Annotated in this window: 54 protein-coding genes (1 of these 54 cut by a window edge); 36 read left to right on the forward strand and 18 right to left on the reverse strand. The window is 68.1% G+C overall.

Annotation, left to right across the window (positions count from 1 at the left end):
* A partial coding sequence (locus tag C0481_RS15925; protein WP_293405566.1) for a sigma-70 family RNA polymerase sigma factor occupies positions 1-547 on the forward strand: 547 nt, incomplete at its 5' end.
* An 89-nt stretch (positions 548-636) separates the two neighbouring features.
* Here C0481_RS15925 and C0481_RS15930 read toward each other — a convergent pair.
* Positions 637-1,737 carry an acyltransferase family protein gene (locus tag C0481_RS15930; RefSeq protein ID WP_293405568.1) on the reverse strand — a complete coding sequence of 367 codons (1,101 nt, stop codon included), beginning with the start codon at positions 1,735-1,737 and terminating at the stop codon, positions 637-639.
* A 79-nt stretch (positions 1,738-1,816) separates the two neighbouring features.
* Between C0481_RS15930 and C0481_RS15935 the strand changes: the two genes are divergently transcribed.
* The 3 genes from C0481_RS15935 to C0481_RS15945 all read left to right on the forward strand — a co-directional run bounded on the left by C0481_RS15935 (position 1,817) and on the right by C0481_RS15945 (position 5,884).
* Positions 1,817-2,524: a Crp/Fnr family transcriptional regulator gene (locus C0481_RS15935; protein ID WP_293405571.1), complete on the forward strand. Its 708-nt coding sequence runs from the start codon at positions 1,817-1,819 to the stop codon at positions 2,522-2,524.
* A 314-nt stretch (positions 2,525-2,838) separates the two neighbouring features.
* On the forward strand, positions 2,839-5,064 hold the full coding sequence (locus C0481_RS15940; RefSeq protein WP_293405573.1) for a TonB-dependent receptor: 2,226 nt from the start codon (positions 2,839-2,841) through the stop codon (positions 5,062-5,064).
* Between the two features lie 79 nt (positions 5,065-5,143).
* Positions 5,144-5,884 carry a hypothetical protein gene (locus tag C0481_RS15945; protein ID WP_293405575.1) on the forward strand — a complete coding sequence of 247 codons (741 nt, stop codon included), beginning with the start codon at positions 5,144-5,146 and terminating at the stop codon, positions 5,882-5,884.
* On the opposite strand, the gene C0481_RS15950 is transcribed toward C0481_RS15945, so the two are convergent.
* From C0481_RS15950 to C0481_RS15960, 3 genes are all read right to left on the reverse strand, one after another.
* Positions 5,881-7,191, reverse strand: coding sequence for a prolipoprotein diacylglyceryl transferase family protein (locus C0481_RS15950; protein ID WP_293405577.1), 1,311 nt, complete (start codon positions 7,189-7,191; stop codon positions 5,881-5,883). The two genes, C0481_RS15945 and C0481_RS15950, sit on opposite strands and share 4 nt — an antisense overlap.
* Positions 7,192-7,332: 141 nt before the next feature.
* Positions 7,333-8,148, reverse strand: coding sequence for a response regulator (locus C0481_RS15955; RefSeq protein WP_293405579.1), 816 nt, complete (start codon positions 8,146-8,148; stop codon positions 7,333-7,335).
* Between the two features lie 94 nt (positions 8,149-8,242).
* Positions 8,243-9,529: an adenylosuccinate synthase gene (locus tag C0481_RS15960; protein WP_293405581.1), complete on the reverse strand. Its 1,287-nt coding sequence runs from the start codon at positions 9,527-9,529 to the stop codon at positions 8,243-8,245.
* A gap of 225 nt (positions 9,530-9,754) precedes the next feature.
* Here C0481_RS15960 and C0481_RS15965 point away from each other — a divergent pair, with 225 nt between their 5' ends.
* From C0481_RS15965 to C0481_RS15975, 3 genes are read left to right on the forward strand one after another with little or no spacing between them, the layout of a single operon-like run.
* Positions 9,755-10,174, forward strand: coding sequence for a VOC family protein (locus C0481_RS15965; protein ID WP_293405583.1), 420 nt, complete (start codon positions 9,755-9,757; stop codon positions 10,172-10,174).
* Positions 10,171-11,151 carry a threonine/serine dehydratase gene (locus C0481_RS15970; protein WP_293405585.1) on the forward strand — a complete coding sequence of 327 codons (981 nt, stop codon included), beginning with the start codon at positions 10,171-10,173 and terminating at the stop codon, positions 11,149-11,151. The genes C0481_RS15965 and C0481_RS15970 overlap by 4 nt, the downstream gene beginning before the upstream one ends.
* Positions 11,152-11,155: 4 nt before the next feature.
* On the forward strand, positions 11,156-11,518 hold the full coding sequence (locus C0481_RS15975) for a GFA family protein (RefSeq protein ID WP_293405587.1): 363 nt from the start codon (positions 11,156-11,158) through the stop codon (positions 11,516-11,518).
* An 18-nt stretch (positions 11,519-11,536) separates the two neighbouring features.
* Here C0481_RS15975 and C0481_RS15980 read toward each other — a convergent pair whose 3' ends face one another.
* The 4 genes from C0481_RS15980 to C0481_RS15995 form a co-directional block, all read right to left on the reverse strand.
* A complete protein-coding gene (locus C0481_RS15980; protein WP_293405589.1) occupies positions 11,537-12,466 on the reverse strand; it encodes a hypothetical protein in 930 nt (309 codons plus the stop codon).
* 66 nt (positions 12,467-12,532) lie between these two features.
* Positions 12,533-15,664 carry an efflux RND transporter permease subunit gene (locus C0481_RS15985; protein WP_293405591.1) on the reverse strand — a complete coding sequence of 1,044 codons (3,132 nt, stop codon included), beginning with the start codon at positions 15,662-15,664 and terminating at the stop codon, positions 12,533-12,535.
* Positions 15,661-16,755, reverse strand: coding sequence for an efflux RND transporter periplasmic adaptor subunit (locus C0481_RS15990; protein ID WP_293405593.1), 1,095 nt, complete (start codon positions 16,753-16,755; stop codon positions 15,661-15,663). The genes C0481_RS15985 and C0481_RS15990 overlap by 4 nt, the downstream gene beginning before the upstream one ends.
* A 1-nt stretch (position 16,756) precedes the next feature.
* Entirely contained in the window at positions 16,757-18,193 is a 1,437-nt protein-coding gene (locus C0481_RS15995; RefSeq protein WP_293405595.1) for a TolC family protein, read from the reverse strand.
* Positions 18,194-18,435: 242 nt separating this feature from the next.
* Here C0481_RS15995 and C0481_RS16000 point away from each other — a divergent pair, with 242 nt between their 5' ends.
* Complete coding sequence (locus C0481_RS16000) at positions 18,436-20,085, forward strand: M28 family metallopeptidase (RefSeq protein WP_293405597.1); 1,650 nt, start codon at positions 18,436-18,438, stop codon at positions 20,083-20,085.
* A 17-nt stretch (positions 20,086-20,102) separates the two neighbouring features.
* The gene (locus C0481_RS16005; RefSeq protein WP_293405599.1) at positions 20,103-20,900 is read left to right on the forward strand and encodes a DUF72 domain-containing protein; all 798 of its coding nucleotides are present in this window, start codon (positions 20,103-20,105) and stop codon (positions 20,898-20,900) included.
* A 74-nt stretch (positions 20,901-20,974) separates the two neighbouring features.
* On the opposite strand, the gene C0481_RS16010 is transcribed toward C0481_RS16005, so the two are convergent.
* Positions 20,975-21,283, reverse strand: a complete 309-nt coding sequence (locus C0481_RS16010) for a hypothetical protein (protein WP_183771584.1) — start codon at positions 21,281-21,283, stop codon at positions 20,975-20,977.
* 238 nt (positions 21,284-21,521) lie between these two features.
* Here C0481_RS16010 and C0481_RS16015 point away from each other — a divergent pair, with 238 nt between their 5' ends.
* The 16 genes from C0481_RS16015 to C0481_RS16090 all read left to right on the forward strand — a co-directional run bounded on the left by C0481_RS16015 (position 21,522) and on the right by C0481_RS16090 (position 36,176).
* On the forward strand, positions 21,522-23,456 hold the full coding sequence (locus C0481_RS16015; protein WP_293405602.1) for a methyl-accepting chemotaxis protein: 1,935 nt from the start codon (positions 21,522-21,524) through the stop codon (positions 23,454-23,456).
* A 143-nt stretch (positions 23,457-23,599) separates the two neighbouring features.
* Positions 23,600-23,923: a DUF1330 domain-containing protein gene (locus C0481_RS16020; RefSeq protein WP_293405604.1), complete on the forward strand. Its 324-nt coding sequence runs from the start codon at positions 23,600-23,602 to the stop codon at positions 23,921-23,923.
* Between the two features lie 75 nt (positions 23,924-23,998).
* Positions 23,999-24,916, forward strand: coding sequence for an SDR family oxidoreductase (locus tag C0481_RS16025; protein ID WP_293405606.1), 918 nt, complete (start codon positions 23,999-24,001; stop codon positions 24,914-24,916).
* A gap of 118 nt (positions 24,917-25,034) precedes the next feature.
* Entirely contained in the window at positions 25,035-25,658 is a 624-nt protein-coding gene (locus tag C0481_RS16030) for a TetR/AcrR family transcriptional regulator (protein WP_293405608.1), read from the forward strand.
* Between the two features lie 5 nt (positions 25,659-25,663).
* Positions 25,664-26,716, forward strand: coding sequence for an alpha/beta hydrolase (locus C0481_RS16035; RefSeq protein WP_293405610.1), 1,053 nt, complete (start codon positions 25,664-25,666; stop codon positions 26,714-26,716).
* On the forward strand, positions 26,697-27,674 hold the full coding sequence (locus C0481_RS16040; RefSeq protein ID WP_293405612.1) for an NADPH:quinone oxidoreductase family protein: 978 nt from the start codon (positions 26,697-26,699) through the stop codon (positions 27,672-27,674). The genes C0481_RS16035 and C0481_RS16040 overlap by 20 nt, the downstream gene beginning before the upstream one ends.
* A gap of 16 nt (positions 27,675-27,690) precedes the next feature.
* Positions 27,691-28,440, forward strand: a complete 750-nt coding sequence (gene map / locus C0481_RS16045) for a type I methionyl aminopeptidase (protein WP_293405615.1) — start codon at positions 27,691-27,693, stop codon at positions 28,438-28,440.
* A 76-nt stretch (positions 28,441-28,516) separates the two neighbouring features.
* Entirely contained in the window at positions 28,517-28,651 is a 135-nt protein-coding gene (gene rpmH / locus C0481_RS16050; RefSeq protein ID WP_056017364.1) for a 50S ribosomal protein L34, read from the forward strand.
* A gap of 34 nt (positions 28,652-28,685) precedes the next feature.
* Positions 28,686-29,084, forward strand: coding sequence for a ribonuclease P protein component (rnpA, locus tag C0481_RS16055; RefSeq protein WP_293405620.1), 399 nt, complete (start codon positions 28,686-28,688; stop codon positions 29,082-29,084).
* A 12-nt stretch (positions 29,085-29,096) separates the two neighbouring features.
* Positions 29,097-30,905, forward strand: a complete 1,809-nt coding sequence (gene yidC / locus C0481_RS16060) for a membrane protein insertase YidC (protein ID WP_293405622.1) — start codon at positions 29,097-29,099, stop codon at positions 30,903-30,905.
* Positions 30,902-31,552 (forward strand): ribosome biogenesis GTP-binding protein YihA/YsxC, encoded by a 651-nt coding sequence (yihA, locus tag C0481_RS16065; protein ID WP_293405624.1) that lies wholly within the window; start codon positions 30,902-30,904, stop codon positions 31,550-31,552. Before yidC ends, yihA begins: the two co-directional genes overlap by 4 nt.
* Positions 31,553-31,650: 98 nt before the next feature.
* The gene (locus C0481_RS16070; protein ID WP_293405626.1) at positions 31,651-32,793 is read left to right on the forward strand and encodes an acyl-CoA dehydrogenase family protein; all 1,143 of its coding nucleotides are present in this window, start codon (positions 31,651-31,653) and stop codon (positions 32,791-32,793) included.
* A gap of 137 nt (positions 32,794-32,930) precedes the next feature.
* Positions 32,931-33,845 carry an acetylglutamate kinase gene (gene argB, locus C0481_RS16075; RefSeq protein WP_293405628.1) on the forward strand — a complete coding sequence of 305 codons (915 nt, stop codon included), beginning with the start codon at positions 32,931-32,933 and terminating at the stop codon, positions 33,843-33,845.
* Positions 33,842-34,504: a pyrimidine 5'-nucleotidase gene (locus tag C0481_RS16080; RefSeq protein WP_293405629.1), complete on the forward strand. Its 663-nt coding sequence runs from the start codon at positions 33,842-33,844 to the stop codon at positions 34,502-34,504. Before argB ends, C0481_RS16080 begins: the two co-directional genes overlap by 4 nt.
* On the forward strand, positions 34,504-35,334 hold the full coding sequence (gene dapD, locus C0481_RS16085; protein WP_293405630.1) for a 2,3,4,5-tetrahydropyridine-2,6-dicarboxylate N-succinyltransferase: 831 nt from the start codon (positions 34,504-34,506) through the stop codon (positions 35,332-35,334). The genes C0481_RS16080 and dapD overlap by 1 nt, the downstream gene beginning before the upstream one ends.
* A gap of 344 nt (positions 35,335-35,678) precedes the next feature.
* Positions 35,679-36,176 (forward strand): hypothetical protein, encoded by a 498-nt coding sequence (locus C0481_RS16090; protein ID WP_293405631.1) that lies wholly within the window; start codon positions 35,679-35,681, stop codon positions 36,174-36,176.
* 10 nt (positions 36,177-36,186) lie between these two features.
* Here C0481_RS16090 and C0481_RS16095 read toward each other — a convergent pair whose 3' ends face one another.
* A complete protein-coding gene (locus tag C0481_RS16095) occupies positions 36,187-36,618 on the reverse strand; it encodes a hypothetical protein (RefSeq protein WP_293405632.1) in 432 nt (143 codons plus the stop codon).
* 386 nt (positions 36,619-37,004) lie between these two features.
* Between C0481_RS16095 and dapE the strand changes: the two genes are divergently transcribed.
* Positions 37,005-38,156 (forward strand): succinyl-diaminopimelate desuccinylase, encoded by a 1,152-nt coding sequence (gene dapE / locus C0481_RS16100; RefSeq protein WP_293405780.1) that lies wholly within the window; start codon positions 37,005-37,007, stop codon positions 38,154-38,156.
* A 130-nt stretch (positions 38,157-38,286) separates the two neighbouring features.
* On the opposite strand, the gene truA is transcribed toward dapE, so the two are convergent.
* Positions 38,287-39,024, reverse strand: coding sequence for a tRNA pseudouridine(38-40) synthase TruA (truA, locus tag C0481_RS16105; protein ID WP_293405633.1), 738 nt, complete (start codon positions 39,022-39,024; stop codon positions 38,287-38,289).
* Complete coding sequence (gene fmt, locus C0481_RS16110) at positions 39,024-39,950, reverse strand: methionyl-tRNA formyltransferase (protein WP_293405634.1); 927 nt, start codon at positions 39,948-39,950, stop codon at positions 39,024-39,026. Before fmt ends, truA begins: the two co-directional genes overlap by 1 nt.
* A gap of 88 nt (positions 39,951-40,038) precedes the next feature.
* Between fmt and C0481_RS16115 the strand changes: the two genes are divergently transcribed.
* Positions 40,039-40,380, forward strand: a complete 342-nt coding sequence (locus tag C0481_RS16115) for a hypothetical protein (RefSeq protein ID WP_293405635.1) — start codon at positions 40,039-40,041, stop codon at positions 40,378-40,380.
* A gap of 57 nt (positions 40,381-40,437) precedes the next feature.
* A complete protein-coding gene (locus C0481_RS16120) occupies positions 40,438-40,836 on the forward strand; it encodes a DUF1801 domain-containing protein (protein ID WP_293405636.1) in 399 nt (132 codons plus the stop codon).
* Here the strand turns inward: C0481_RS16120 and C0481_RS16125 are convergent.
* Genes C0481_RS16125 through C0481_RS16135 form a run of 3 tightly spaced genes read right to left on the reverse strand, consistent with a single transcriptional unit; the run spans position 40,833 to position 43,408 of the window.
* Positions 40,833-41,588, reverse strand: a complete 756-nt coding sequence (locus tag C0481_RS16125) for a GNAT family N-acetyltransferase (RefSeq protein WP_293405638.1) — start codon at positions 41,586-41,588, stop codon at positions 40,833-40,835. The genes C0481_RS16120 and C0481_RS16125 overlap by 4 nt on opposite strands.
* 23 nt (positions 41,589-41,611) lie before the next feature.
* Complete coding sequence (gene def / locus C0481_RS16130) at positions 41,612-42,121, reverse strand: peptide deformylase (protein ID WP_293405639.1); 510 nt, start codon at positions 42,119-42,121, stop codon at positions 41,612-41,614.
* Between the two features lie 15 nt (positions 42,122-42,136).
* Positions 42,137-43,408 (reverse strand): DNA recombination protein RmuC, encoded by a 1,272-nt coding sequence (locus C0481_RS16135; RefSeq protein ID WP_293405640.1) that lies wholly within the window; start codon positions 43,406-43,408, stop codon positions 42,137-42,139.
* A 397-nt stretch (positions 43,409-43,805) separates the two neighbouring features.
* On the opposite strand from C0481_RS16135, the gene typA reads away from it, so the two are divergent.
* Genes typA through C0481_RS16150 form a run of 3 tightly spaced genes read left to right on the forward strand, consistent with a single transcriptional unit; the run spans position 43,806 to position 47,298 of the window.
* Positions 43,806-45,638 carry a translational GTPase TypA gene (typA, locus tag C0481_RS16140; RefSeq protein WP_293405641.1) on the forward strand — a complete coding sequence of 611 codons (1,833 nt, stop codon included), beginning with the start codon at positions 43,806-43,808 and terminating at the stop codon, positions 45,636-45,638.
* Complete coding sequence (locus C0481_RS16145) at positions 45,638-46,939, forward strand: CHASE3 domain-containing protein (protein ID WP_293405642.1); 1,302 nt, start codon at positions 45,638-45,640, stop codon at positions 46,937-46,939. The genes typA and C0481_RS16145 overlap by 1 nt, the downstream gene beginning before the upstream one ends.
* A gap of 17 nt (positions 46,940-46,956) precedes the next feature.
* Positions 46,957-47,298: a response regulator gene (locus C0481_RS16150; RefSeq protein WP_293405782.1), complete on the forward strand. Its 342-nt coding sequence runs from the start codon at positions 46,957-46,959 to the stop codon at positions 47,296-47,298.
* A gap of 6 nt (positions 47,299-47,304) precedes the next feature.
* On the opposite strand, the gene C0481_RS16155 is transcribed toward C0481_RS16150, so the two are convergent.
* Together C0481_RS16155 and C0481_RS16160 are read right to left on the reverse strand one after the other, a co-directional pair.
* Positions 47,305-48,372, reverse strand: coding sequence for an HlyD family secretion protein (locus tag C0481_RS16155; protein ID WP_293405643.1), 1,068 nt, complete (start codon positions 48,370-48,372; stop codon positions 47,305-47,307).
* Position 48,373: 1 nt separating this feature from the next.
* A complete protein-coding gene (locus tag C0481_RS16160; RefSeq protein ID WP_293405644.1) occupies positions 48,374-49,963 on the reverse strand; it encodes an MFS transporter in 1,590 nt (529 codons plus the stop codon).
* Positions 49,964-50,117: 154 nt separating this feature from the next.
* Between C0481_RS16160 and C0481_RS16165 the strand changes: the two genes are divergently transcribed.
* On the forward strand, positions 50,118-51,284 hold the full coding sequence (locus tag C0481_RS16165; protein WP_293405645.1) for an aminotransferase: 1,167 nt from the start codon (positions 50,118-50,120) through the stop codon (positions 51,282-51,284).
* 59 nt (positions 51,285-51,343) lie between these two features.
* Here the strand turns inward: C0481_RS16165 and C0481_RS16170 are convergent, their stop codons facing one another.
* Positions 51,344-52,108, reverse strand: coding sequence for an SDR family oxidoreductase (locus tag C0481_RS16170; RefSeq protein WP_293405646.1), 765 nt, complete (start codon positions 52,106-52,108; stop codon positions 51,344-51,346).
* An 89-nt stretch (positions 52,109-52,197) separates the two neighbouring features.
* Here C0481_RS16170 and C0481_RS16175 point away from each other — a divergent pair, with 89 nt between their 5' ends.
* From C0481_RS16175 to C0481_RS16190, 4 genes are all read left to right on the forward strand, one after another.
* Complete coding sequence (locus C0481_RS16175; protein ID WP_293405647.1) at positions 52,198-53,163, forward strand: alpha/beta hydrolase; 966 nt, start codon at positions 52,198-52,200, stop codon at positions 53,161-53,163.
* A gap of 74 nt (positions 53,164-53,237) precedes the next feature.
* Positions 53,238-53,990 (forward strand): sulfite exporter TauE/SafE family protein, encoded by a 753-nt coding sequence (locus tag C0481_RS16180; protein WP_293405648.1) that lies wholly within the window; start codon positions 53,238-53,240, stop codon positions 53,988-53,990.
* Between the two features lie 62 nt (positions 53,991-54,052).
* The gene (locus C0481_RS16185) at positions 54,053-55,531 is read left to right on the forward strand and encodes a M20 family peptidase (RefSeq protein WP_293405649.1); all 1,479 of its coding nucleotides are present in this window, start codon (positions 54,053-54,055) and stop codon (positions 55,529-55,531) included.
* A gap of 83 nt (positions 55,532-55,614) precedes the next feature.
* Positions 55,615-56,173, forward strand: partial view of a hypothetical protein gene (locus C0481_RS16190; protein WP_293405651.1) — the 5' portion only. The gene runs 488 nt beyond the window's last position; the window shows 559 of its 1,047 coding nt (coding positions 1-559); its start codon is at positions 55,615-55,617; its stop codon lies off the right edge, out of view.

Here is a 56,173-nt window from a genome sequence, read left to right on the forward strand (position 1 = left end):
GTACATCCTGCGGTCCTGGAGCCTGGTGAAGATGGGCACCACCGCCGCGCAGAAGAAGCTGTTCTTCAACCTGCGCAAGGCCAAGAGCCAGATCAGCGCCTTCCAGGACGGGGATCTTCATCCCGACCAGGTCAGCCAGATCGCCACCAAGCTGGGCGTTCTGAACGAGGAAGTGATCTCGATGAACCGCCGGCTGTCCGGTCCGGACGCCTCGCTGAACGCGCCGCTGCGCGCCGACGGCGAGAGCGAATGGCAGGACTGGCTGGAGGACGAGACCTCGGTCAGCCAGGAAACCTATGTCGCCGAAAATCAGGAGCGCACGCAGCGCATGACCCTGATGGAAGCGGCGATGACCGAACTGTCGGACCGCGAACGTCACATCCTGACCGAGCGGCGGCTGAAGGATAACCCGACCACGCTCGAAGAGCTGGCCGCGGAGTACGGCGTCAGCCGTGAACGCGTCCGCCAGATCGAGGTCCGGGCCTTCGAGAAGCTGCAGAAGTCGGTGACCGCCGCAGCCCGCGACAAGAACCTGATCGAAGCCTAAGGGCGAAGATCTTCGACTGAACGAGAAGCGTCGCAATCCCCAGGGTTGCGGCGCTTTTTGCTTTTCGCCTCCCGCGACTGAGCCGCCGCTCAGAGAAATTCGCTCACGAGGGGCACGCGCCGCAGCCCGCGCACGATCGCAAAGCTGAGCACGAGACCAAGGACGCTGACAGCGCCGAACCTGGCCCAGCCGCCGACGGATGTCGCCTCGAGCGCGAACTGCAGTCCGACGACCAGGAAGACGTGGATCAGATAGACGCCGAAGGCGTCGCGAGCCAATTCCGAGAGCATCGTCGAAGGCTGGTCCAGGAGCGCCCTGGACAGAACCAGCAAGCCAACGCTGAGGCCGATCCCGATGACCGCCTCCTCCGCCAGCCAGGCCCAGGAGGGCATCGGCACAAGCCAAGGCTGGACGAGGCGCAGACAGGCGGCGGCGAGCCCCAGGACCAGCCAGACCAGGCCGCGCCCGGTCGGGAAGGTCTGCAGCCAGCCGGACCGGCCAGCGGCCAGCCCTCCCGCGAACAGCAGAAGGTACTGCGGCAGCCGGCCGGCCTCCACCCGGACCAGCGGCGCCAGATCCGCCCAAAGCCCGACCGGATACCAGATGCGGACGATGGCGCTGGTTGCAGCCAGCGCCGCCGCCGCGGCCAGCAGCGCCAGGTGGCCGGGAGGCTTTGGAGTCGCCGCAGCGGGACGGCGCCAGACCATGCGGCAGGCTCCGTAGGCCGCGACCATCACGAGCAGCCAGGAGAGGAACCAGAGATGTCCGACTTGGAAGGCGCCGGCCCCGACATAGTCCCGCAGCATGTAGGTGACGAAGGCGTCGCGCCGCGGCCCCGTGGCGTAGCTGATGGGTCCGAAGACCAGCACAGACAGGAACACCAGCGGCGTCCCTAGCCGGAAGACCCGCGCGCAGACCGCCTTGAACGCCCCGAGGCGATCGACCGCGAGGGGCAGGAAGAGACCCGAAATCAGGAAGAACAGCCCCATGAAGAAGGCGCCGTTGATCTCGAAGAACGCGCCGAGCGGTAGGCCTGCGGCGGCGCTCCGCAACGGCCAGTCCTCAGGCGGGCCATAGGGCTGCCCGGCATGGTGCACGACGACGAGCGCGACCAGCAGCAGCTTCAGCTGGTCCAGATAGGCCAGCCGTGAGGCGGCGCCGGTGGGGAGGTCTTGCGGGGAGCGGGACATCAGCTGACGATACCCGCCGGCGGCGGCCGCCAACTGTCAGGCCCTTGACAGTTGGTCCTGGCAATCCGCACCACGGAGCATGCCCCCCGTTCTGGCGCCCCGCGAAGTTCTGCAGCTGAACCCCTGGTTTCGCAGCTTGCCGCCCGCGCTCGCCGACGGACTGATCGCGGAAGGCGCCGTCCTGCGGCTGCGGGACAAGCTGATCTTCGCCCAGGGCGACCCGCCGAACGGCCTGTTCGCGCTGCTGGCCGGCGAGGTCCACGTCAGACACGCCAGCGAGGACGGCGGCGCCTCGGTTCTCGAGATCGTGCGCCCGGGCGGCTGGTTCGGCGACACCGGGATGCTGGACCATGAGCCGCGCTCGTCCGACGCCCTGGCGGTGGGCCGAGCGATGCTGCTGCAGGTCTCGCGCCCGGGGTTCGACAAGCTGACGGCCGACAGGGAGCACTTTGCCTGCTTCACCCGCCGGATCTGCTCGCAGTATCGGCAGGCCCTGACCTACATCGTCAGCACCTCGCGCCTGCCGCTCAAGGTCCGGCTCGCCAAGCGCCTGGCGAACCTTGCCGAGGGGCATGGGGTGAAGACCAGCGCCGGCGTGCGCATCGATCTGCGGCTCTCCCAGGAGGCGCTGGCCGAAATGCTCGGCGTGTCCCGACAGAGCCTGAATCCGGTTCTCCGCCAGCTGCAGGCGGAGGGTTTCATCTCCCTCGGCTACGCGACCATCGTCGTCTGCGACGTCGCCAAGGTCGCGGCCCTGGCGGAGTCCGCCGTCCTGGAACTCAAGTAGCCGCGGCGCCCAACCTCCGCTGCAACCGGGATCGGCAGGCGTGCAGAAAATCTGCCGCCAGAAGCGGCAGCCCCCAAATATGCTGAAAGCGTCAAAAAGTGGGGGTGAATAATTGCGCGACATGGATTGAGCAATTCTGGCGCATTTCCAAGAGATACTGACTAACCCCCAACAATCTTGACCGTGACTATCCCCGCAGCGCCGCAGCATTCCGCGTCGCTTCTATGGGGATAGGAATGAACACCGTAAAACTTGGTACAACTCTGCGCGGCCTTTTGCTGGCTAGCGCCCTTGCAGCGCCCGCGTCGGGCGCGATGGCTCAGCAGATCGACGAGGTCGTGGTCACCGGCCGGCGGGTCTCGGAAGCCGCCGTGGCGATCGGCACCGACGAGCCGACGGCCACCGTCTCGATCACCCGCGACGCTTTGCTGTCGGCGCCGGCCGGGATCACCGGGCTGAAGATGCTGGAGAGCCTGCCCGGCTTCAACGTCCAGTCCAACGACCCGCTGGGCATGTACGAGTTCGGCAACTCGGTCAGCGTGCGGGCCTTCTCGTTCACCCAGATCGGCTTCCTGCTGGACGACGTCCCGATGGGCCGCTCCGACCAGTTCGGCGGCTCGCCGATCTATCGCTATGTCGACAACGAGAACCTGGCGCGGGTGCAGGCCTCGTCCGGGGCCGGCGACGTCAGCCTACCGAGCTACGCCTCGCTGGGCACCATCGTCAGCTACTACACCACAGCGCCGGCCGAGACGTTCGGCGGCTCGGCCAGCCTGACTTTCGGTTCAGACTCGCTGTTCCGCAACTTCCTGCGCGTCGACACCGGAGAACATGACGGTTGGTCGGCCTACATCGCCCGCTCGGACATCCAGTCGAACCTGTGGCGCGGCGAAGGCGACATCAACCGCGAGCACATCGAGGGCAAGATCCGCTACCAGTTCGACGGCGGGGCGGAGATCACTTTCCAGGGCGTCTACAACGACTATTTCGACTACGACTCCCCGGCCATCACCAAGGCGCAGTACGAAGGGCCGCCGGACCAGTTCGGACGGCGCGGGCGCTTCTTCCCTTACCTGCATTACGTGCCGGTGCTGCCGGTCACCTCGCCCGGGATCACCTACTCGAACACCGCCTACAACCAGTACTACAAGCAGGCGATCAACTCGCGGACCGACTACCTCTGGGCGCTGACCGCCAAGACGCCGCTGGGCGAGAACGTCAACCTGTCGGCCACCGCCTACTACGAGGACAAGCAGGGTTACGGCGTTTCGCCCGAGGCCTATGCGACCTCGTTGACCAGCTACAACGCCCAGCGGCTGATCCTGAGCGGGCTGACCGCGCCGCGTGGCCTGCAGTACGGGCTCTCGACCATCAACGGCGAGCGCAAGGGCGTCAGCGTCAATGGCGAGTGGCGTGTGGCCAACCACAGCCTGCAGACCGGCCTGTGGTACGAGGACGACGACTATCACCGCACCCAGGCCCGCTATAACCACGAGGGCGGCAATCCCGACGGCGCGCCGCTACTGAACGAGCCGGTGCACCTGCAGCGCAACTACGTCTCCACGCGGCAGAGCACGCAGTTCTTCCTGAAGGACGTCATCAGCCTGCTGGACGACCGGCTGAAGCTGGACGTCGGCTTCAAGGGGCTGTGGGTCGACTACGAGATCACCGGCTACCGTAACCCCGGCGACTACATCGCCCGGCGCCAACCGACGCTGACCGCCAAGTGGGAGGACAGTTTCCTGCCGCAGGTGGGGGCGGTCTACAACCTGACCGACCGCGAGCAGGTCTTCGCGTCCTACTCCGAGAACATGGCCCTGCCGCGCGGGGCCGACGACGTGTTCTCGGCCGCCAGCCCGACCGTGCCGGCGCCCGATCCGGAGACCGCCAAGAACTGGGAGCTGGGGATCCGGACCAACCGGCCGACCTTCAACGCCTCGCTGGTCGCCTATCAGACCAGCTTCGCCAACCGACTGCAGTCGTTCGCCTCGGTGGTGCCCGGCTCGACGACGACCGAGACCTTCTTCCAGAACGTCGGCGAGGTGGACGCCTACGGGGCTGAGTTCTCCGGCCAGTGGAAGCCGGAACTGCTGGGCGGGCGGATCTACTTCAACACTAACCTGTCCTATAACCACGCGGAATTTCAGGACAATTACACGACGGTCGTGAGCGGGGCCCCGACCACCGTGGCGATCGCCGGCAAGATCGTCCCCGACTTCCCCGAGTGGGTGTTCCAGGGCGGGGTGACCTTCGAGCCGACAGACTGGGCGCTGTTCAATCTCTCGGCCCGGCACATCTCGTCGCGCTACACCAACTTCATCAACACCGAGTCGGTCGACGGCTACACGGTGTGGAACGCCTATCTGGACATCGGCGAACTGGGCACGGGGCCGCTGAGCCACCTGAAGTTCCGGCTCAATGTCGATAACATCTTCGACGAGGACTATCTGGGCACGATCACGCCCACGACGACCGGGCTGGCCACCTTCCGCCCCGGCCCGCCGCGCTCGGTGCAACTGACCCTGACGGCCGAGTTTTAAGCAACCGCGGGCGGTCCTCGGGGCCGCCCGCAACTTTTGGGACTAGGCGGGGCGGGCGCAAATCACGTCTAAGCCTCGAATGCTACGACCGCGCCTGCGAAAGCAGTATTTCGACGCCGTGTCGCCCGACGGGCGATGGCGGATCGCCTATCGGGCCCATCTCTCAGTGATGGGCCTGGCCGTCGCCTACGAGGAGTTGAATGGCAACGGCCTGTCGAAGCCGTGGTGGCGGATCGTCGCCGGAAGCGCGGCAGGTCCCGCGCGGTTCGGGAGCGGCGCGGCCCGGGCGGAGTGGATCAGCCGGTCGCCCCCCGCCCCGCGGGTCTTCGAGACGGATGCATTCGTCTGGCGGCTCACCGGCCTGGGCGGGGACTTCGCCACAGACCAGGACGGCCCCTGGGAGACGTACTCGGAAGAGCTTCAGCTGAAGGTCGGGCCATGGGCGCTGGGCCTCAACAAACTGTCGTGGGGTCGGGTCGCGACGGACGATCTGTTCGTGACCTGGATCGTCGGAGACGGGCCGCGCCCGGTTCGGTTCGCGGTGATGGGCGGGCAGGCGTTTTCCGACAGCGTGACGTTCGACGGCGAGCGGCTGACGACGCCGGCGGGCGAACTTCGCCTGGGGGACGTCCTGCACGTCGTCAGCCATGGCGACGTGCGCGCCGACAGGGCGCCGCTGATCCGGGCGGTGTCGCGGCTAGCGTTCGGCGCGGGCGCAATTCGACAGGACAAAGCCAGCCGCCGCTGCGATGTTTCCCTGACGGGCAAGCCGAAGCGATCGGCCGTAGCGATCGCCGAGGTGGTGGTCTTCGAGCCCTAGCGGTCCTCGGCCGACGCCGGGGTCAGCCGCGCGAGCGGCGCGTCCAGGTCGGGGAAGTCCGCGCCCATCGCAAAGCCGGCGCCGAGCGCCGCAAGAAGCACCACCAACCACTCCATGGGCGCCAGCGGAGCGAGCGCCGGCAGGGGCGGCGAGGCCATGAGGCCGACGACGGCGGCGGCAGCCAGTTGGCCCAGCGCGAGCCACTGGTACATCGACAGCCCCCGCCAGCGGCGCACGGTCGCTTCGCCTCGGAAGCCTTCCTCGGCGAAGCGGCTGAGGCCGGCGATCGCCAGATAGGCTGCGAGCAGGGCCGAGGCGTCCTGTTGGGCGAGATAGAGCCGGACGAGCAGCACGGCCGCGAACAGGTTGGCGTAGATCGAGAACACTGGCGTCGGATAGAGCGGCTGATCGCGCAAGCCGGCCAGCGCCACCGCGCGACTCTCGGCGCGACGGTAACAGATGCCGTTTCCGCAGGGGACAAGGCGGCCGTGGCAACAGCCCTGGACGAGACAGCGAAGCCGCCCGACCGCCTGGGTCCAGGTCGCCGCCAGGGCGACGCAGGCGCCGAGCATGAGAACCGGAACGCCCCAGATGCGACTCGCGGCGAACACGCCGAACACACCGCCCAGGAACGCCCCGAAGTAGCCGAATGGGCGCGCCAGGCGGCCGGTCGATTCTAGCAGCTTGCCCCACACGCCGCCGCCCAGAACCGTGGCCGCCACGATCAAGGCCGCCATCGCCGCGCTGGGGCCGGGCGCGGCGAGCTCGAAGACGAGCGTGCCGCCGGCGGCCGCGAGCGCGGCGTAGATCGCGTAGTTGATGATCCGCAGTGGGCCGAGGCGGACCGCGGTCCAGCTGTTGGCGATACGGGTGGCCGACCGGACGGCCAAGCCATGCAGCCACGACGCCGCACACCCGAAGGCGGCGAGGACCGCCAGCGGAACCGTCGCCACCACGCCGGTGGCGGCGACGCGAAGACGCGGCCGTGACGGGTCGGGCCAGGACAGTCGCGCTCGGCGCGGCCGCTGGGGACGTGATCGGCTCTCGTAGCCCATCACCAGGGCCGCCGTCGCGGCCGCGGTGACCGGTGTCACGATCCAGACGCCCGGAGCGCTGCCCGCGCAGACGGCCGCGCCGAGCACGGCGAGGACGAAGCCCACGTAGATCGGGTCATCCAGAAGCTGATAGGGGCCCGTCACCACGGCGTGCTGCGGTGCGTCGGCGTTTAGCGGCAGCTTGCCGGTCCGGGCCATGAACACGGCGACGGCGCTCGCCCACAATGCGGCGCCGGCAAGCAGCAGCGCCACGCCCAGCGCCTGGGGCGGAAGCGGGAGTTCACGGCCAAGCGGCGTCGCCCAGGCCCAAGCCGCCAGGGCTACGGGCAAGACAAGGGTGAATGCGGCCGCGTAGGCCAAGTTTTCGAGACGCCTGCTCACAACCTGCGCGCCTTAAGCCGCGCGCTCCTTACCCGGCTCGTCCTTGGGCAAGAAGGCCAGCAGGTTGACGGCCTTGCGGGCGAGGTCTTCGGGGATCAGCGCGCCGGCCTGGGCGGCGACGGCCAGTTCGCGCTGGAACTCGACGGTGGCGGCGGCCAGCGGGGCGTTCTTGGTCACCGCGGCGGCGCGTTGCAGCTCCACCATCTGGGCCAGCAGCGCGCGCATCGCCTGGCTGGGGTCGCTGGCGATCGCGGGGATGGCCGAACGCACGATCTTGAGCGCCTGGGTGATGCGCTGCGCTTCCGGCGTCGCGGTGGCGTCCGAACGGCGCTTCAGCGGGCCGCTGTAGTCGCCGGAGTTGAAGCGGCGGCGATCGGGGCCGACGTACTCCACCGCCTCGACCCAGTCGCGCGGATGCAGGGTCACCGCCTCGAGGCGGCGAAGCAGGTCCTTGGTCGTGTAGGGCTTGCGCAGGAACTCGTGCACGCCGGCGTCGCGCGCCGACAGGATCGCAGCCGCCGTCGCCGTCGCCGTGACCATGATGATCGGGGCCATCCGGCAGACCGCGTCGGAACGCCGGAGCTGGCGGGAGAACTGAACCCCGTCGACCTCGGTCCCGGCCAGCTCCACGAAGATCAGCTGCGGATTGACCTGGCGGGCGGCCTCCAAACCCTTGCGGGTGGTCGGCGCATGCCAGAGTTGTACATTGGCGATGTTGCGCATCAGGTCGGCGAGCAACCGTGCGCTGGCCGGCGCCGGGTCCACGATCAACACCCGCTGCATCAGCGGCGTCATCCGTTGAATCTGTTTCAGGTTCTCGGTGAACACGGGCGGCGCTCGGACTCCTGGATCGCACCAGGAGAGTGAACCAGCGTCCTTAAGAACGCCTTACGCCGCCCGTCTCTGAACCGTCTTGGGCCGATCAGTCCTGGAACGGATCGCGGACCATGATGGTGTCGTCGCGCTGCGGGCTGGTCGAGACCATCGCCGCCGGGGCTCCGATCAGCTCTTCCACGCGGCGCACATACTTCACCGCATTGGCCGGCAGGTCCTTCCACGAGGTGGCCCCGGCGGTGCTTTCGCTCCAGCCGTCCATCTCCTCGTAGACCGGCTCCAGCGCCGACTGCGACTTAAGGCCGGCGGGCAGGTAGTCGAGCACCTCGCCGTTCAGCTTGTAGCCGACGCAGATCTTCAGCTTCGGCAGGCCGTCGAGGACGTCGAGCTTGGTCAGTGCGATGCCGTCGATGCCGTTGAGCGCCACCGACTGGCGCACCAGCACCGCGTCGAACCAGCCGCAGCGGCGCGGGCGGCCGGTGACGACGCCGAATTCCTTGCCGACCGTCCCCAGGTGCTGGCCGATCTCGTCGCTGAGCTCGGTCGGGAACGGGCCCTCGCCGACCCGGGTGGTGTAGGCCTTGACGATCCCCAGCACGTAGCCTGGGCCCTTCGGCCCCAGGCCCGAACCGGCCGCAGCCTGGCCGGCGACGGTGTTGGATGAGGTCACATAGGGATAGGTGCCGTGGTCGACGTCGAGCAGGGCGCCTTGCGCGCCTTCGAACAGGACGCGCTTGCCGGACTTCACCTCGGCGTCGAGCAGCTTCCAGGCCGGCTGGGCGAAGGGCAGGATCTTCGGAGCGATCTCTTCCAGCGCCGCCAGCAGCTGGGCGCCGTCGTACTCCGGCAGCCCAAGGCCGGCCCGCAGCGGGGTGTGGTGGGCCAGCAGACGGTCGATCTTGGCTTCCAGCGCGTCGCGGTCGCGCAGGTCGTCGACGCGGATGGCGCGGCGGCCGACCTTGTCCTCGTAGGCCGGGCCGATGCCGCGGCCGGTGGTGCCGATCTTGTTGACGGCGGCGGCCTCGCGCGCCTGGTCGAGGTCGCGGTGCAGCGGCAGGATCAGGCAGGCGTTGTCGGCCAGGACCAGCAGCTCGGGGCCGATCGCCACGCCCTGCCCGCCCAGCTTGGCGATCTCCTCCAGCAGGTGCCAGGGGTCGACGACGACGCCGTTGCCGATCACCGACAGCTTGCCCTGGACCACGCCCGAGGGCAGCAGGCTGAGCTTGTAGACCTGGTCGCCCACCACCAGCGTGTGGCCGGCGTTGTGGCCGCCCTGGAAGCGCACGACGACGCCGGCGCGGTTCGACAGCCAGTCGACGAGCTTGCCCTTGCCTTCGTCGCCCCACTGAGCGCCGATCACGGTCACATTGGCCATTCGGATACGATCTCCCGGCCTGCCCGAGCGGGTCCAAACACGCCCTTCGACAGGACTCGGCGGTTGGACTTGATCGATTGTAGGAACCAGATGCGGCGGCCCTGCGGGCGGCGGCTCTCCGTTCGGCGGGGGTAAACCAGCGGGCGGCCCTCGCGTCAAGCCCTGCGCCTGAATCCGGCGCCTGGCCGGTCGCCTTGCCGGGTCGGCTCAGGCTATGAATAGGCCATGACCCGACCGCGTTTTCACCTCGCCTTTCCCGTCCGCGACCTGGCCGAGGCGCGCAGCTTCTACGGCGGCTTGCTGGGCTGCCCGGAAGGGCGGTCGAGCCCAGACTGGATCGATTTCGACTTCTACGGCCACCAGATCGTGGCGCACCTGTCGCCCGACGAATGCGGCCATAAGAATACCAGCAGCGTCGACGGCGAGGACGTGCCCGTCCGCCACTTCGGGGCGATCCTGACCGTGCCCGAGTGGCATGCGCTGGCCGGCAAGCTGGAAGACGCCGGGATCAAGTTCGTGATCGAGCCACAGATCCGCTTCGAGGGCCAGCCGGGCGAGCAGGCGACGATGTTCTTCCTCGACCCGTCCGGCAACGCCCTGGAGTTCAAGGCCTTCGCCGACGACAGCATGGTGTTTGCGAAATGAGCGTAACCCTGGCCGACATCGAGGCCGCCGCCGGGCGGCTGGCGGGGCACGCCGTCGAGACCCCGCTGATCGAGAGCCCTGCCCTGAACGAGCGGCTGGGCCGGCGGGTATTGATCAAGCCCGAGACACTGCAGCGGGTCGGGGCCTTCAAGTTCCGCGGCGCCTACAACCGTCTGTCGCAGCTGTCGGCCGACGAGGCGAAACGAGGCGTAGTGGCGTTCTCGTCCGGCAACCACGCCCAGGGCGTGGCGCTGGCAGCGCGGCTGCTGGGCATGCCGGCGATCATCGTGATGCCGGCCGATGCGCCAAGCGTGAAAGTCGAGGCGACCCGCGGCTATGGCGCGGAGATCAAGCTCTATGACCGCCTGACCGAGAGCCGCGAAGCGATCGCCGCGGCCATCGCCGCCGAGCGCGGCGCGGTGACGGTTCCGGCCTTCGACGACCCCGACGTGATCGCCGGTCAGGGTACGGTCGGGCTGGAGCTGGTCGCCCAGGCCAAGGCGCGCGGCGTGGCGCTGGACACGGTCGTCTCACCGATCGGCGGCGGCGGGCTGCTGGCGGGCGTTTCGACGGCGGTCAAGGCGCTGTCGCCGACCACCGCCATCGTCGGCGTCGAACCGGCCGGCTTCGACGACACATTGCGCTCGCTGCAGAAGGGCGAGCGGATCGTGACCCAGCCGACCACGCGTTCGCTGTGCGACGCGCTGGAGAGCCCGGCGCCGGGGCTGCTGACCTTCCCGGTGCTGCAGAAGACCGTGGCCGACGTCGCGCTGGTCACCGACGCCGAGGTCGCCGAGGCGATGCGCTATGCGTTCTCGGTGCTGAAGCTGGTGGTGGAGCCCGGCGGATCGGTGGGCCTGGCCGCGCTGCTGGCCGGCAAGGTGAAGTCGTTCGGCGAGGACACGACCGGGCTGGTGGTGTCGGGCGGCAACGTCGATCCGGACCTGTTCGCACGCGTGCTGCGCAAGGAGGTCTGAGGTGATGGTGAAGGGCAGCTGTCTTTGCAAAGCCACGCAGTTCGAGGTCGCGCGACCACCGGCCGACGTCGCCGACTGCAACTGCTCGTCTTGCTCTAAGCGGGGCGCGCTCTGGGCCTATTACGACGAGGCCGAGTTTAGGCTGACCACCGCGCCGGAGCGGGTCTCCACCTTTCAGTGGGGCGACTACATGATGAAGCTGCACTACTGCGGCGTCTGCGGCTGCGCGACCTACAACGAGGGTCCCGTCTGGAAGGACGGCGAGATCGACTTCAGCGTGAACCGCATCGGCGTGAACGCCCGCCTGTTCGACGATTTCGACTTGGCGGCCGTGCCGGTCCGACACGTCAACGGCAAGGACGCCTGATCGGCTTGGTCGCCCTGGTCAGATTTCAGCGGCGCCGAGATCGTCCGTCTTGGGCGTGAGCTGGCGGTAGATCTCGGCCAGCGGGGCGCTGTAGAGCACCGTGCCGAACACGCTGACCAGGGCCATCAGCAGGCCCGCCAGGCCAAGGACCGGGGACACCTGGGCGAAAGTCAGCGTCGTGAAATCCGACTCGGCGGTCGGCTTGAGGATCGCGACCACGGCGACGATGAATCCGACGAAGACTACAAGCTGGACGAGGGTGGCGACCAAGCTGACCGCGATACCGACCAGCGCCATCTTGGCGGCGTGGCCGTGGGTCAGATGCCAGGATTCAAACAGCCGGAAGTAGCTGTCGGCGAACGACATCGGCAGGCCGAGCGAGAAGCGCACGAACAGCCACAGCATCGCGCCGAGCACGATCAGCACGATGGCGCCGACGCCGAGCCCGACGCCGGGCGAAAGGGTTTGGCCGGGGCCGGCGAGGTACAGCGCGAACGAGACAATCATGACGGGGATCGTGCTGAACAAAGCCAGCAGGACCGCCACAACGCCGATGACCAGGAGGCAGAGCGCGAGCCAGAGCTCCTGGCGGCCGACCCGCAGGAAGAAGAACCGGCTGTTCTGCGGTTCGAGCACCGCGCGGAACACCGCCCCGATGAGCAAAGCGCTGGAGGCCAGGCCGGTCAGCCACTGGAGCATCGACAGCGCGTTGACCTGGCCCATCAGGGCCGTCATCTCCTGGGTGGCGGCCGTCGAGTCGGGCGCCACCTCGGCCTCGGCCAGGGTGGCCAGGGCGTCGAGCTGCGGCCAGATGGCCGCCACCATCAGGGCCAACGGGCCGAGCGCCACCACCAAGTAGACGACGCACCAGGCCAAGAACGCGAGCGGGTTGCGGGCGATCACGGCGAAACCCGACCCGACCGCGCCGCCGAACGAAAACGTCGTCATGCCCCGAACCCCGCAACCATCAGCTGCAGAGCATAACGGCCCCGTTCAGCGCTGCAACGGCGCCGCCTAGAGCCGGTCGTCGGGAACGGCCTCCCCAGGCGCCTCACGCGGGGTGATCAGTTTGCCGAGCTTGGGGCGCAGCCAGTTCTCGAAGTCGTCGACGAACTCGTAGACCACCGGCACCAGCACCAGCGACAGCAGGGTCGAGGTGATGAGGCCGCCGATCACCGCCACGGCCATCGGCTGGCGGAACTCGGCGCCCTTCTCCAGGGCCAGAGCGGTCGGCAGCATGCCGGCGGCCATGGCCACGGTGGTCATGACGATCGGCCGGGCCCGCTCGCGGCAGGCCTCGATCAGGGCGTTGCGCTGGGGCATGCCCTCGCGCTCGCGCTCGATCGCGTACTCGACCAGCAGGATCGAGTTCTTGGCCGCCAGGCCCATCAGCATCAGGAAGCCGATGAGCGAGGGGATCGACAGCGACAGGTTGAAGATGAAGAGGCCGATGAAGGCCCCGCCGACGGCGAGCGGCAACGCGGCCAGGATGACGATCGGCTTGAAGAAGCTTTTGAACAGCAACACCAGCACGGCGAACATCAGGAAGACCGCGGTGGCGAAGGCGACCACGAAGCCGCCGAACATCTCGGCCATGGCCTCGGCATCGCCGATCGCGCTGGGGGCGACCCCGGCCGGCAGCTTCTTCATGATCGGCAGCTTGTGGACTTCGCTGGTCGCATCGCCGAGCTCCACCCCGTCGGCCAACTCGGCCTGGACGGTCATCTGGCGCTGGCGGTTCAGGCGGTCGATCCGGGCCGGACCGGCCTGGAACTGCACGTCGGCCACGGCGCCGAGCGTCGTGGAGCCGCCGGTGGCGGTCGGCAAGCGAAGCTGACGGACCTGCTCGATGTCGGCGCGGGCCGTTTCCGGCAGGCGGATGCGGATGGGGATCCGCCGCTCGCCCTCGTTCATCTTCGGAATGTTGGCGTCGATGTCGCCGACGGTGGCGACGCGAGCCGCCTGGGCGATCGCCTGCACCGAGACGCCGAGGCGCGCGGCCTCGTCGGCCTTGGGACGGATCACCAGCTCGGGTCCGATCGGCGGGTTCTTCGGGCGCGGATCGGTGACCTTGGTCAAGGTCCGCATCTGCCGCTCGAGCTCGAGGCTGGCCTGTTCCAGCGCCTTGGGATCGGAGCTGGTCAGGATCTGTTCGAAGCCGGCCGAGCCCTGGCCGTCCAGGAAGTTGAGCCGCACATCCGGAACCGCAGTGATCTGGGCGCGGACACGGTCCTTGAGCTGGTTGCCGGTGACTTTGCGGTCGGAGTTGAGGAGCACGGTGATGGTGCCGTTGCGCAGGTCGCTGCCGCCGCCGCCGCCGCCAGGTCCGAAGTTCGCCACGGTCGAGCCGACCTGGGTGAAGACGCCCCGGACTTCCGGCTGAGCCGCCATGACGAGCGAGGCCTGCTGGACTGCGCGCTCCATGTCGCCGATGGTCGCGCCGGGCGGGCCCTGGACGTTGATGTAGACGTAGTCGGGATCACCGGGCGGCTGGAAGCCCTTGGGCAGGAAGGCGATCATCGCCGCCGAACAGACGAACAGCAGCAGGCCGGCGATGGAGGCGATGATGCGATGCTCCAGCGCCCACTTCAGCGCGCTGGGATAGAAGCCCTCGAACGGCTTCTGCGGCCGCTCATGCACCATCGGCTTGAGGAAGTAGGCCGCCATCAGCGGCGTCACCAGACGCGCGACGAGCAGCGAGAACAGCACCGCCACCGAGACGGTGAGGCCGAACTCCTTGAAGAACTGGCCCGGGATGCCGGGCATGAAGCTGACCGGCGTGAACACCACGACGATGGCGAAGGTGGTCGCCACCACCGCCAGGCCGATGGCGTCGGCGCCTTCCAGTGCGGCCTTGAACGGCCGCACCCCGCGGGCCACGCGCTTTTCGATATTCTCGATCTCGACGATCGCGTCGTCGACGAGGATGCCGATGACCAGGGTCAGGGCCAGCAGCGTCACGAGGTTCAGAGAGAACCCGGCCAACTTCATCACGAAGAAGGTCGGGATCAGCGAGATCGGCATGGCCAGCACGGTGATGGCCGTCGCCCGCCAATCGCGCAGGAACAGCAGCACCACCAGGGCCGCCAGCACCATGCCTTCGAGCAGCACGTGCTGGGTGGCGCGGAAGTTGGCGCGGGTCTCGTCCACCGAAGCGTAGATCTTGGTGAACTTGACGGTGGGATCGGCCTTGGCGATTTCAGCCAGCTTGGCGTTCACCCCGTCCTCGACGTCGACGTCTGACGATTCCTTGGTCTTGCTGACCTGGAAGCCGACCACGGGGCGGTTGTTCAGGCGCGCGAAGCCGCGCGCCTCGGCCGAGCCTTCGCCGATGTCGGCGACGTCGGTGAGGCGGACGAAACCGCCGCCGCCGGTGGCGATGGTCATGGCCCGCAACTGGTCGATCGTCTCGGCCGAGCCGAGCACGCGAACGGTCTGTTCGCGGCCGCCGACCTGGACGCGGCCGCCGGGCGCGTCCTGTTGGAAGGCCATCAGGGCGTTGTTGACCTCGGCCGCGGTCAGGCCGCGCGCGGCCAGCCTGTCGGGATCGACGACGACGTTGATCTCGCGCGCCACGCCGCCGACCCGGGTGATCTGGGCGACGCCGCTCACGGTCTGCAGATCGCGGGCGATCTTGTCGTCCACGTACCAGGAGAGCTGCTCGTCCGACATCGACGGCGCTTCGACCGCGTAGGTGATGATCGGGAACGCGTCGTCGATCTCGACCCGAGTGACGGTCGGCTCGTCGATATCGCGCGGCAGGATCTGGCGGGTCTGATCGACCTTGGCGCGGACTTCGTCGGTCTTCTTCTGAAGATCCTCGCCCATTTCGAACTGGATGGAGGTGGTCGAGACCCCTTGGGTCACCACCGACTGGATGTTCTTGACCCCGGTGATGCCCGACATGGCGTCTTCGACCGGCCGGGTGATCTGGGTCTCCATTTCCCCGGGCGCGGCGCCGCTCTGGGTCACCGTGATGGCGACCACCGGGAACTGGATGTTCGGGAACTGTTTAACCGCCAGCCCCGAGTAGGCGATCATGCCGGCGATCAGCAGACCGATGAACAGCAGCGCGACCGGGACCGGGTTGCGGATCGCCCAGGCCGAGATCGGGAAGCCGGAGCTTCCGCCTTGTTGCTCGCTCATTTGGCCCTCGCGGCGGGTTGCGGCGCGGCGGGCTGGGTTGCGGCCGCGCCGGCCTCGACCGGCTTCACCAGGTCACCGTCGAGCAGGAACGAGGCCGCGTTCTGAACCACGCGGGAGCCCGAGGGCGGGCCTTTGACGATCTGGACGAGGCCCGAGCCGCGCTGGCCGGTCTGGACGGCCACGTGCTTCACGCGGTTGTCGTCCCCGACCACCATGACCCCCGCACCGTTGGCGTCGTAGCGGATCGCGGTCTCAGGCAGGGCGAGCGTCGATGCGCTGGCGTCGGCGAACACGGCGCGGGCGAAACCGCCGGCGCGGATGTCGGCGCGCGCCGGCAGCAGCACGCGAACCTGGCCGAGTTTGGTCTGGGCGTCGATCTGCGGGCTGACGATGCGCACCGTGCCCTGCGCCTGGCCGCCGCCCGGCAGGGTGACGGTCGCGGCCTGGCCCACGCGAATGCGCGCCAGGTCGTCTTCGGACATGTCGGCGCCCAGCTCCATCTGGCCGTCGCGAGCGATGCGGAACCACGGCGAGCCGCCGCCGGACGACAGATCGCCAGGGCGGACCGTCCGTTCGAGGATCACGCCGGACACCGGCGCGACGACGGCGAGCTTGGCCAGGCGGGTCTGCAGGTCGCGCAGGTTCGCGCGGGCGGCCTGGGCCTGGAAGCGACGTTGGGCGATCTGTTCCTGGGCGAGCACGCCCTGGCCGTCCAGGTCGGCGACGCGCCTCGCCTGATCCTCGGCCTGGGCGGACTGCGCCTCGGCCTGGGCGATCTGAGCCTGGAGCAGGGCGGGGTCGAGCTGCACCAGCACCTCGCCGGCGCGGACGGTGTCGCCGACGTCGGCATTGACGCGCAGCACACGGAATCCGCTGACCTCGGCCGCCACGGCGGCCTCTTCGCGCGGACGCAGCGTGCCCGAGGCGCTGAGCGCGCCGGAAATGGCGCGCGGCTCCAGCCGCACCACCGTCACCGCGCGCGCCTGGGCGGCCGGGTCCTTCTTCGGCGTCTCCTTGGAGCCGCAGCCGGCGAGCGTCAGGGCGGAAGCCAGGCCGGCGGCGAGGGCCAGGATGGTCTTGGTTCTCGTCACTTCAGCGAGCCTCTTTGTTGGTCGGGGCGGTCTCAAGCGGCCAACCGCCGCCGAGCGCCTTGTAGGTCTGAACCGCACGGCGCAGGGCCTGCACCTGGGCGGCGGTCTTCAGGGTGCGCACGGTGCGCCAGGCCCGCTCGTTGTCGAGCGTGGTCTGCAGATCGGTGAAGCCGGCGACGTAGCCCTTGCGGGACGCCTCGTAGGCCCGGCGAGCGCGGACCTCGCCGTCCGTCAGCAGATCCACGCGGCGGCGATCAGACTCCAGCAGGACCAGAGCGTTCTCAGCCTCGCCAAACGCGGTCTGTACGGCCTTTTCGTAGGCGATGGCGGCCTGCTCGGAGCGGGCGTCCTGGGCCTTCATCTCCGAAAGCAGACGGGGGATGTCGAGCACCGGGACGACAACGTTGGCGCCGATGCTCCAGCTCTGCGTCGTCACCGCATACCCGGGCTGGTCGTTCTTCTGCAGGCCGATGCCGGGCGCCAGCTTGAAGGTCGGGAAGAAGGCGAGCTTGGCGTAGTCGAGACGTCCAAGGGCCGAGGCGAGCATCGCCTCGGCGCGGCGCACATCGGGGCGACGGGCGAGCAGCTCGCCGGGGATCACGTCCGGAACCGCCGGCGCCACGCCGACCTCGGCGTCGATCGGCAGGGCGGCGATCGGCTCGATCCCGCGACCGGTGAGGATCAGCAGATTGCGGCGCGCGGCCTGCAGCTCGGCTTCCAGGCCGGCGACCTGCGACCGCGCCTGGGCGAGGTCGCCGGCCACGCGGTCGGCGTCGGCGGTCGAGGAGATGCCGCGCTGCGCGCGGATGTCGACGATACGGTAGAGATCGGCCTGGATCCGCTCGGTGGCGCGGATGTCGTCGAGCTGGATGGCGATGCCGCGGGCGGCGAAGTAGCTGTCGGCGACCGCCGCCGCGAGGCTGGCGCGGGCCGCCTCGTAGTCGAGCCGCGCGGCCGCCATCTCGGCGTTGGCGGCGCGGCTGGCGGCGAAGATGCGGCCGAAGAGGTCGATCTCCCAGCTGACATCGAAGTTGGCGGTCTCGGTGCGGCTTGTGCCGGTGCTCGAGAAGCCGGGAATATTGATAGCGGTCCCGTCGATCACCTTGCTGTCGGTCTCGGTGATCGAACCGCGGGGATTGCCCTGCGGCAGGAAGCTGGTCAGCGCGCCGGAGCGGGTGGCGCGCGCCTCGCGCAGCTTAGCGGCCGCGCTGCGGGCGTCCGGGCTGTTGGCCAGCGCCTCGGTGATCAGGGCGGTGAGCTGCGGGTCCTCGAACCCCGTCCACCAGGTCTCGAGCGACGGCGCGGCGGCGATCGCCGGCGAGGACGGGGCCTCGTAGGCGGCCGGAAGGCGCGTATCGACGTCGCGGGTGGAGGCGCAGGCCGACAGCAACAAGGCTAGGCCGGTCACCGATCCGACCGCAGGATTTACTAGGCGCATCGCTCTTTTCATCACTATCGGTTTGCGACACCGCCCACCGCGCCGAGCGCGACAAGCACGCGCAGCGCGGACCTCGATACCGGCGTTCCGTTCTTAGCTGCGCTCATGCTTCAGGTCGATTGCAGAGAAGCGACAATCGGCAAAGCGAAACGCAGGTGTCGCAAACCGGTCGCATGGCACTGGCGCGAGACCACGCCGCGGCCTAGGGTTCCGCGCAATTCCACCCCCCATTTGAGTGAACTATGAAACAGTTTCTGCTCGCTGGCGCCGCGATTTGGGCCGTTTTCGCCGCCCCTGCCCTCGCCGGCGACATCAATCCCGCCAAGATCGCCGAGCACGTGAAGGTGCTGGCGTCCGATGAGTTCGAAGGTCGCGGTCCGGCCACCGAAGGCGAGAAGAAAACGGTCGCCTACATCATCGAGCAGTTCAAGGACGCCGGATTGAAGCCGGGTGGAGATCTGGTGGAGGGCCAGCGCGCCTGGACCCAGGACGTGCCGCTGGCCCGCTTCGAGATCAAGGGCCCGGTCAGCGTCGGCGTCACCGCCGGCGGCAAGACCCAGGCCTGGACCCAGGGCGACGATGTCGCCCTGCGCGCGGCCCAGACCGGCGAAACCCACGTCTCCATCAAGGACGCGCCAATCGTCTTCGTCGGCTACGGCGTCACCGCGCCCGAGCGCAACTGGGACGACTTCAAGGGCGTCGACCTGAAGGGCAAGATCGCCCTGGTGCTGGTCAACGACCCCGACTTCGAGACGGGAAAAGGCGACTTCGGCGGCAAGGCGATGACCTATTACGGCCGCTGGACCTACAAGTACGAAGAGGCCGCCCGCCGCGGGGCCGTCGGCTTCCTGGTGGTCCACGAGACGGCGCCGGCCTCGTACGGCTGGGCGACGGTGAAGAACTCCAACACCGCGCCGTTGTTCGACATCATCCGCGAAAAGCCGAGCGAGGCGCACGCCCTGCTGGAAGGCTGGATCCAGCGCGACCGCACCGTCGAGCTGTTCAAGGCCGCGGGCCTCGATTTCGAAGCCGCCAAGAAGCAGGCCCAGAGCCGCGACTTCAAACCGGTCGAGCTGAAGGGCGCGACCTTCTCGACCGACTATGGCGTCGACGTGCAGAAGATCGTCTCGAAGAACGTGGTCGGGCTGATCCCCGGCGCCAAGCGCCCCGACGAGACCATCATCTATTCCGGCCACTGGGATCACCTCGGCGTCGGCCTGCCGGACGCCAAGGGCGATACGATCTACAACGGCGCGGTCGACAACGCTGACGGCATCGCCACCATGATCGAGATCGGCCGTGCCTTCGCCAAGGGCCCGCAGCCGGACCGCTCGGTGGTGTTCCTGGCGGTGACCGCCGAGGAAAAGGGCCTGCTGGGTTCAGAATACTACGCCGCCAACCCGCTCTACCCGCTCGGCAAGACGGTCGCGAACATCAACATGGACGCCCTGTCGCCGGCCGGACCGGCCAAGGATTTCACCACCTCGGGCGACGCCGCCTCGACGCTGCAGGACGCGCTGGTCGCGGTCGGCAAGAGCCACGGCCGCTACTACACCCCGGACTCCAAGCCGGAAGCAGGCCTGTTCTTCCGCTCCGACCACTTCCCGTTCGCCAAGCGCGGCGTGCCGGCGATCTCGTTCGGCTCGGGCTACGACCTGGTGACCGGCGGCAAGGAAGCCGGCGCGGCCTGGTCGAAGGCCTACACCGCCGACCGCTATCACCAGGCGGCCGACCACTTCGACGACAGCTGGAACCTTGAAGGCATCGCCCAGGACGGCCAACTGATGTTCGAGCTGGGTCGTCAGCTGGCCGACTCCGCCACCTGGCCGGAGTGGAAGGCGGGCTCGGAGTTCAAGCTGACCCGGGACGCCACCGCGTCCGAGCGGAAATAGCAAAGGCGAGGAACGAGATGGCGCAGGCAGGTCAGATCCGGGCCGGCATCGGGGGCTGGACCTTCGAACCGTGGCGCGGGGTCTTCTATCCGCAAGGCCTCAAGCACGCCGACGAACTGGCCTACGCCAGTCGCCATCTCACCGCGCTGGAGATCAACTCCACCTACTATTCGAGCCAAAAGCCCGAGACCTTCGCCAAGTGGGCGGCCGCCACCCCGGACGGCTTTGTCTTCACGGTGAAGGCCTCGCGGTTCTGCACCAACCGCCGGGTGCTGGCCGAGGCCGGCGAGTCGGTGGGCAAATTCCTGAACCAGGGGATCGTCGAACTGGGCGACCGGCTCGGTCCGATCCTCTGGCAGTTCATGCCGACCAAGAAGTTCGACGAGGCCGACTTCGGCGGGTTCCTCGACCTGCTGCCCACGACCCAGAACGGCCTGAAGCTGCGGCATTGCGTGGAGGTCCGCCATGCCAGCTTCGTCGATCCGAAGTTCGTGAAGATGTGCCGCGATCGCAACGTGGCGATCTGCGTCTCGGAGAACGAGAACTACCCGCTGATCTCCGACATCACCGCAGACTTCGTCTATTCGCGGCTGCTGATGGGCTCGGACGAGATCGAAACCGGCTATGTCGCCGAAGATCTGGACGTCTGGGCCGAACGCTTCGGCGAATACTCGAAGGGGCGCGTGCCCGGCGACCTCAAGCCGATCGACCGCACCGGCCCGGCGGAAGGCCCGCACGAAACCTTCGTGTTCTTCATTCACGAAGGAAAGGTCCGCGCTCCAGCCGCGGCGCAAGAACTGCTGAAGCGGGTCTAGCCCCATAACGCAAAACGCCCCCGGCCTAAGCCGAGGGCGTGATCTGCAAGAATGCGAATTCTTGGTGCGGCTGCTTACGCGCCGCCGGGGAAGCGCATCGGAACCTTCACGGTGCCGGTCTTCGAACCCATGGGCAGAGCATCGGCCACGCACAGGGCGGCCTTGTCGAAGCCCTTACCAGCCTTGCTGTCTTCCAGGACCTTGCAGCCCGACAGCTTGCCAGCCGTCGCATTGCACTCGAGCATCACCACAGCCGCGTCGCGGGTGTTGGCGTGCTTGGTCAGGCACTTCGACATGCTTTCTTGGAAGTCAGCCGCAGCCGACGCGCCGGCAAACGCCAGGCAGAGGGCGACACCGCCGCCGATTTTGATGAGATTCTTCATGGCCCCACTCCTTTCTAGATAACGGACGCAGGCCCTGTATGGGGCATTCAGGTTAAAAGAATCTGATGGCCGAGAATTAGATTTGGTTAATCTCAAGTAAATTCGACAATCACAATTGTCGTGTCTTTATATCTATTGCGCACGTGAAGTCGGGGAAATGCGGAATTCCAGTGACGTTTGGTTAGCAACCTCCCGTCATTGTGAAGCTAAGGATACTACCTAGTCGGGGGAAACTTAGGTGAAGCGCTTTCGGCTCGTCGACCTGCCGCTGATCGCGAAGATCGGCTTTGCGCCTGCTTTCGCACTGGTAATGCTGGCCCTGACGGCCGGCGGCGCCGTCATCATCCAACGCGGTCAAGCGGCCGACCTGAAGCAGGTCGTGCATACCGACCTGCCCAACAGCCTGCGCCTGCAGAAGGTTTCGGAGCGCATTACTGCGGTCCATGGTCAGCTCTACTTCCTGCTGACCCACCAGGCCGCCTCGATCGACACCGACAAGATTGAGGGCGCGAGCCAGGAGCTGCTGGCCGAGGTCGACGCGATCACCAAGGAAGTCCAGGCGATGGAGGCCAAGGCCCCCGCCTCGCAGAAGAAATCCTTCCAGGACCTGATCAAGGCCCTCAAGGGCACCCGCGACGCGCTGGACGTTATCGCGGCGATGATCACCACCGACTTCAGCACCGCTGCCGGTTTTGCTGCTCCGTTCGAGCAGGAATACACGAACATGACCGGCATGCTGAACAAGATCGTCGCGGCCAACAACGCGATGACTGACGCCAACGCCAAGGCCAGCGAGAACCGCTCAGAGGCCGCGCAGATGATCCAGATGGTCGCCGCCGTCGCCACTCTGCTGATCGCCGGCGCCCTGGCCTGGGCCCTGACCATGATGCTGCGCCGCGACGTCAAGCAGATCGCCGGCGCCACCGAGGCCCTGGCCCGCGGCGACACTTCCATCGACCTCGACAAGCTGGGCCGCAAGGACGAGCTCGGGGCAATCGTTTCGTCGCTGACCGTCTTCCGCGACAACCAGCTGCACCTCGAGAAACTGCGCGTCGAGCACGAGCAGACCGAGGCCGCCGCCGAAATCACCCGCCGCCAGAACGCCGACGCCGCCGCAGCCATCGCCGAGGAGCAGGCCATGGTGGTCAACTCGCTGGCCCGCGGGCTCGACAGCCTGGCCGCCGGCGACCTGACCTATCGCCTGAACGCCGAATTCCCGGGCGACTACCGCAAGCTGCGCGACGACTTCAACGCCGCCTCGGCCAAGCTGGAAGAAGCCATGAGCGCCATCGCCGGCGCCACCGCCTCGATCCAGTCGGGCGCGGGCGAAATCAGCACCTCGGCCGACGACCTGTCGCGCCGCACAGAGCATCAGGCCGCGACCCTGGAAGAGACCGCCGCGGCGCTGGACGAGATCACCGCCACCGTCAACAAGACCTCGGAAGGCGCCAGCCACGGCCGCGAAGCCGTCGCCGCCGCCAAGACCGACGCCGAAGAAGGCGGCCTGGTCGTCGGCCGCGCCATCGAGGCCATGGGCCAGATCGAAAGCTCGGCCAAGCAGATCAGCCAGATCATCGGCGTCATCGACGAGATCGCCTTCCAGACCAACCTCCTGGCCTTGAACGCCGGCGTCGAAGCCGCCCGCGCCGGGGAAGCTGGCCGTGGCTTCGCGGTCGTCGCCTCCGAAGTGCGGGCCCTGGCCCAGCGCTCGGCCGAGGCGGCCAAGGAGATCAAGACCCTGATCAGCGCCTCCAGCCAGCAGGTCGCCTCGGGCGTGAGCCTGGTCGGCGAAACCGGTAAGGCGCTGGAGCGCATCGTCCGCCAGGTCGGTGAGATCTCCAACGTCGTCGGCGAGATCGCCGCGAGCGCCAAGGAAGAAGCCCTCGGCCTCGGCCAGGTGAACACCGCCGTCAACCAGATGGATCAGGTCACCCAGCAGAACGCCGCCATGGTCGAGCAGTCCACCGCCGCCAGCCGGGTGCTGGCCGACGAGGCGCAGGAACTGGCCCGTCTGGTCGCCCGCTTCCGCGTCACCGGCGGCGGCGTGCAGACCGCCACCCGCACGGTCAGCGCCCCGCGCGCCCATCAGCCTGCGTCGCGCCCGGCCACCCGCGGGGCCACGGCCCTGGCCACGGCCGCGCACGCCGACGAGGACAGCTGGGAAGAATTCTAAGGATAAGAAGACGTCCAGGAACCGAGGGGTCGCCGCGAGGCGGCCCCTTTTTCTTTGCGCCAGCGCGTTACCCGGCAGGTAATCGATCTGGGGCTTGGGGCGGAGCACGGTCGCAGAACTAAACACCCTGACCAGAGGCTCCCATGTCCGCATACGCCATCGCCCACTTGCGCAACGTCGTGCCTGGCGAACCCATCGCCCAGTACCTTCACGAGATCGACTCCACGCTCGCCCCCTTCGGCGGCAAGTTCCGCATCCACGGCGGCCAGGCCGAGGTGCTGGAAGGCGACTGGTCGGGCGACCTGATCATGATCGAGTTCGCCGATCGCCAGAGCGCGCGCGCTTGGTACGCCTCGCCCGCCTACCAACAGATCCTGCCCCTGCGGACCGGCTCCTCGCAGGGCGACGTCATTTTCCTCGACGGCGTGCCCGACGATCACCGCGCGACCGACGTGCTGGAGGCCTGACCGCGCGGCCGATCACGCGCTTGACCGACGCGGCGTCAGGCCGGGCGCAGTTCCCCCATCACGGGAGGAAACGCCATGGCCCAGTTCACCGCGGACGACCTGATGTTCAAGCCGGGTCTGATGACCGGCGAGCGGATCCTGATCACCGGCGGCGGCACCGGCCTGGGCAAGGTGATGGCTGAGGCGCTGCTGATGCTGGGCGCCGAAGTCTACATCTGCGGCCGCCGCGGCGGGGTGGTCGAGGCGACCGCGCAGGAGCTGATGGCCGCGCACGGCGGCAAGTGCGTCGGCCTGGCCTGCGACATCCGCGTGCCCGAAGCGATCAACGAGATGCTGGACGTCATCTGGGCCGACGGCGGGGCGCTGAGCGGCCTGGTCAACAACGCCGCCGGCAACTTCATCAGCCGCACCCAGGACCTGTCGCCGCGCGGCTTCGACGCCATCGCCAACATCGTGTTCCGCGGCTCGTTCTTCGTCACCCTGGAGTGTGGCAAGCGCTGGATCGCCGAAGGCCGCCGCGCCTCGGTGATCTCGATCCTGACCACCTGGATCTGGAACGGCGGGCCGTTCACGGTGCCCTCGGCGATGTCCAAGGCTGGCATCGCCACCATGAGCCAGTCGCTGGCGGTCGAATGGGGCCAGCACGGCATCCGCTTCAACAACATCGCCCCCGGCCCCTTCCCGACTGAGGGCATGAGCGCCCGCCTCAACCCCAGCCAAGGTGAAGAGACAGGCGGGGCCTATTCCGACATGAGCGGCAATCCGATGGGCCGGGTCGGCGACATGCGCGAGCTGGCCAACCTGGCCGTCTATCTGCTGCACCCGCTGTCGGCCTATGTGAACGGTCAGACCATCGCCATCGACGGGGCGGCGTGGCAGGCCTCCGGCGGCAACTTCTCGCGGCTGACCGGCTGGGGCGAGACCGAATGGACGGCCGCGCGGGAGGCGATCCAGGCGACCAACGCCAAGGACCGCGCGGCCCGGACGGTCTGAGCATGGTTTCCCGGCGCAGATGGTCGGTTAGTCCGAGTCCGGAGTGTTTCTCCAGCTTGGCTTCCGGCCCGCCCTGGACGTAATATGACGGGCGTCACCTTTCCGAGTCAGGCCTGAGATGTCCGAAGTCGCCTATCTTCCCACCGGCAAGCGCGAGCTGACCAAGGTCGCAAACCGGCAGGCCATCCTCGACGCCGCCCGCAAAGTGTTCGGCGAGCTCGGCTACGAAACCGCGACGGTGCGCGACATCATCCGCGGCACCGGACTGGCTGCGGGCACCTTCTACAACTACTTCAAATCCAAGGACGAAGTTTACCTGGCCCTGGCCAGCGAGGGCGCACGGCAGTTCGCGCCGCTGCTGAAGGCGCACCGGGCGCAGTCGGCTGGCTGGGAAGAGTTCCTGAACGCCGCCATCGAGGCCTATTTCCTGTTCCTGGCCGACGCGCACAAGAGCTGGCTCAGCCAGCGCCCGCCCGGCGAAACCCAGCCCCACGTCCACGGCGAAACGCCGGAGATGGCGGCCGTCTTCAACGAGGTCCGCGAGGCCATCGTCGAGGAGATGGCCAACGGCGGCGCGCCGGTCACCGACCCCGACTACCTGGCCGCCGCCTGCATCGCAGTCGCCCGCGACGTCGGCGAGAAGATGCTGGCCCGCCGTCCGATCGACACCAAGGGCGCGACCGCTTTCGCGGTGGCGATGATCCAGGGCGGACTGAAGGGCCTGCAGCAGGCGGAGGGCTGATCAGGGTGGCGAACGTCCAGCGCGCCTTTGCTCGAACCCTGCTGTCGCTGCCATCTCCGATCCTGCGCCTGATGTCCGGGGGCGCGGCCGTCTATCGCGGCGGCCGCACGCTGGACCCGCGTTTCCAGTTCATGGCCGCCCAGGCCGCGCGCGTGCCCGCCATGAGCGCCCTGTCGCCCGAGGAGGCCCGCCGCACCACCGCCGAGGGCGGCAAGGTCTATGGCGGACGCCCGGAGCCGGGCGTCCGCGCCGAACCGCTGACCATCCCGTCGGCCGAGCGCGAGATACCCGCGCGCCTCTACCGGCCCGAGCAGCAGGATCCGGCCGCGCCGGCCATCGTCTTCGCGCACTTCGGCGGCGGAGTGATCGGCGACCTGGAGACCAGCCACGCCTTCTGCGGCATCCTGGCCAAGGTGGCCCGCGCGCCGGTCGTGTCGGTCGAATACCGCCTGGCGCCCGAGCACCGCTTCCCGGCCGGCCTGGAGGACGTGCTGGCCGCCTATCGCCATGTCCGCGACAACGCCGCCCGGTTCGGCGCGCCGGCCGGCCAGGCGATGATTGGCGGCGATTCCATGGGCGGCAACTTCGCCGCCGTGGTCTGCCAGGAGCTGGCCCGAACCGGCGAGCCGCAACCTGCGCTGCAGCTGCTGATCTATCCGTGCGTCGACGTCGCCAGCCAGAGCGCCTCGATGACCACCTATGCCGAGGCCTTTCCGCTGTCGCGGGCGATGATGGACTGGTTCATGGGCCACTATATGGGCCCCGACGCCGACCCGGCCGATCCGCGGCTGTCGCCGATCCGTCAGGAGCATCTGGCCGGACTGGCGCCGGCGGTCGTGGTCACCGCCGGCTTCGACCCGCTGGTCGACCAGGGCGAGGCCTACGCCCGGCGCCTGCGCGCCGCGGGCGTGCCGGTGCTCTATCGCTGCTATGACGCCATGGCCCACGGCTTCACCGCCTTCACCGGCGTAGTGCCGTGCGCCGACGTGGCGTGTCGGGAGATTGCGGGCCTGGTCCGCGAGGGTCTGGAGGGACGTATTGCGCGCGCTGCTGGTTGAGGAACTGAAGCCCGAGTACGGCGGCTGCGTCCTGAAGGAAATCGACACCCCGGCCCCCGGTCCGGGCGAAGTGCAGATCAAGGTGCGGGCGGCGGCGGTGAACTTCCCCGACCTGCTGCAGACCCGCGGCGAGTACCAGCACAAGCCGCCCCTGCCGTTCATTCCCGGCATGGAGATCGCCGGCGAGGTCAGCGCCCTGGGCGAAGGCGTCGACCAGTTCCAGATCGGCGAGGCCGTGGTCGGCGGGGCGCGTATCGGCGGCTTCTCGGAATACGCGGTCACGCCGGCCGCGGGCCTGCGGCGCAAGCCCGAGGGCCTGTCGTTCAGCCAGGCCGCCGGCTACGCCACCGCCTATCTGACCGCCTATGTCTCGCTGGTGCGCCGCGCGGCGGTGCAGCCCGGCGAATGGGTGCTGGTGCATGGCGCGGCCGGCGGCGTCGGCCTGGCGGCGGTGGATCTCGCCAAGCACCTGGGCTGCAAGGTCATCGCCGCCTCGGCGTCGGACGACAAGCTGGCCATCGTACAACGCGAGTACCAGCCGGACGCGGTGGTGAACGTCAGCGGCGGCTTCCGCGAGAAGGTCAAGGAGATCACCGGCGGGCGCGGGGCGAACGTGATCTACGATCCGGTCGGCGGCGACGTGTTCGACGAGAGCACCCGCTGCATCGCCTTCGACGGCCGCCTGCTGGTGGTCGGCTTCGCCTCGGGCCGGCTGCCGGTGCTGCCGGTGAATATGGCCCTGATCAAGGGCTTCTCGGTGATGGGCGTGCGGGCCGGCGAGTACGGCCGCCAGTTCCCCGAGAAGGGCCGCGAGAACCAGGCTGCGATCTGGGACCTGGCCGCCAAGATGAAGCCGCGGGTCGACCAGGAGTATCCGCTCAGCGACTGGCGCGCGGCCTTCGACTCGCTGGCCGACCGCAAAGTAGTGGGCAAGACCATCGTCAGGCCGGACCTCTGACCTATATAGTCGGGTCATGACCGTCGAACACGAACACGAACTCGAGGGCCTGAAGGCCGCCGGCCGGCTAGTGGCGCGGACCCTTGAGGCCATGGGCAAGGCGTTGGAGCCGGGGATCACCACCCGAGAGCTCGACCAGATCGGCCGCCAGATGCTGGAGCTGGAGGGCGCGCGCTCGGCCCCAGAGCTGACCTACAACTTCCCGGGCGCGACCTGCATCTCGGTCGCCCCCGACTGCGCCCACGGCATTCCCGACGACCGCCGCATCGAGGCCGGGACCTTGGTCAACATCGACGTCTCGGCGGAGCTCAACGGCTTCTTCGGCGACACCGGGGCCAGCTTCGCGGTGCCGCCGGTCAAGCCGCACATCGATCGGCTGTGCCGCGACGGCCGCCGCGCCATGTGGTCGGGGATCCGCGCCGTGCGCCCAGGGGCCAAGCTCAACGAGGTCGGCAAGGCCATCCAGACCTTCGCCGACAAGAACGGCTATTCGCTGGTCACCAACCTGGCCAGCCACGGCGTCGGGCGCTCGCTGCACGACGAGCCGGCCGAGATCCCGACCTGGTGGGAGCCGAACGACCGGCGCCGGATCCACGAGGGTCTGGTGTTCACCATCGAACCGTTCCTGTCGCTCGGCGCCGACTGGGTCGAGGAGGGCGACGACGGCTGGACGCTGACCCCGCCGGGCCACGAACCGACCGTCCAGTACGAACATACGCTGGTCGCAACCCGGCGCGGACCGGTAATCCTGACCTTGGCGGCCTGAAAATACAGGAGAAGGTTGACTCCTCTCCTCGCCTCCCTTAGGAACCGCCGCTCAATTTTATACCGGAGTTGATCTCGTGAAGCGGACTTTCCAACCGTCCCGACTGGTGCGTGCACGCCGTCACGGTTTCCGCGCGCGCATGGCGACGAAGAACGGCGCCAAGATCGTGGCTCGCCGTCGCGCCAAGGGCCGCAAGCGCCTGACCGCCTAAGACGCATCCGCGTCTTAGAGCCTAAGGTGTCGGCATGACCGACGCCCCTAAAGTCATCGAACGCATCCAGAAGCGCTCGGACTTTCTCGCCGCCGCGCGGGCGTCTTCGTACGCCAAAGGCGCGGTGGTGATGCAGGCCCGTGACCGGGCCGACGATTCCCCTGTCATTCGGGTCGGCTTCACAGCCACCCGCAAGATCGGCGGCGCCGTCGTGCGCAACCGCGCCAAGCGGCGCATGCGCGCCGCCGCACAGGCGATTTTGCCGCAACTCGGCAAGCCCGGCTTTGACTATGTTTTGATCGCTCGCAACGGCGCGCCCACCCGGGCGTGGCCGCGTTTGCTTGACGATGTGAAAACCGCGCTGATAAGCCTCGCGGCCGAAAGCGACAGCCCGTCCCGCGCCTCGCAGCGCGCCCCATCTTCCTCCGCCTGAGCGCGCGTCCCCATGCAAGAGAACAACAACCGCAACACGATCATCTTCGTGGTCAGCGCGGTTCTGATCCTGATCGCCTACCAGTTCTTCGTGCTGGATCCGGCCGCCAAGAAGCGCAGCGCCGAAGCCGCACGCCAGAAGGCGGCGGCCGCCGAGGTGCAGGCCGCCTCGGGCGTCGCCGCCCCGAGCGCGCCCGGCGCCAAGCCTGGCCCGGTCGTCGTCTCGCGGCAGGACGCGGCCGCGGCCAGCGCGCGGGCGCCGATCGCCACCCCGGCCCTGACCGGCTCGGTCTCGCTGCGCGGCGCGCGGATCGACGACCTGTTCCTGAATAACTACCGCGTGGCCGTGGCCAAGAACTCGCCGCCGGTCGAGCTGCTGCGCCCCGAGGGCGCCAAGCACGCCTTCTTCGCCGAGTTCGGCTGGACCGGAGCCAACCTGCCCGGCCTGCCGAACGCCGAGACCGTCTGGCAGGTGGTCGAAGGCTCGACCCTCGCCCCCGGCAAGCCGCTGGTGCTGCGCACCTCGAACGGCGAAGGGCTGACCTTCACGCGCAAGATCGAGGTCGACGACAAGTTCATGTTCACGGTGACCGACACCGTGGCCAACACCGGCGCCGGCTCGGTGACCTTGGCGCCCTACGCCTCGGTCCAGCGCCAGGGCGTCCCGGCCGACCTTGGCCGCAACCAGATCGTCCACGAAGGCGCGATCGGCTGGCTGGGCGGCGAGCTGCGCCAGCTGAAGTACGCCAAGTGGCTGAAGGAAGGCGGACTGAACGTCTCGTCCGTCGGCGGCTGGACCGGCATCACCGACAAGTACTGGCTGACCGCGCTGATCCCCGATCAGAAGGAACACATCCAGAGCCAGTACCGGGTGACCAAGTCGCTCGCCGCCGACATCTATGAAGCCAACTACGTCGGCCGCCCGCATATCATCCCGGCCGGCAAGCAGGTCACCGAGGTCACCCGCCTGTTCGCCGGCGCCAAGACCGTGCCGCTGCTGAAGGAATACGAGACCAAGCTCGGCGTGCCGCACCTGGACATGGCCGTGGACTGGGGGAACTTCTGGTTCATCACCCGGCCGATGTTCATGTTCCTGGACTTCATCTTCCAGAAGGTCGGCAACTTCGGGATCGCCATCCTGCTGCTGACCGTGGCCGTGAAGCTGATCTTCTTCCCGCTGGCCAACAAGAGCTACGAGTCGCTGACCAAGATGAAGAAGGTGCAGCCTCAGGTCGAAGCGCTGCGCGCCAAATTCAAGGAAGACCCGGCCAAGCAGCAGCAGGAGCTGATGGCCCTGTACCAGCGCGAGAAGATCAATCCGCTGACCGGCTGTCTGCCGATGCTGGTGCAGATCCCGGTCTTCTACGGCCTCTACAAGGTGCTGACCGTCACCATCGAAATGCGCCACGCCCCGTTCTTCGGCTGGATCCAGGACCTCTCGGCCAAGGACCCGCTGACCATCTGGAACCTTTTCGGCCTGATCCCCTACAATCCGGCCAATGTGCCGGTGATCGGCGCGGTCCTGAACTCGGACCTGCTGCACCTGGGCCCGATGGCGCTGCTCTACGGCGTGACCATGTACCTCTCGACGGCGATGAACCCGCCGCAGCCTGATCCGGTCCAGCAGAAGATCTTCCAGTTCATGCCGATCATGTTCACGTTCATCATGGCCCCGTTCGCGGTCGGCCTGCTGATCTACTGGACCTGGTCCAACGTGCTGACGATCCTGCAGCAGTACGTGATCATGCGCCGCTTCAAGGTCGACAACCCGATCGACCAGATCATCGCCAAGGTCACCGGCAAGCCCAGGGAAGTCGGGTGAGCCAGGACCCGCTCTTCACCGAGGACGAACTGGAGGCCGCGCGGGTTCTGTTCGCGCGGCAGGCCAGCTTCCTGATGGGGGCGGTCTCCGTTGACGGCCTGCCGCCCGGCGACCTGCCCGAGGTCGCGTTTGCGGGACGCTCCAACGTCGGCAAGTCCTCGCTGATCAACGCATTGGTCGGCCACAAGGGCCTGGCCCGCGCCTCCAACGAGCCGGGCCGCACCCGCGAGCTGAACTTCTTCGTGCTGGACGCGCGGCTGCGGCTGGTCGACCTGCCCGGCTACGGCTGGGCCAAGGCCTCGAAGGTCGAGGTCAAGAAATTCCAGAACCTGGGCCGCGACTTCCTGCGCGGCCGCGCCAATCTCAAGCGCGCCTACCTGCTGATCGACGCCCGTCACGGCCTGAAGGCGGTGGACGAAGAGCCGATGGCCGCCTTCGACAAGGCGGCGGTCTCCTACCAGATCATCCTGACCAAGGCCGACAAGCTTAAAGCCGCCGAGGTCGAGGCCGTGCGCCTGCGCACCGAGGCGGCGATCATCAAGCGCCCGGCGGCGTACCCGCGCGTGCTGGCCACGTCGTCGGAAAAGGGCGGCGGCATTCCCGAACTGCGGGCCGAGATCATGTCGGCCTGCGAGATCACGCTCTAGGCCCGGAAGACCCATCGCCGCGCTGACGCGGGGTCAGTCTTTGCGGGCCTCAGCGTCCATGGAACAACGGCGGGAAGGAAACTCCCAGGACCGCCACCATGCTCTCCACCGCCGGCCGCACGGCCTATGACGCCGACCTCGACCTGTTCCGCGACCAGGTGCGCAAGTTCTTCGACAAAGAGCTCTATCCGCACCTCGACCGCTGGGAAGAGGAAGGCATCGTCGATCGCGAGTTCTGGAAGGCCTATGGCGCAGCAGGCCTGCTCTGCCCGCAGGTCCCGGCCGAGTACGGCGGGCTCGGCCTCGACTACCGCTACAACGCGGTGATCGGCGAGGAGCTGTCCTATGCCGGCTCGTCGGCCGGGGTGACCCTGCAGTCGGACATCACCGTCGACTACATCATCAACTACGGCTCCGAAGAGCTGAAGCAGCGGCTGCTGCCAGGCATGGTCTCGGGCGAGATCATCACCGCCATCGCCATGACCGAGCCGGGCACCGGGTCGGACCTGCAGGGCGTGAAGACCACCGCCATCCGCGACGGCAACCACTACGTTCTCAACGGCAGCAAGACCTACATCACCAACGGCCAGAACGCCGACGTGGTGATCGTGGTCGCCAAGACCGATCCGAGTCTGGGCTCGAAGGGCATCTCGCTGATCCTGGTCGAGCGTGGAACCGCGGGCTTCGAGCGCGGCCGCAACCTCGACAAGGTCGGCCAGAACTCGGCCGACACCTCCGAGCTGTTCTTCAACGACGTGCGCGTGCCGATCACCAACTGCCTGGGCGAAGAAGGCCGCGGCTTCGCTTACCTCATGAACCAGCTGGCCCAGGAGCGACTGCAGATCGCCGTCGCCGGACAGGCCGGCGCCCAGCGCGCCTTTGACGAGGCGGTGAAGTTCACCAAGGAGCGTAAGGCCTTCGGGCAGTCGATCTTCGACTTCCAGCACACCCGCTTCACGCTGGCCGCCCTGAAGGCCAAGCTGCAGGCCGGCTGGGCCCATCTGGACTGGGCGATCGCCCGCCACGTGGCCGGCAAGCTCGACGCCGCGGAGGCCTCGGCGGCCAAGCTGTTCCACACCGAGCTGCAGTGGGAAGCCTGCGACATCGCCCTGCAGCTGCACGGCGGCGCCGGCTACATGAACGAGTATCCGATCGCCCGCCTGTGGCGCGACGCCCGCGTCCAGCGGATCTATGGCGGCACCTCGGAGATCATGAAGGAAGTTGTCGCCCGGTCGATCTGAGGCCTGCACGCGCCCCGCGTCGCCACAGGCGGTGACAGGGGGCCTGAGGTCCGCTATCGGAGCCCCCAACAGCGCGCGAGCCATCGCGCCTGGCTTTGTGTGGTGGAGCCTCAGGCGGCTCCTGGAGGGTTCCGACCTTGACCGACGACGCCGAAGAACAGGGCTGGGCCACCGCCAAGACCCTCGCCGAGGCCCTGCCCTACATCCAGATCTACGACCGCGAGGTCGTGACGATCAAATACGGCGGCCACGCCATGGGCGAGGAGAGCGTCGCCAAGCTGTTCGCGGCCGACGCAGTGCTGCTGAAGATGCTGGGCGTGCACCCTGTCGTGGTCCACGGCGGCGGCCCGCAGATCTCGCGCATGCTCGACAAGGCCGGGGTCAAGTCGACCTTCATCGACGGCCTGCGGGTGACCGACGAGGCGACCATGGAAGTCGCCGAGATGGTGCTGTCGGGCGCCATCAACAAAGAGATCGCGAACTGGATCACCCTGGCGGGCGCTGAGGCCGACGTGCGCGGCGTGGGCCTGTCGGGCAAGGACGCCCGGCTGATCACCGTCGAGAAGGCGGTCCGCACCAAGAAGGACCCCGACAGCCAGATCGAACAGGTCGTCGACCTGGGCTTTGTCGGCGAGCCGACCCGCATCGACCCGAAGCTGATCGAGGCGCTGATCTACGCCGAGGAAGACTACATCCCCGTGGTCGCGCCGATCGGCGTGTCCAAGCAGGGCGAGACCTACAACATCAACGCCGACACCGTGGCCGGCGCCCTGGCCGGGGCGCTGAACGCCAAACGCATGCTGCTGCTGACCGACGTGCGCGGCGTGCTGGACAAGAACGGCGAGTTGATCCGCCAGATGACGCTGGCCGAAGCGCGCGAGGCGATCGCCTCGGGCGTCGCCACCGGCGGCATGATCCCCAAGCTGGAAACCGCGATCGCCGCGGTCGAGTCCGGCGTCGAGGCCGTGGTCATCCTGGACGGCCGCCGTCCGCACGCCATGCTGACCGAGCTCTTCACGGAACACGGCTCGGGCACGCTTATCCGCGCATGACAGCGGACCTGACGCATATCGACACCTGGCTATTCGACCTGGACAACACCCTCTACCCTGAGGAGTCCGGGTTCATGCAGGGCGTCGAGAGCCGCATGACCGACTTCGTGGCCAAGGTCACGGGGTTGGAACATGACGCCGCCTACAGCCTGCAGAAGCACTATCTGGCCGAACACGGCCTGACGCTGAAGGGGTTGATGCTGCACCACGGCGTCGATCCCGCCGACTTCCACGCCCTGTTCCACGACCTGTCGCTGGACCTGCTGGCCAAGGATCCCGACCTGGTCGCCGCCATCGCCCGGCTGCCGGGCAGGCGGCTGATCTTCACCAACGCCGACGATAAGCACGCTGAGCGGGTGCTGGCGCACCTGAACCTGCGCGGCCTGTTCGACGACGTGTTCCACATCCACTCGTTCGGCTTTGCGCCCAAGCCCGACCCGCTGGGCTTCCAGCGGATGATCGACGCCCACGGCCTGACGCCGGCCACCACCGCCTTCTTCGAGGACTCCGAGCGCAACCTGCATCCGGCCGCGGACCTGGGCATGACCACCGTGCTGGTCGGCTCGCGCGCGCTCGCCTCGACCGCCTCCTTTGTCCACCACCGCACCGAGAAGTTGACGCCGTTCCTGAGTTCGGCGCGTCTGAAGGAAACCGCCTGATGTCCGACGACCTGAAGTCCGTGATCGAAGCCGCCTGGGAAGCCCGCGACGGCGTCAACACCAGCACCAAGGGCCAGGTCCGCGAAGCGGTGGAAGAAACCCTGACCCGCCTCGACAACGGCACGCTGCGCGTCGCCTCGCGCGGTGAGGACGGCGTGTGGACCACCCACCAGTGGGCCAAGCAGGCGATCCTGCTGTCCTTCCGCCTGAACGCCAACCAGCTGATCGACGAGGGCGCGCCGCATCCGTACTGGGACAAGATCCCCCTGAAGTTCTCGGGCTGGGACGCCGCCAAGTTCGAGGCCGCCGGCTTCCGCGCTGTGCCCGGCTGCGTCGTGCGCCGCGGCGCCTACATCGCCAAGGGCGTGATCATGACGCCGTCGTTCGTGAACATCGGCGCCTATGTCGACGAAGGCACGATGGTCGACACCTGGGCCACCGTCGGCTCCTGCGCTCAAATCGGCAAGAACGTCCACCTGTCGGGCGGCGCCGGCATCGGCGGCGTGCTGGAGCCGCTGCAGGCCAATCCGACGATCATCGAAGACAACTGCTTCATCGGCGCGCGCTCGGAAGTGGCCGAAGGCGTGATCGTGCGGGAAGGCAGCGTGCTGTCGATGGGCACCTTCATCACCTCGACCACCCGCATCGTCGATCGCAAGACCGGCGAAGTGTTCATGGGCGAGGTCCCGCCCTACTCGGTGATCATGCCCGGCTCGATGCCGAGCCCGTTCGGCGAGAACCTGCCCTCGATCAACTGCGCGGTCATCGTCAAGACCGTCGATGAACGCACCCGCTCCAAGACCTCGATCAACGAGCTGCTTCGCGACTGATTCTCTTGGTGATTCGCCCCGCACGCACGTGCAGGGCCGCTCTTCACACGCCCCGGCCGCGCCTATGCGGGCCGGGGCGTTTCATTTTGGGTCAGGCCAGCGCCCTCATCCACAGGAAAAGGCCCCGAGATTGGGCCTAATGCGCAATTAACTATAGCATTCGCTTCTCGCGATACTTCGCCAAAGCTAGCTTCTCCAGTGACGCGAGCATCAGAAAGCAGAGATCATCAATATCCTTAACGCGACACGCGGCGAGTTCGGAGCCCGTTGTTATTACAGGATATTGAATTTTGCCGGAGATGACTGGGGTCGACTGAAATTAACCTTAATGGAGCGCCCGAACCATGAGCCAAGCGCTATCCATCGCCGCCGTCGAAGCCTTCTCAGACGATCTGCCGACTGAGCGCTCCGACCACGAAACCGCCAACTGGACCGAGCCCGCATCCGGCTATCTGGAGCAGGACGCCATGCGGTTCTTCTACCGCTGGGGCGGCCACCTCTCAGCGACCCTGATCAAGATCCGCTCGCGCTTCGACGGCGATCTCGACCAGTACCTGCTCTACCTGGTCTTCCTGCTGGCCGAGATGTCGGAGTCGCTGCCGCGCGGGCCGCGCCCGCCGCCGACCTTCCGCCGACGGCGCGGCCTCAACGCCCTTAGTCTGGCCGACATCACCCAGATCCCGCGCGAAACGACGCGGCGCAAGCTGCTGGCCCTGGTCGAGCGCGGTCTGCTGGTGCGCGAACCGGACGGCCTATTCACCCTCGGCGAAGGCTACGACGTCGACCAGTTCTTCACGGACCTCAAGCCGCTGTTCTGGGACGCGGTGCGGACGGAGCGCTGACCGCGCCCCCCTATTCGAGATCGTCCAGCCGGCGCCACAGCCTGCGGATCGCGAGGGCGCGAAGCGCCGCGTCCTCGCTCTCGAGCGGCTCCATGCCCAACTTCTCGAGGCAATCGTTCAGCGCCAGCGGCTCGCGGCGCGACAGGCCGATGCCCTTGCGCCGAGCCACCGCCTGGAACCGCCGCCAAGCGCACTCGGCGCCGCTCGCCGCGGCCAGCGAGCCCTGGGGCAGCAGGCCGCCCTGCAGAACCCGATGAAACGCCACCAAGGTCGCCCCCCGGCAAAGCTTCATGGCCAGGCCAGTGAAGGCCGCCTCCTCCATCGGATCGACGGAAAGGTCCTCGCTGCAAACGCCGCCGTAGAGCGCCGTGGCGCCGCTCGACCGAACGAAGGCGCTGAGCACCACGTTGCCCCGATCATCGACGAAGGCGTACTGCAACACATGCTGGCGACTGTCGGCGGCGACCGATCGAACCGCAAAATAGATGTGATCGCTGGCCGAGACCTGATGCTCCGCCTTGGGCGTGAATATATGGGGCGGTAGTTGCGTCCCTCGAACGCTTCCTCCGCGCTCAAGAATATCGATGATGTCTCCAACATTCTCTGCAGACGCCAACGACGCTTTTTGCTTGAAAAAGTTGAACATCGTTCGCCGTCTCCGTGAGCGGATAAGGCATAATTCTTGAAGGGGCGTCCCAGGTCGATACAGTTACTTCCCATATCGGGTGGGTAAGCTTTCATTAAGCTACCCATTCTGAGCGCGGCGACTTGACGCCCGCGCGACTCAACACCATTGCCCCGCGCGACGCTCGCCGCTACCAGCGAACCATGCCGCAGCTCGATCCCGTCGCCCTGACCCAGGAACTCATCCGCCGCCCGTCGGTGACACCCGCCGACGAGGGCGCCATGGACATCGTCCAGCGCACGCTGGAGGGCCTGGGCTTTTCCTGCCGGCGCATGAAGTTCGGCGAGATCGAGAACCTCTACGCCCGCTACGGAACCGCCAGCCCGAACCTCTGCTTCGCCGGCCACACCGACGTGGTGCCGGTGGGCGACGCCGCGGCCTGGAGCCGCCAGGCCTTCGCCGCCGAGATCGTCGACGGCATGCTGATCGGCCGCGGGGCCGTGGACATGAAGAGCGCGGTCGCCGCCTTCGCCGCCGCCGCCGCCAAGGCCATCGCCGCCGGCCAGGTGACCGGCTCGCTCTCGTTCCTGATCACCGGCGACGAGGAAGGCGTGGCGACCCACGGCACCAAGATGGTCGTCGAAGCGCTGGCCGCAGAGGGCGAGGTCATCGACCATTGCGTGGTCGGCGAGCCGTCCAGCGCCGAGACCTTCGGCGACATGATCAAGATCGGCCGCCGCGGCTCCATCAACACCTGGATCACCGTCGACGGCCGCCAGGGGCACGTGGCCTATCCGCATCGCGCGGCCAATCCGATCCCGGTGCTGATCGACCTGCTGGGTCGGCTGCAGAACCACGTGCTGGACGAGGGCTATACCGGCTTCCAGCCTTCCAACCTGGAAGTGACCACGATCGACGTCGGGAACGCCGCCACCAACGTCATTCCGGCCCAGGCCAAGGCGCGGCTGAACATCCGCTTCAATCCGGCCCACAAGGGCGCTGAGCTCGCGGCCTGGATCGAGGCCGAGGCCGCCAAGTCGCGCGAGGGCTTTGCCGGGACCATCACCGTGGAGCCGGTGATCAGCGGCGAGGCGTTCCTGACCGAGCCCGGCGCGTTCACCGACGTTGTCGCGGCGGCGGTTCAGGACGTGGCCGGCGCGGCGCCCGACCTGTCGACCACGGGCGGCACCTCCGACGCCCGCTTCATCCGCGCCCTCTGTCCGGTGGTCGAGCTGGGCCTGGTGGGCAAGACCATGCACGCGGTCGACGAGCGCGCGCCGGTGCAGGAGATCCACGACCTGCAGAAGGTCTATGAGCGGCTGATCGAGCGGTACTTCGCGGCGTTCTCGGCTTAGGCCGCCCTCGCTTCGCTCGCCCTCACCCTCCCCTCTCCCGCAGGCGGGAGAGGGACGCACCTAGAGAGGCTTTGCAACATGGACTCCCTCTCCCTCGGGAGAGGGATGGGGTGAGGGGCCGGCGAAGCCGCTAGTACTGCACGCCGGTCAGGTAGAGCCCATCGGCCGGAGCCACCGGACCGCAGGCCTTACGGTCGCGCGCCTCCAGCGCGGCGCGGACGTCGTCGTGCGCCCAGCGGCCGACGCCGACTTCGGCCAAGGTGCCGGTCATCGAGCGGACCTGGCGGTGCAGGAACGAGCGCGAGGCGAACTCCAGCAGCACATACTCGCCCTCGCGCCAGGCGCGGGCCACGTCCAGCGTCTTCATCGGCGACTTCGCCTGGCACTGCATGTGGCGGAAAGTGGTGAAGTCGTAGTGGCCGATCAGCTGGCGGGCGGCGGCGTCCATGGCGGCGGCGTCCAGCGGCTTCTTCACGTGCCAGACCCGGCCTTGGTCGAGGGCGGGCGGGCTCTTGCGGTTGAGAATGCGGTAGATGTAGCGCCGCTCGGTCGCCGAAAACCGCGCGTGCCAATCGCCGACGGCGACCTCCACGTCGAGCACGGCGATCGGCTCGGGCACGAGATAGGCGTTCATCGCATCGCGCACGACCTCGGGCCGCCACTCCTTGGCGAGGTCAATGTGGATCACCTGGCCGGTCGCATGGACGCCGGTGTCAGTTCGGCCGGCCGCCTGCAGGCGCAGGGTCTCGCCGCTGAACGACTTCACCGCGCGCTCGATCGACCCCTGGACCGACGGCAGCTCGTCCTGGGCCTGGAAGCCCTTGTAGGGGCGGCCGTCGTACTCGATGGTCAGTTTGTAGCGCGGCATCAGGTGAGCTCGGTCCCGGCCGCCACCGGCGCGCCGCGCAGGAAGGTCTCGGCGTCCTGCGGACCCTTGCCCTCGCGCTGGACGCGCAACAGCCGCACCGCGCCCTCGCCGCAGGCGACCAGCAGGGCGTCGTCCAGGACCTGGCCCGGCGCGCCCTGCCCGTCCTCGAGGCGCGAGAGCAGCGCCTTGACCCGCACCGGCCCCTTGTCGGTCGGCAGTTCGAACCAGGCGCCCGGGAACGGCGAGAGACCGCGGATCTTGCGATCGACCTCGGCGGCCGGTTTGTCCCAGCGCAGGCGCGCCTCCTTGGGACGGATCTTCTTGGCGTAGGTCTCGCCCTCGGCCGCCTGCGGGACCGCCTTGGCCTCGCCGCGCTCGACGGCGGCCATGGTTCGCGCCAGCAGCTCGGCGCCGACCACGGCCAGGCGGTCATGCAGCGTCGAGGCGGTCTCCAGCGCATCGATGCGCACGGTCTCGGAGGCCAGCACCGGACCTTCATCCAGCCCCTCGGTCATCTGCATGACCTCGACGCCGGTGACCTGGTCGCCAGCCATGATCGCCCGCTGGATCGGGGCGGCGCCGCGCCAGCGCGGCAGCAGCGAAGCGTGCAGGTTGAAACAGCCGAGCCGCGGGGCGTCGAGCACGGCGGCGGGCAGGATCTGGCCGAACGCCACCACCACGCCGGCGTCGATCTGGAGAGCGGCGAAGGCCTCGATCTCCGCGGGGTCGCGCATCGAAACCGGCGTGCGGACCGGAATGCCGCGGTCCTGCGCGTAGGCGTGAACCGGCGAGGGCTTCAGCGTCTGGCCGCGGCCGCGCGGCGCAGGAGGCTGGGAATAGACGCAGACGACCTCGTGCCCGGCCTCGACCAGGGCGGCGAGGGCGGCGACGGCGAAGTCAGGCGTTCCGAGAAAAGCGATGCGCATCAGGGGCGTGTAACGCCGGTGGCGGAATTTAGGAACCTCATGCAAGCTCCGCCGTTGTGAGATGCACTCGGGAAGGGAGAACCAATCTATGCGCAATATCATGATCGTCGCCCTGGTCGCTTCGGGCCTCGCGCTTTCGGCTTGCTCGCAGGCCACCCAGGACCAGGCCAAGGCCACGGCCGATCAGGCCGCCGCCGACGCCAAGGCCGCGACCGACCAGGCTGCGGCTGACGCCAAGGCCGCCGCCGACAAGGCCGCCGCCGAGGCTCAGGCCGCGGCCGGAACCGTCGCCGCCGACACCAAGGCCGCCGCGGCGGACGCCAGCGTCGCCGCTAAGGACGCGGCCGCCGACGCCAAGGCCGCCGCCACTGGCGTGGCTAAGGACGCCAAGGCCGCGGTCCACGACGCCACGGCGCCGGAAAAGCACTAACGGCCTCGCGCCTGTCTGGGCCCCGGCTCGGGCAGGCGCGACCGTTTGGCGCGCGCGATGCAGCAGCCCAGCGACATCGAGGCGCGGCTGAATCGCCATCCAGAGCCGACGCGGTCGGCGTTGAAGCGCCTGCGCCGCCTGATCCTCGACACCGCCGCGGTGACGCCCGGAGTCGAGGCGATCGAAGAGGCGCTGCGCTGGGGCCAGCCCAGCTATCTGACCAAGACCGGCGGCACCATCCGCATCGACGGCCGGGGCGGCTCGCAGTACGCCCTCTACGTGCATTGCCAGACCGACCTGCTGGCCAGCTTCCGCGACCTCTATGGAGACGCGCTCACCTATGACGGCAAGCGGGCGCTGATCTTCGACGCCGCGACGCCGCTGAATGAAGACGTGGTCGCCCACTGCATCGCGCTGGCGCTTACCTATCACTCACGCAAGCGTCGCGGGGCTTAGGCGCGAAGGACCCAAGTGGTCTCCCGAACCGCTGGCGCAAAGCCCAAACGCTCCAGGATCGGCCGGCTGGTGTCGCGGGCCTCGATGCTCAGATAGCGCAAGCCTCGCGCCTTGGCCTCCGCCGCCCGCACGGCCACCAGGGCGCGGTAGAGACCCTGGCCACGATGGGCCGGGGCCACGCCCCCGCCGAACAGCAGACCGAAGGCCCGACCCTCGGCCATCTCCAGCCGAGCCGACGCCACGGGCCGCCCCTGCACATAGGCGACGAAGAGGGCGAGGTCGGGATCGTCGAGGCGGTCCCTGAAGGCGTCTCTCTGCCAGGGCTCTTCCTGGCCGAAAGCCTCGCCGTTCGCCCGAACGAAGTCGTCGAGATCGTCGATGCTGCGCACGCGCCGGACCTCGACGCCGTCCACGGGCGCTGGGAGGCACTCCTGCTCCAGGTCGAAGAACATCAACGTGCCGGAGAGATCCGGCTCAAAACCCTCGTCAGCCAGGCAGGCCGATAGGTTGGACGGTTGGTCGTGATCGTAGACCCGCCACAGCAGTTCCTCGCTGCGAGTTCGGAAGCGCGTCGCACAGTCCCGCACGGCGGCCGGCGCCGTGTCGGCGGACAGATCCCACCACGAGACGTAGTTGAAGCCGCCCGTCAGCAGAACGAGCGGGCCTGCGCGCCGCACCTGCGTGCCAGGGGCAGCCACCGGGCTGACGCGCACATCGGCGTCAAAGAGGGCGAGAACTCGGTCGAGGTCCATCGGTGTGAACCTCAATGGTGAAGTCAGGCCGCGCGGGCCTGCTTCTTGACCTTGGCGACAGCGCGGTCGCGCTTCAGACGCGACAGGTGGTCGATGAACAGCACGCCTTCCAGGTGGTCCATCTCGTGCTGGATGCAGACCGCGAACAGGCCGTCGGCGTCCTCGATCACTTCCTCGCCCTGATAGTTCAGGTACTTCAGCTTCACGCGCGCCGGGCGCTCGACCTCGTCGTAGATGTCCGGGATCGAAAGGCAGCCCTCTTCGTAGGGCGCGGTGTCCTCGGAGCTCCAGACGATTTCCGGATTCACGAAGTAGCGCGGCGCCTTCTCGTCGTCGGGGCCGGAGATGTCCATGACGATCACGCGCTTGGGCACGCCGATCTGGATCGCGGCCAGGCCGATGCCCGGGGCGTCGTACATCGTCTCCAGCATGTCATCCATCAACGCGCGCAACTCATCGTCGACCTTGGCGACGGGCTGGGAGACGAGCTTGAGGACCGGATTCGGAACGACGAGAATTTCGCGGATAGCCATAAAAACGCAGGTAGGTCAGCGTCCCTTCGCCGTCAAGGCGGCGACGCGTCCGGTGTCGGCGAGGTCGGGATCGGCGGCGAGCTTGGCCAACGGGCGGATTCCGGTCTCCACCGGCGCCAGTTCCGGCAGTTCCTTGCCCTCGTGGTCGACCTTCAGGTCTTCGAAGCGGCGGGCCTGGGTCAGCACCTGGGTCTCCAGCGAACCGACGAACTGGTTGTAGCGGCTGACCGCCGCCTCCAGCGCCTTGCCGACCGAGCCGGCGTGCGCGCCCATCACCGAGATCCGCTTGTAGAGCTCGCGGCCCAGCTTGGAGATCTCCTGGGCGTTGGCCGCCTGCTCCTCGACCCGCCAGCCGTAGACCACCGCCTTGCAGAGCGCGAACAGCGTGGTCGGCGTCACCACCAAGACCCGGCGGTCCATGGCCTCGGTCATCAGCTCGGGCGCGCGCTCCAGCGCGGCGGCCAGGAAACTGTCGCCGGGGATGAACATGGCGACGAAGTCGGGCGAGCCCTGATTGAACTGGTCCCAGTAGGCCTTGGCCGACAGGCCCTGCATGTGTGCACGCACGCTCTGGGCGTGGCGCAGATAGGCCGCCTCGCGGCTGGCCTCGTCGGGCGCGTCCTGCGCCTCAAGGAAGGCGTTCAACGAGCACTTGGCGTCGATCACGAACACCGCCCCGCCCGGCAGCCGCACGGTGACGTCAGGACGGCGGCGGCCTTCCTCGCTGTCGGTCGAGGTCTGTTCGTCGAAGTCGTAGCGATTGTGCAGGCCGGCGGCTTCCAACACGTTGCGCAGGGTCTGCTCGCCCCAGCGGCCCTGCACCCCGGCCCCGCGACGCAGCGCCGCAGACAGTTTGCGCGCCTCGGCCTGGGTGGCGGTCGAGGCCTGCAGCAATTGGCTGATCTGCTCCTTCAGGCCGCCGGTCTCTTCGGCGCGGGTCTTCTCGACCGCGACCACCTGCTCCTGGAACTTGGCCAGGGTCTCAGCCACCGGCTTCAGCTGCGCCTCGAGCCGCGCCTGGGCGAGCTGCTCTCTATTATGGAAGGTCTCGTCGGCGCGCTTCATCACCTGCTCGGCGATGGCTGCGGCGGCCTGGGCCTGCAGAAAGGCGGTGTTCTTGGCCTCCTGCTCTTCCAGCAGCCGCAGGCGGACCGCCGCGTCCTGCAGCTCGGACGCCCTAGCCTCGGCCCGGTTGGCGCGGCCGCGCTCCATAAGCGCCCAGGCCAACGCGGGAATGGCCGCCAGCAAGGCGGCGAGGACGGCGAGCAGGAGGGAGTCCAGGTTCATGCTCCGTTCCTATACGGAGTCGGACCGAGGCGATAGTTTCGCAGCCCCAGGGCTCAGGCCAAAAAAAAGCCGGACCCGAAGGCCCGGCAGTTCATTAGGGAGGAAACGCCCAGGAAGGGCAGAAGCGGCAGCGCCGCCTCACAGTTCGAACATATACGGTGCGACGCACAAAACAACAAGCGATTTTGTGCCGGACCCATCACAATTTCTAAAAGCGTCGAAAAAATTCGTTACAAATCAGTGAGATTTGAAGACGCCCCAGACAGCTAAGGTTTGCTGCACCGCACAACGACACGATATCAATGTTCGGCGCCGCGGCGAGAAGGCGCTGGCGCAAAAGCCATTCGTCACCTAAAAGCGCGCGCTTCCCCAAATAGGCGCCCATAAAGCCAAATCAATGTCGCTCCGCAACATCGCCATCATCGCCCACGTCGACCACGGCAAGACCACCCTGGTCGACCAGCTCCTAGCCCAGTCGGGCATTTTCCGAGCCAATGAGGCGACGGTTGAGCGCGCCATGGACTCGAACGACCAGGAGCGCGAGCGGGGGATCACCATCCTCGCCAAGTGCACCAGCGTCCTCTGGAACGGAAAAGCGGGCGAGACCCGCATCAACATCATCGACACCCCCGGCCACGCCGACTTCGGCGGCGAAGTCGAGCGGATCCTCGGCATGGTGGACGGCTGCGTCCTCCTCGTGGACGCCGAAGAAGGCGTCATGCCCCAGACCAAGTTCGTGCTGGGCAAGGCGCTGAAGATGGGCCTGCGCCCCATCCTCTGCCTCAATAAGGTCGACCGCGCCCACGCCGATCCGGATCGCGTGCTGAACGACGCCTTCGACCTGTTCGCGGCCATGGGCGCGAGCGACGAGCAACTGGACTTCCCGCACATCTACGCGTCGGGCAAGAACGGCTGGGCGACGCTGGACCTGGCCCAGCCGAACGACAACCTCGGCCCGCTGTTCGACCTGATCGTCGACCACGTGCCGCCGCCGAAGGCCGAGGCCCGCAAGGACGAGCCCTTCCAGATGCTGTCGGTGCTGATCGAAAGCGACCCGTTCCTGGGCCGCCTGCTGACCGGCCGCATCGAAGCGGGCAAGGCTGTCCCGGGCCTGGCCATCAAGGCGCTGTCGCGTGACGGCAAGGAAATCGAGCGCGGCCGCATCACCAAGGTGCTGGCGTTCCGCGGCCTGAAGCGTCAGCCGATCGACGCCGGCGCCGAAGCGGGCGACATCGTGGCGATCGCTGGCCTTTCGAAGGCCACAGTGGCCGACACACTTTGCGCCATGGAAGTCGTCGACGCCCTTCCGGCCCAGCCGATCGACCCGCCGACCATCTCGATGACCGTCTCGGTCAACGACAGTCCTCTGGCTGGCCGCGAAGGCGACAAGGTGCAGAGCCGCGTCATCGCCGCGCGCCTGCTGAAGGAAGCCGAGTCCAACGTCGCCATCCGCGTCACCGAGACCTCCGAGAAGGACGCCTTCGAAGTCGCCGGCCGCGGCGAACTGCAGCTGGGCGTGCTGATCGAAGGCATGCGCCGCGAGGGCTTCGAAGTTTCGATCAGCCGTCCGCGCGTGGTGTTCCAGACCGATGAAAACGGACAGCGCATGGAGCCGATCGAAGACGTTATGATCGACGTCGACGACGAGTTCACCGGCATCGTCATCGAGAAGCTGTCGGCCCGTAAGGCCGAGCTGAAGGACATGGGCCCGTCGGGCGCGGGCAAGACCCGCATCAGCCTGATGTCTCCCTCGCGCTCGCTGATCGGTTATCAGGGCGAGTTCCTGACCGACACCCGCGGCTCGGGCGTGCTGAACCGCGTGTTCAGCCACTACGAGCCCTACAAGGGCGCGATCGACGCCGGCCGTAAGGGCGTGCTGGTCTCGAACTCCGACGGGGAAACCGCAGCCTATGCGCTGTGGAACCTGGAAGAGCGGGGCACCATGTTCGTCGGCGCCGGCGAGAAGACCTACCAGGGCATGATCATCGGCGAGAACAGCCGCGCCGACGACCTGGACGTCAACCCGATGAAGGCCAAGCAGCTGACCAACGTCCGCGCCTCCGGCAAGGACGAGGCCGTGCGCCTGACCCCGCCGCGCCGCATGACCCTCGAGCAGGCCATCGCCTACATCGAGGAAGACGAACTGGTCGAAGTCACGCCGAAGTCGATCCGTCTGCGCAAGCAGGTGCTGAACCCCTCCTTCCGCAAGCGGCGCGTCAAGGAGGAGTAGTGGCGCAAGCGGGGGCGGTACCCAGCATAAGCAGGCAGGCGGCGCGCGAACGCGCGTTCCGCCTGCTCGCCGGCACCGTCACCGCGCTGTTCCTGGCCTTTGCGGCCCTTGGCGGCGCCTTCGTCTGGTACGACCGCGCCGCCGGCTGGTTGACCCACGCCCATGAGGTGCGGATCGAGATCGAAGGGCTTCGGCTGTCGCTGACCGAGGCCGAGTCTGCTCAGCGGGCCTTCATCCTCACCGGCGACTCTCAGTTCACCCGGCAGATCGAAGGCGCCCGCACGACGGCGGCGATCCATATCAGCGCTCTTGAGCGGCTGACGCGCGACAATCCCGAACAACAGGAACGGCTGACGCGCCTTCAGGCGCTGATGTCCACGCGGATGGACGTGATCGACCAGACGGTCGCCGCCCGCCAGACCGGATCACCCGGAGCCGCCATCCAAATCATCCAGCGCGGCCAGGGCGTTGCAGCGATGCAAGGCGTACGCGCCATCGCCGGCCAGCTTGAACAGGAAGAGCGCCGGCTCCAGCACCAGCGCGAACGGCAGGTCACGGTCGTGCGGTCGGTGATCGTCGCCGCCCTGATCATCTTCGCGGCCCTGCTGGCCCTGCTGTTCTTCAAGGCGCTGCGCGACATCAGCCTGGACCGCGAGGCCGAGTCCGACGTGGCCCAACGGCTGCGCCGCCTGCTCGACGACCGCACCCTGCTGCTCGACGAGGTCAATCACCGGGTCAAGAATTCACTGCAGCAGATCGCCAGCGTCGTACGGCTGCAATCGCGGGCCGTGGAGCATGATGACGCCCGCGAGGCGCTGAACCGGACGCTCGACCGGATCATCGCCGTCGGCCGCGTTCACGAGCAGTTGTACAAGGCCGACGACGCCATCGGCGCATTCGACGCCGGCCGTTACACCGAGGCCCTGGCGCAGGACCTCGTCAACTCGCTGGGCCGCGACAACGTCGCCTTGGAGACCGCCATCGAGCACGCGGTGCTGGACGTGAAGCAGGCCGTCCCGCTGGCGCTGATCCTCAATGAGTTGATCACCAACGCCTTGAAATACGGCTGCCCGACCGATAGGCCCTCCACAATAAGGGTCGCCTTCGGAACAGACGGCGAGCTCTACCGTTTGAGCGTGGCCGACGACGGCGAAGGTCTGCCTAAGGACTTTTCGCCGGCGAAACGTAAAAGCCTCGGGATGCGGGCGATCGAAGCCTTGGCGAGACAGCTCGGCGGGCGCTTCGAGATAGAACAACCGAAGGCCGGCGCGTCGTTCGCCGTCGTCTTCCCCAGGAGTTGAGCCGCGCAGTGCGTATCATGGTGGTTGAGGACGACGCGTTGATCGCGCTCGACATCGTCGGCCTGCTTGAGGACATGGGCCACGAAGTCGTGGCCGAGGCCGCCGACGCCAACGAGGCCTGGACGTTGGCCGAGGGCGGCCGTCCGGACATCGCCCTGGTCGATATCCGCCTGGCCCGCGGCGCCGACGGCGGCGTGCTGGCCCGCAAGCTCTACGACAAGCTCGGCGTGCGCTCTCTGTTCGTTTCCGGCTCAATCACCGAGGAATTCCGCCGCTCGATGGCGGCCATCAAGCCGATCGGCTTCCTGGGCAAGCCGCTCAGCCGCCGCACCCTCGGCGAGGCGCTGAGCGCCGTCTAGCCGCCGCTAGCGGCGGCGCGTGTCGATGCTGACCACCGCCGACATGCCGGGCCGCAACCGGCCGGTCGCCTCCTGCCCGTCATCGAGAGTGATGCGCACCGGAATGCGCTGAACCACCTTGGTGAAATTGCCGGTGGCGTTGTCAGGCTTGATCACCGCGAACTCCGATCCCGCCGCCGGGCCGATGCGCTCGACCCTGCCCTGCAGGTTCGTTCCCGGCAGGGCGTCGATACGGACGCGAACCGGCTCGCCCACCGCCACGTCCTTCATCTGCGTCTCCTTGAAGTTGGCGGTGATCCAGACCGCCTGCGGCACCAGCCCCATCAGTTGGGTGCCAGGGGCCACATACTGGCCGACCTTGACCCCGACCTCGCCGACCTGCCCGGCGATCGGGGCTGTGATGCGGGTGTTGGCCAAATCGATCTGCGCCAGTTCGAGCGCGGCCTGCGCCTGGGCGACGGCGGCCTCCAGCGCGGCGCGGTTGACGCCGACTGAGGCTAGGTCCTCCTGCGCCACCCGACCCTGCGCCTGGGCCTGGCCGACGGCGGCCTGAGCCTGCTGAACGGCCAGGCGCAGGCGGTCCAGCTCGGTGGGCGCCAGCCAGCCCTTCTGGACCAGCGGCTCGGCGCGGCGGAAATCGGCTTGCGCCTTGGCCAGCGCGGCGCGCGCGCTCTCCTCCTCGGCCCCGACCAGGCTGATGTTGGCCTGGCCGCGACGGCGCTGCTGATCCCAGTTGGCGAGGTTGGCCTTCTGGACGGCCAGCGCCGCGTTGGCCTGCGCGACCTTCTCGCGGTAGTTCCGATCGTCGATCACCACCAGCGTCTGCCCGGCCTTCACGGGCATGAAGTCCTTGACCAGGACCTCGGCGACGTAGCCGTCCAGCTTGGGGCTGATGATCGTGACATAGCCGCGGACATAGGCGTTGTCGGTGCTCTGCACGCCGGTGTCGAACGGCGGCAGCCGCCAGGCGAACAGCACCAGCAGCACCCCGCCGATCGCGGCCAGCACGATGGGAATGGCGGCGCGCGACCAGGGACGTTTGGCGGGGGGCGGGGCGGGCGCGGTGTCGCTCACGTCAGACGGCCTCGGCTGGGGTCATGGCGGCGGCCCGCCGCGCCCGCGCATCCTCGCGCAGGCGCAGGGCCAGGAGATAGGCGAAGACCAGCAACGACAGCACGGCGATCACCCGGAAGACGTCGGCATAGGCCAGCACCGTGGCCTCGCGCGTCGCCAACTGGCTCAACAGGGCGAGGCCCTCGCCCTGGCGCAGCGCCGGATCGGTGATCGTCCCGCCATAGGCGCCGGCGTACTGGCGCACGCGCGCGGCCACCTGCGGATCGGTCAGCAGCAGCCGCTCGACGATCTGGGCCGAGTGGGCCTTCTCGCGCACCGTCATCAGCGTGCCCAGGAAGGCCGAGCCGGCCAGCGCGCCGAGGCTCTGCCCGGCCCCGAAGATGACGGCGAAGCTGATGATGAACTCCTGCCCCTGGCGCAGTGCGCGGCCGAAGCCGGCCAGCATGGCGGCAGGCAGGAACAGGGCGCTGGCGAAGGCGATAAGGCCCTGACTGAAGTACATCTGCTCGGGCCGGGTGAGGCTGGTGACGTGGCTGTCCCAGTAGGCCCCCGCCGCGATCAGCAGCAGCGCGATCAGGGCCGGGGTCGAGACCCGCGCCGGATTGATGGTCACAGCGACGATCACCACGCCCGCCAGCGTCGCCCAGAACATCACCCAGGACAGGCCGCGCAGCTGATCGTTGTTCATCCCCATCGCCTGCAGAAAGCCGAAGGCTCCGACGCCCTGCTCGGACAGCACGATGCGGAACAGCAGGATGATCACCACCAACCGCAGCATGTCGGCGCTGGACAGCCATCGGATGTGCAGCAGCGGCTTGTCCCTGTGCAGTTCGACCAGCACCGAGGCGGCGAGCAGCACGATGGCCGCGACCAGCGCCCAGCCCAGCCATGGCGCGTCGAACCACCAGACATAGCGGCCCTGGGCCAGCACGGCGCAGAGCAGCGCCACCCCCGGGGCGAAGAGCGCAAAGGTCAGGAAATCGCGCGCCTGGAACATCTTCACCCGCGGCATCGGCGGCACACGCACCAGATTGACGGCCACCAGGCACAGCAGGCTGAGCGCGATCTCCAGCAAATAGAGGCCATGCCACTGGCCGATCTGCAGCAGGTCCGAGGACGCCAGCCGCGACAGCGGCGCGGCCAACTGGCTCCAGCCGACCCCGAGCGCGATCCCCATCGGCCGACGGTGCTCGGGCACCGCGGCGATCATGTAGAGCAGCGCCATGGTCGACAGCGCCGTGGCCGCAACGCCAGAGGCCGCCCGCACCGCGATGGCCGAGCGCAGGTCGTCCGTGAACAGGTGGGCGATGGCGACGACGATAAACAGGCCAAGCCCGATATCGCCGAACAGGCGCAGGCCGTACTGGAAGCGGAACTTGATCGCCAGCAGGCCGATGGTGGCGTTGGTCGCGGTGTAGGCGGTCGACAGCCACGCCGCCTCGTTCGGATAGGCCCCGAGCGAACCCTGGATCCAAGGCAGGTTGTTGTTGACCAGGTTGAAGCCCAGGCCCTGGGTCAGGCCAAGCAGGAGCGAAACGCCGCCGTAGGCGAGCGCCCGCCTCCAGCCGGTCGGCGGTTGGGATCCGCCCATGCCTCCTGCCCCTCCTTCACCGCGGGACGGCGCCCGCAAGCTAGAGCGGCCGAGCCATCCAGACCTCACAACGCGTATCCGCCCGGCTGGTCGCATCATCGAGGTGAGATCGACGGGCGAGGCGTCCGGCGCCCAGCTGTGCTAGGCAAACCGCATGGCCAACCCGATCTTTGCAAACCTTCCCACGACCATCTTCGAGGAGATGTCGGGCCTGGCCCGCGAGCTGGGGGCGATCAATCTCGGCCAGGGCTTTCCGGACGATCCCGGCCCGCAAGCGATCCGCGAGCGCGCCGCCGACGCGGTGCTGAACGGCTACAACCAATATCCGCCGATGGCCGGGTTGCCCGAACTGCGCGCCGCCGTCGCCGCCCACTACGCCCGCACCCAGGGCCTGGACTTCGACTGGGCCAGCGAAATCACTATCACTTCCGGCGCCACTGAGGCGTTGGCCGCCGCCTTCCTCGGGCTCATTCAACCGGGCGACGAGGTGGTGGTCTTCCAGCCGCTGTACGACGCCTACCTGCCGCTGATCCGCCGGGCCGGCGGCGTGCCGCGGCTGGTCAAGCTCAGCCCGCCGCACTGGCGCTTCGACCGCGCCATGCTGGAGGCGGCGTTCAGCCCCAAGACGCGGTTCGTGGTGCTGAACAACCCGATCAATCCGGCCGGCGCGGTGCTGCCGCGCGAGGACCTCGCCCTGCTGGCCGACTTCTGCGTCGCCCACGACGTGATCGCGATCTGCGACGAGGTCTGGGAGCAGGTGGTGTTCGACGGCGCCCGGCACCTGCCGCTGATCGCCTTCCCCGGCATGCGCGAGCGGACGGTGAAGATCGGCTCGGCCGGCAAGATGTTCGGCCTCACCGGCTGGAAGGTCGGCTTCCTGTGCGCTGCGCCTGAGCTGACCCGCGCCCTGTCGCGCACGCACCAGTTCCTGACCTTCACCACCGCGCCGAACCTGCAGGCGGCGGTCGCCTGGGGGCTGGAAAACAGCGGCGACTGGTTCGCGACGATGCCCCGAGACCTGCAGCGCTCACGCGATCGGCTGGCCGCGGGGCTGGCCAGCGAGGGGTTCGTCACCCTGCCGGCCCAGGGCACCTACTTCCTCAACATCGATCTGGCGGCTTCAGGGATCGCAGAGCCCGACCGCACCTTCGCCCTGCGCGCGGTCAAGGACGCCGGCGTCGCCAGCATTCCGGTCTCGGCCCTCTACGAGGAGGACCACGTGACCACCATCCTGCGGCTTTGCCTGGCCAAGAACGACCAGACTCTGGACGAGGGGGTGCGTCGGCTGGCCAAGGCGCGGGACCTCTCGCGCCAAGCCTGAGGTAATACCGCGGAGCTGGGGGCGGAAGCGCTCGCCGCTTCGCGCCCCTTCGGCTCCGATCAGGAGGTCGAGCCGCCGTCGATGACCACGGTCTGACCAGTCATCCACGAGCCGGCCTTGGAGGCCAGGAACACCGCCCCGCCGGCGATGTCGTCCGGCTCGCCCAGCCGGCGCAGCGGCGTGCCCGACGAGGCGCGCTTTTCGCCTTCCGGAGTGTCCCACAGCGCCTTGGCGAAGTCGGTCTTCACCAGGCCCGGCGCGATGCAGTTGACCCGGATGTTGTCCGGCGACAGCTCCTGGGCGAGGTTGCGCGCCAGCTGCATGTCGGCGGCCTTGGAAATCGCATAGGCGCCGATCACCGCCGTGCCGCGCAGGCCGCCGATCGACGAGATGATGATGACCGAGCCGTCCTTACGCTCGCGCATCTCCGGCGCGACCATGTTGATCAGCCAGTTGTTGGCGATGACGTTGTTCTCGAGAATCTTGCGGAACTGGTCGTCGGCGATGCCGCTCATCGGGCCGTAGTAGGGGTTCGAGGCCGCGTTGCAGACCAGGATGTCGATCTTGCCGAACGCCTTGCGGGTCTCGTCGACCAAGCGCTGAAGGTCTTCCTTCGACGAGATGTTGGCCGGCACGGCGATCGCCGCGCCCGGGTGCTTGGCGTTGATCTCGGCGGCGACTTCCTCGCAGGGGCCGGCCTTGCGCGAGGAGATGGTCACCTTGGCGCCGTGCTCGGCCATCCGCTCGGCGATCGCCTTGCCGATCCCGCGCGAGGATCCGGTGATGACAGCGACCTTGCCGGTCAGGTCGAACAGTTCGCCCATGGCGTTCCCTCCAAACACGTGTTTGATTTTGTCGTGGCCATTTGCGGCGCCGGGCGCCGTTGGGTCAAGCGGTTCGGGGAGAAGCCAGCATGCCGGAATTTCGTGAGATCGCCTTGCCGGAGGTCACGCTCCGCGCCGCCGTCGAAGGAGAAGGGCCGCTGGTCCTGATGGTCCACGGCTTTCCGGAGAGCTGGTACAGCTGGCGCCATCAGATGAGCCCCGTGGCCGAGGCCGGGTTCACCGCCTGCGCCATCGACGTGCGCGGCTACGGCGGCTCCTCGCGGCCGCCGGCTGTCGAAGACTACGACATGGAGCACATGGTCGCCGACGTGGCCGGGGTGATCGAGGCGTTGAGCCCCGACGCGCCCGCCGTGCTGGTCGGACATGACTGGGGCGCGCCGATCGTCTGGAACACCGCCCTCATCCGCCCGGACCGGGTGCGCGCGGTGGCCGGCCTGTCGGTGCCCTATACCGGCGTGCCCAAGCGGCCATTCAGCGACATGATCGAGAGCGTCTTCACCAGCCGCGGCAAGTTCTTCTACCAGGCCTGGTTCCAGAACGTCGGACCGGCCGAAGCCGAGCTGGAGGCCAATGTCCGCGACGGCCTTCGCAAGTTCTACTACGCGATCAGCGGCGATGCTCCGGATGGGACCTGGCCCAGCAACAAGACCCACGGCCAGAGCCTGCTGGAGGGTCTGGTCGACCCCGCCCCCTTCCCCGCCTGGCTGACCGACGCCGACCTCGACTACTACGTGGCCGAATTCGAGCGCTCCGGCTTCCGCGGCCCGATCAACCGCTATCGCAACCACCAGCGCGACTTCGAGTACCTGCGTCAGTTTGAGGGCCGCAAGATCGAGCAGCCGTCACTGTTCGTCGGCGGCGAGCGCGACCTGGTGCTGTCGATGCTGGGCAAGGGCGACCTGATGGCGATCATGGGCGCGGAGATGCCCGACCTCCGCGGCGCCGACGTGCTGCCCGGCTGCGGCCACTGGACCCAGCAGGAGCGTCCGCAGGAGGTCAACGACCGGCTGCTGCCCTGGCTCAAGTCGCTCTAGCCTTCGCGGCCGGCGAAGGCTGACCCCGGCGACCGCGCATTGTGCGGCCGCCCCGTCCGGCGCAGCTTGCCGCCATGGGAAGCGGGATCCTGTTGCTGGGCGCGGGGCTACTGGCGGGGGCGATGAACGCTCTGGCCGGGGGCGGCTCGTTCGTCACCCTGCCGGCGCTGATCGCGGCGGGCGTGCCTTCGGTGGCGGCGAACGCCTCCAGCACCGTGGCGCTCTATCCCGGCGGCCTGGCCAGCGCCTGGGTCTACCGCCAGGGCCTGACGCAGGTCTGCGGCGTGCCGATCCGCCCAATGCTGGTCGTCACCCTGGCGGGGGGCCTGGCCGGCAGCCTGCTGCTGCTGTGGACCCCGTCCTCGACCTTCGACGTCATCCTGCCCTGGCTGCTGCTGACCGCGACCCTGGCGCTGGCCTTCGGGCCGCGGATCGCGCCCTGGCTGCAGCGCCATGCCCAAGCGGGCCCGATCCCGATCCTGGCGCTGCAGTTCGCGCTGGGCGTCTACGGCGGCTACTTCGGCGGCGCGGTCGGGCTGATGATGATGGCCGCCTGGAGCCTGCTGGCCGGGGTCGACCTCAAGCAGCTCAATCCGGCGCGCACCCTGATGGTCAGCGCCGCCAACACGGTCGCTGTCCTGTGCTTTGCGATCGCCGGGGCGGTGCGCTGGCGCGAGGCGCTGATCGTCGCGGCCGGGGCCCTGGCCGGCGGATATCTGGGTGCGCTCGTCGGCCGACGGTTGGATCCCAGGGTGGTGCGCGCGGCCACCATCGCCCTCTCGGTCGTCATGACTGCAGTGTTCTTCGCCCGCGCCGCCCGCGGCTAGCAGCCGGCTTCTCTTCCCTAGGGTCGCCGACCTATGGTCGTGTTTCAGAGGAGAGGGGACGCATGAAACTCATCGGTAAAATCGCCTTGGGCCTGGTCGGGCTGATCATACTGCTCGCGGCCATAGTCGTGATCAGGACGCTGACCTACAAGCCCAACGCCGGCGCGGACCTCTCCAAGGTGAAACTGGCGCCGACGGTGGCGATCGACACCGCCAAGGCGGCCGAGCACCTGTCGCAGTCGATCCAGTTCCAGACCATCAGCCACCAGGACAAGGCCGACAATCAGCTCGGCGAGTGGGACAAGCTGCACGCCTGGCTGCAGACCACCTATCCGGCCGCGCACGCGGCGATGAAGCGTGAAGTCGTCGCCGGCCATACGCTGGTCTACACCTGGGCCGGGTCGGACCCCGCCCTGGCGCCGGTGGTGCTGATGGCGCACCAGGACGTCGTGCCGGTGACGCCGGGCACCGAGGACGACTGGAAGCACCCGCCGTTCGGCGGCGTGATCGCCGAGGGTTCGGTCTGGGGCCGCGGCGCGATCGACGACAAGGGCTCGCTGGTCACGCTGTTCGAGGGCGTCGAGGCCCTGGCCCAGCAGGGCTACAAGCCCAAGCGCACGCTGATCCTTGTCTCGGGCCACGACGAGGAAGCCGGCGGCACCGGCGCCCAGGCCGTCGCCGACCTCTTCAAGTCGCGCGGGATCAAGGCCCAGTTCGTGCTCGACGAGGGCATGGCGATCATTTCGGACAACCCGCTGACCGGCGGCCAGGTGGCGCTGATCGGCATCGCCGAGAAGGGCTATGCGACCCTGATGGTCACGGCCGAGGCCGATGGCGGCCACTCCTCAGCCCCGCCGGCCGATTCCGGTGGCGTGCTGACCCTGGCCCGGGCGGTGACCAAGATCGCCGAGGACCAGGCGCCGATGAAGCTGGACGGTCCAGGCGGCATGATGATGGAGACCCTGGCGCCACAGGGCTCGTTCATGATCCGCATGGCGATGGCCAACCGCTGGCTGTTCGAGCCGCTGATCATCAAGCAGGCGGCGGCCACCCCGTCGGGCGCAGCGCTGCTGCACACCACCATCGCCCCGACCATGCTGAAAGGCAGCCCCAAGGAGAACGTGCTCCCGCAGGACGCCACGGCGTGGATCAACTACCGCATCGCGCCCGGCGACAGTTCCGAGGGCGTGCTCGCACGGGCCAAGGCCGCGGTCGGCGCGCTGCCGGTGACCTTCGCCTGGAGCCGCAAGCCGAATGAGCCCTCGCCGGTCTCGTCGACCACGTCGGAGGCCTGGAAGATGGTCGCCGCCCTGGCCGGGGACACCGCCAAGTCGCCGGTCGCGCCCAGCCTGGTGACCGCTGGCACCGACAGCCGCTACCTGGTCGGGGTGGCCGACGACGTCTACCGCTTCCAGCCGATGGTCTTCTCGCTGGAGACCATCAAGATGATCCACGGCACCAACGAGCACATGAGCCTGGAGAACCTGGACCGTGCGGTGCAGTTCTATGCCCGCCTGATCGCCACCAGCACCGCCGGTTAGGTCACGCGCCTACGCCGCATCGACAAGCCGCCCGGATTGCGACACATCCGGGCGATCGTCCAACCGCGCGGACCGCGACCTGAATGCTCAACTGGATCTATTCGACCTTTGGCGAGGCCTGGGGTCCGCTGCGGCTGTTCAACTCGTTCTTCTTCCTCTCCGGGGCGGGCTTCGCAGTGTGCGCCCTGGGCACCTGGCTGTTGCTGCCGAAGCTGTGGGGCCTGCTGCCCACCGACCGCGGCCGGGCGTTCGCGGTCAACGCCGAGCTGAGCGTCGGCAAGCCGGTCAGCGCCGGCCTGATCTTCATCACCATCTTCAGCCTGGCCTGCATGGTGTTCGTACCGTTGACGGCCAAGCCGCTGCTGACCGTGCCGTTCATGCTGGCGGCGCTGATCGTCGGCTATCTGGACGACCGCCGCGGCGGCTTTTCCGAGTACCAGCTGGCGATCATGGACGCCGCCATCGCCTTCGGCGCGGCTGCGGTGATCTATGGATTCCAGCCCGTGCAGATCTGGCTGCCCGGCTGGAAGGGCGTACTGACCCTGGCGCCGTGGATCTCGATCCCGATGGCGGCCGGCGTCATCTGGCTGTCGATCAACGCCACCAACTGCTCAGACGGGGTCGACGGCGTCTCCGGCAGCC

Source organism: Phenylobacterium sp., assembly GCF_013822795.1.
Lineage (GTDB): Bacteria > Pseudomonadota > Alphaproteobacteria > Caulobacterales > Caulobacteraceae > Phenylobacterium.

Bases quoted from the DNA above. Each gene is read 5' to 3' on its own strand.
- map (WP_293405615.1), top strand. From the start codon at position 27,691: ATGACCGTCGAACACGAACACGAACTCGAGGGCCTGAAGGCCGCCGGC.
- fmt (WP_293405634.1), bottom strand. From the start codon at position 39,950: ATGCGCATCGCTTTTCTCGGAACGCCTGACTTCGCCGTCGCCGCCCTC.
- C0481_RS15935 (WP_293405571.1), top strand. From the start codon at position 1,817: ATGCCCCCCGTTCTGGCGCCCCGCGAAGTTCTGCAGCTGAACCCCTGG.
- C0481_RS16030 (WP_293405608.1), top strand. From the start codon at position 25,035: ATGTCCGAAGTCGCCTATCTTCCCACCGGCAAGCGCGAGCTGACCAAG.
- C0481_RS16165 (WP_293405645.1), top strand. From the start codon at position 50,118: ATGGCCAACCCGATCTTTGCAAACCTTCCCACGACCATCTTCGAGGAG.
- C0481_RS16010 (WP_183771584.1), bottom strand. From the start codon at position 21,283: ATGAAGAATCTCATCAAAATCGGCGGCGGTGTCGCCCTCTGCCTGGCG.
- typA (WP_293405641.1), top strand. From the start codon at position 43,806: ATGTCGCTCCGCAACATCGCCATCATCGCCCACGTCGACCACGGCAAG.
- C0481_RS16120 (WP_293405636.1), top strand. From the start codon at position 40,438: ATGCAGCAGCCCAGCGACATCGAGGCGCGGCTGAATCGCCATCCAGAG.
- C0481_RS16185 (WP_293405649.1), top strand. From the start codon at position 54,053: ATGAAACTCATCGGTAAAATCGCCTTGGGCCTGGTCGGGCTGATCATA.
- C0481_RS15980 (WP_293405589.1), bottom strand. From the start codon at position 12,466: ATGACGACGTTTTCGTTCGGCGGCGCGGTCGGGTCGGGTTTCGCCGTG.
- C0481_RS16125 (WP_293405638.1), bottom strand. From the start codon at position 41,588: ATGGACCTCGACCGAGTTCTCGCCCTCTTTGACGCCGATGTGCGCGTC.
- C0481_RS15975 (WP_293405587.1), top strand. From the start codon at position 11,156: ATGGTGAAGGGCAGCTGTCTTTGCAAAGCCACGCAGTTCGAGGTCGCG.
- C0481_RS15945 (WP_293405575.1), top strand. From the start codon at position 5,144: ATGCTACGACCGCGCCTGCGAAAGCAGTATTTCGACGCCGTGTCGCCC.
- C0481_RS15960 (WP_293405581.1), bottom strand. From the start codon at position 9,529: ATGGCCAATGTGACCGTGATCGGCGCTCAGTGGGGCGACGAAGGCAAG.
- C0481_RS16070 (WP_293405626.1), top strand. From the start codon at position 31,651: ATGCTCTCCACCGCCGGCCGCACGGCCTATGACGCCGACCTCGACCTG.
- rnpA (WP_293405620.1), top strand. From the start codon at position 28,686: ATGACCGACGCCCCTAAAGTCATCGAACGCATCCAGAAGCGCTCGGAC.
- C0481_RS16020 (WP_293405604.1), top strand. From the start codon at position 23,600: ATGTCCGCATACGCCATCGCCCACTTGCGCAACGTCGTGCCTGGCGAA.
- C0481_RS15965 (WP_293405583.1), top strand. From the start codon at position 9,755: ATGACCCGACCGCGTTTTCACCTCGCCTTTCCCGTCCGCGACCTGGCC.
- C0481_RS16000 (WP_293405597.1), top strand. From the start codon at position 18,436: ATGAAACAGTTTCTGCTCGCTGGCGCCGCGATTTGGGCCGTTTTCGCC.
- C0481_RS15995 (WP_293405595.1), bottom strand. From the start codon at position 18,193: ATGCGCCTAGTAAATCCTGCGGTCGGATCGGTGACCGGCCTAGCCTTG.
- C0481_RS15970 (WP_293405585.1), top strand. From the start codon at position 10,171: ATGAGCGTAACCCTGGCCGACATCGAGGCCGCCGCCGGGCGGCTGGCG.
- C0481_RS16150 (WP_293405782.1), top strand. From the start codon at position 46,957: ATGGTGGTTGAGGACGACGCGTTGATCGCGCTCGACATCGTCGGCCTG.
- dapD (WP_293405630.1), top strand. From the start codon at position 34,504: ATGTCCGACGACCTGAAGTCCGTGATCGAAGCCGCCTGGGAAGCCCGC.
- C0481_RS16175 (WP_293405647.1), top strand. From the start codon at position 52,198: ATGCCGGAATTTCGTGAGATCGCCTTGCCGGAGGTCACGCTCCGCGCC.
- def (WP_293405639.1), bottom strand. From the start codon at position 42,121: ATGGCTATCCGCGAAATTCTCGTCGTTCCGAATCCGGTCCTCAAGCTC.
- C0481_RS16115 (WP_293405635.1), top strand. From the start codon at position 40,039: ATGCGCAATATCATGATCGTCGCCCTGGTCGCTTCGGGCCTCGCGCTT.
- truA (WP_293405633.1), bottom strand. From the start codon at position 39,024: ATGCCGCGCTACAAACTGACCATCGAGTACGACGGCCGCCCCTACAAG.
- C0481_RS16180 (WP_293405648.1), top strand. From the start codon at position 53,238: ATGGGAAGCGGGATCCTGTTGCTGGGCGCGGGGCTACTGGCGGGGGCG.
- C0481_RS16025 (WP_293405606.1), top strand. From the start codon at position 23,999: ATGGCCCAGTTCACCGCGGACGACCTGATGTTCAAGCCGGGTCTGATG.
- C0481_RS15930 (WP_293405568.1), bottom strand. From the start codon at position 1,737: ATGTCCCGCTCCCCGCAAGACCTCCCCACCGGCGCCGCCTCACGGCTG.
- C0481_RS15940 (WP_293405573.1), top strand. From the start codon at position 2,839: ATGGCTCAGCAGATCGACGAGGTCGTGGTCACCGGCCGGCGGGTCTCG.
- C0481_RS16080 (WP_293405629.1), top strand. From the start codon at position 33,842: ATGACAGCGGACCTGACGCATATCGACACCTGGCTATTCGACCTGGAC.
- C0481_RS15985 (WP_293405591.1), bottom strand. From the start codon at position 15,664: ATGAGCGAGCAACAAGGCGGAAGCTCCGGCTTCCCGATCTCGGCCTGG.
- C0481_RS16090 (WP_293405631.1), top strand. From the start codon at position 35,679: ATGAGCCAAGCGCTATCCATCGCCGCCGTCGAAGCCTTCTCAGACGAT.
- dapE (WP_293405780.1), top strand. From the start codon at position 37,005: ATGCCGCAGCTCGATCCCGTCGCCCTGACCCAGGAACTCATCCGCCGC.
- yidC (WP_293405622.1), top strand. From the start codon at position 29,097: ATGCAAGAGAACAACAACCGCAACACGATCATCTTCGTGGTCAGCGCG.
- C0481_RS16170 (WP_293405646.1), bottom strand. From the start codon at position 52,108: ATGGGCGAACTGTTCGACCTGACCGGCAAGGTCGCTGTCATCACCGGA.
- C0481_RS16160 (WP_293405644.1), bottom strand. From the start codon at position 49,963: ATGGGCGGATCCCAACCGCCGACCGGCTGGAGGCGGGCGCTCGCCTAC.
- C0481_RS16135 (WP_293405640.1), bottom strand. From the start codon at position 43,408: ATGAACCTGGACTCCCTCCTGCTCGCCGTCCTCGCCGCCTTGCTGGCG.
- C0481_RS16005 (WP_293405599.1), top strand. From the start codon at position 20,103: ATGGCGCAGGCAGGTCAGATCCGGGCCGGCATCGGGGGCTGGACCTTC.